At 59.6% G+C, this 56,368-nt stretch carries 57 protein-coding genes (2 of these 57 cut by a window edge); 36 read left to right on the top strand and 21 right to left on the bottom strand.

Features of this window, described 5'->3' with window-relative positions; translation table 11 throughout:
• From arsJ to Q0792_RS05190, 4 genes are all read right to left on the bottom strand, one after another.
• On the bottom strand, window positions 1-433 hold the start of the coding sequence (gene arsJ, locus Q0792_RS05205; protein ID WP_298837130.1) for an organoarsenical effux MFS transporter ArsJ. Its footprint begins 791 nt before the window's first position; 433 of the gene's 1,224 nt are visible here — the first part of the coding sequence; it begins with the start codon at window positions 431-433; the stop codon falls past the left edge of the window.
• 29 nt (window positions 434-462) lie between these two features.
• Window positions 463-1,461, bottom strand: a complete 999-nt coding sequence (locus Q0792_RS05200; RefSeq protein WP_298837125.1) for an ArsJ-associated glyceraldehyde-3-phosphate dehydrogenase — start codon at window positions 1,459-1,461, stop codon at window positions 463-465.
• Window positions 1,462-1,755: 294 nt separating this feature from the next.
• Window positions 1,756-4,368: a TRAP transporter permease gene (locus Q0792_RS05195; protein WP_298837122.1), complete on the bottom strand. Its 2,613-nt coding sequence runs from the start codon at window positions 4,366-4,368 to the stop codon at window positions 1,756-1,758.
• A gap of 119 nt (window positions 4,369-4,487) precedes the next feature.
• The gene (locus Q0792_RS05190) at window positions 4,488-5,456 is read right to left on the bottom strand and encodes a TAXI family TRAP transporter solute-binding subunit (protein ID WP_298837120.1); all 969 of its coding nucleotides are present in this window, start codon (window positions 5,454-5,456) and stop codon (window positions 4,488-4,490) included.
• A gap of 633 nt (window positions 5,457-6,089) precedes the next feature.
• Here Q0792_RS05190 and Q0792_RS05185 point away from each other — a divergent pair.
• Complete coding sequence (locus tag Q0792_RS05185) at window positions 6,090-7,406, top strand: aspartate aminotransferase family protein (protein ID WP_298837118.1); 1,317 nt, start codon at window positions 6,090-6,092, stop codon at window positions 7,404-7,406.
• Between the two features lie 9 nt (window positions 7,407-7,415).
• On the opposite strand, the gene Q0792_RS05180 is transcribed toward Q0792_RS05185, so the two are convergent.
• A complete protein-coding gene (locus Q0792_RS05180; protein WP_298837115.1) occupies window positions 7,416-8,204 on the bottom strand; it encodes a nitroreductase family protein in 789 nt (262 codons plus the stop codon).
• A 122-nt stretch (window positions 8,205-8,326) separates the two neighbouring features.
• On the opposite strand from Q0792_RS05180, the gene Q0792_RS05175 reads away from it, so the two are divergent.
• From Q0792_RS05175 to Q0792_RS05150, 6 genes are read left to right on the top strand one after another with little or no spacing between them, the layout of a single operon-like run.
• Window positions 8,327-9,052, top strand: coding sequence for a 2Fe-2S iron-sulfur cluster-binding protein (locus tag Q0792_RS05175; protein WP_298837114.1), 726 nt, complete (start codon window positions 8,327-8,329; stop codon window positions 9,050-9,052).
• Between the two features lie 4 nt (window positions 9,053-9,056).
• Entirely contained in the window at window positions 9,057-9,398 is a 342-nt protein-coding gene (locus tag Q0792_RS05170) for a succinate dehydrogenase (protein ID WP_298837111.1), read from the top strand.
• On the top strand, window positions 9,395-9,739 hold the full coding sequence (gene sdhC / locus Q0792_RS05165) for a succinate dehydrogenase, cytochrome b556 subunit (RefSeq protein ID WP_298837108.1): 345 nt from the start codon (window positions 9,395-9,397) through the stop codon (window positions 9,737-9,739). The genes Q0792_RS05170 and sdhC overlap by 4 nt, the downstream gene beginning before the upstream one ends.
• The gene (locus tag Q0792_RS05160; protein ID WP_298837106.1) at window positions 9,736-11,493 is read left to right on the top strand and encodes an FAD-binding protein; all 1,758 of its coding nucleotides are present in this window, start codon (window positions 9,736-9,738) and stop codon (window positions 11,491-11,493) included. The genes sdhC and Q0792_RS05160 overlap by 4 nt, the downstream gene beginning before the upstream one ends.
• A gap of 58 nt (window positions 11,494-11,551) precedes the next feature.
• Complete coding sequence (locus Q0792_RS05155; RefSeq protein ID WP_298837104.1) at window positions 11,552-12,508, top strand: fumarate hydratase; 957 nt, start codon at window positions 11,552-11,554, stop codon at window positions 12,506-12,508.
• Entirely contained in the window at window positions 12,505-13,173 is a 669-nt protein-coding gene (locus Q0792_RS05150; protein ID WP_298837101.1) for a fumarate hydratase C-terminal domain-containing protein, read from the top strand. Before Q0792_RS05155 ends, Q0792_RS05150 begins: the two co-directional genes overlap by 4 nt.
• On the opposite strand, the gene Q0792_RS05145 is transcribed toward Q0792_RS05150, so the two are convergent.
• Genes Q0792_RS05145 through Q0792_RS05130 form a run of 4 tightly spaced genes read right to left on the bottom strand, consistent with a single transcriptional unit; the run spans window position 13,170 to window position 16,591 of the window.
• A complete protein-coding gene (locus Q0792_RS05145; RefSeq protein ID WP_298837098.1) occupies window positions 13,170-13,787 on the bottom strand; it encodes a glutathione S-transferase family protein in 618 nt (205 codons plus the stop codon). The two genes, Q0792_RS05150 and Q0792_RS05145, sit on opposite strands and share 4 nt — an antisense overlap.
• A gap of 40 nt (window positions 13,788-13,827) precedes the next feature.
• Window positions 13,828-14,958: a mandelate racemase/muconate lactonizing enzyme family protein gene (locus tag Q0792_RS05140; protein WP_298837096.1), complete on the bottom strand. Its 1,131-nt coding sequence runs from the start codon at window positions 14,956-14,958 to the stop codon at window positions 13,828-13,830.
• Complete coding sequence (locus Q0792_RS05135) at window positions 14,955-15,698, bottom strand: sulfite exporter TauE/SafE family protein (RefSeq protein WP_298837093.1); 744 nt, start codon at window positions 15,696-15,698, stop codon at window positions 14,955-14,957. Before Q0792_RS05135 ends, Q0792_RS05140 begins: the two co-directional genes overlap by 4 nt.
• A complete protein-coding gene (locus Q0792_RS05130) occupies window positions 15,695-16,591 on the bottom strand; it encodes a LysR family transcriptional regulator (RefSeq protein ID WP_298837091.1) in 897 nt (298 codons plus the stop codon). Before Q0792_RS05130 ends, Q0792_RS05135 begins: the two co-directional genes overlap by 4 nt.
• Before the next feature lie 148 nt (window positions 16,592-16,739).
• Here Q0792_RS05130 and Q0792_RS05125 point away from each other — a divergent pair, with 148 nt between their 5' ends.
• From Q0792_RS05125 to Q0792_RS05080, 10 genes are all read left to right on the top strand, one after another.
• The gene (locus tag Q0792_RS05125) at window positions 16,740-17,714 is read left to right on the top strand and encodes a tripartite tricarboxylate transporter substrate binding protein (RefSeq protein WP_298837088.1); all 975 of its coding nucleotides are present in this window, start codon (window positions 16,740-16,742) and stop codon (window positions 17,712-17,714) included.
• A 91-nt stretch (window positions 17,715-17,805) separates the two neighbouring features.
• Window positions 17,806-18,297, top strand: coding sequence for a tripartite tricarboxylate transporter TctB family protein (locus Q0792_RS05120; protein WP_298837085.1), 492 nt, complete (start codon window positions 17,806-17,808; stop codon window positions 18,295-18,297).
• A complete protein-coding gene (locus tag Q0792_RS05115; protein WP_298837083.1) occupies window positions 18,294-19,796 on the top strand; it encodes a tripartite tricarboxylate transporter permease in 1,503 nt (500 codons plus the stop codon). Before Q0792_RS05120 ends, Q0792_RS05115 begins: the two co-directional genes overlap by 4 nt.
• A 150-nt stretch (window positions 19,797-19,946) precedes the next feature.
• Entirely contained in the window at window positions 19,947-20,324 is a 378-nt protein-coding gene (locus Q0792_RS05110; protein WP_298837081.1) for a hypothetical protein, read from the top strand.
• On the top strand, window positions 20,321-21,391 hold the full coding sequence (locus Q0792_RS05105; RefSeq protein WP_298837079.1) for a Rieske 2Fe-2S domain-containing protein: 1,071 nt from the start codon (window positions 20,321-20,323) through the stop codon (window positions 21,389-21,391). Before Q0792_RS05110 ends, Q0792_RS05105 begins: the two co-directional genes overlap by 4 nt.
• Complete coding sequence (locus Q0792_RS05100) at window positions 21,388-22,149, top strand: hypothetical protein (protein WP_298837076.1); 762 nt, start codon at window positions 21,388-21,390, stop codon at window positions 22,147-22,149. Before Q0792_RS05105 ends, Q0792_RS05100 begins: the two co-directional genes overlap by 4 nt.
• On the top strand, window positions 22,146-22,424 hold the full coding sequence (locus Q0792_RS05095; protein ID WP_298837073.1) for a hypothetical protein: 279 nt from the start codon (window positions 22,146-22,148) through the stop codon (window positions 22,422-22,424). Before Q0792_RS05100 ends, Q0792_RS05095 begins: the two co-directional genes overlap by 4 nt.
• A gap of 113 nt (window positions 22,425-22,537) precedes the next feature.
• The gene (locus Q0792_RS05090) at window positions 22,538-23,242 is read left to right on the top strand and encodes an ABC transporter permease (RefSeq protein ID WP_298837069.1); all 705 of its coding nucleotides are present in this window, start codon (window positions 22,538-22,540) and stop codon (window positions 23,240-23,242) included.
• On the top strand, window positions 23,236-23,952 hold the full coding sequence (locus Q0792_RS05085) for an ATP-binding cassette domain-containing protein (RefSeq protein WP_298838624.1): 717 nt from the start codon (window positions 23,236-23,238) through the stop codon (window positions 23,950-23,952). Before Q0792_RS05090 ends, Q0792_RS05085 begins: the two co-directional genes overlap by 7 nt.
• Window positions 23,949-24,755 carry a substrate-binding domain-containing protein gene (locus Q0792_RS05080; RefSeq protein ID WP_298837067.1) on the top strand — a complete coding sequence of 269 codons (807 nt, stop codon included), beginning with the start codon at window positions 23,949-23,951 and terminating at the stop codon, window positions 24,753-24,755. Before Q0792_RS05085 ends, Q0792_RS05080 begins: the two co-directional genes overlap by 4 nt.
• A gap of 3 nt (window positions 24,756-24,758) precedes the next feature.
• Here Q0792_RS05080 and Q0792_RS05075 read toward each other — a convergent pair whose 3' ends face one another.
• Genes Q0792_RS05075 through Q0792_RS05060 form a run of 4 tightly spaced genes read right to left on the bottom strand, consistent with a single transcriptional unit; the run spans window position 24,759 to window position 27,216 of the window.
• Window positions 24,759-25,253: a DUF6505 family protein gene (locus Q0792_RS05075; protein ID WP_298837064.1), complete on the bottom strand. Its 495-nt coding sequence runs from the start codon at window positions 25,251-25,253 to the stop codon at window positions 24,759-24,761.
• The gene (locus tag Q0792_RS05070) at window positions 25,250-25,954 is read right to left on the bottom strand and encodes a biotin/lipoate--protein ligase family protein (RefSeq protein WP_298837062.1); all 705 of its coding nucleotides are present in this window, start codon (window positions 25,952-25,954) and stop codon (window positions 25,250-25,252) included. The genes Q0792_RS05075 and Q0792_RS05070 overlap by 4 nt, the downstream gene beginning before the upstream one ends.
• Window positions 25,951-27,018, bottom strand: coding sequence for an Mrp/NBP35 family ATP-binding protein (locus Q0792_RS05065; protein WP_298837060.1), 1,068 nt, complete (start codon window positions 27,016-27,018; stop codon window positions 25,951-25,953). Before Q0792_RS05065 ends, Q0792_RS05070 begins: the two co-directional genes overlap by 4 nt.
• Window positions 27,019-27,216 (bottom strand): DUF6494 family protein, encoded by a 198-nt coding sequence (locus Q0792_RS05060; protein ID WP_298837058.1) that lies wholly within the window; start codon window positions 27,214-27,216, stop codon window positions 27,019-27,021.
• 94 nt (window positions 27,217-27,310) lie between these two features.
• Between Q0792_RS05060 and Q0792_RS05055 the strand changes: the two genes are divergently transcribed.
• The gene (locus tag Q0792_RS05055; RefSeq protein WP_298837056.1) at window positions 27,311-28,045 is read left to right on the top strand and encodes a hypothetical protein; all 735 of its coding nucleotides are present in this window, start codon (window positions 27,311-27,313) and stop codon (window positions 28,043-28,045) included.
• Here the strand turns inward: Q0792_RS05055 and Q0792_RS05050 are convergent.
• Complete coding sequence (locus tag Q0792_RS05050; protein WP_298837054.1) at window positions 28,039-29,991, bottom strand: 4Fe-4S binding protein; 1,953 nt, start codon at window positions 29,989-29,991, stop codon at window positions 28,039-28,041. The two genes, Q0792_RS05055 and Q0792_RS05050, sit on opposite strands and share 7 nt — an antisense overlap.
• Before the next feature lie 359 nt (window positions 29,992-30,350).
• On the opposite strand from Q0792_RS05050, the gene Q0792_RS05045 reads away from it, so the two are divergent.
• The 8 genes from Q0792_RS05045 to Q0792_RS05010 all read left to right on the top strand — a co-directional run bounded on the left by Q0792_RS05045 (window position 30,351) and on the right by Q0792_RS05010 (window position 37,362).
• A complete protein-coding gene (locus Q0792_RS05045; protein WP_298838621.1) occupies window positions 30,351-30,896 on the top strand; it encodes a DUF3305 domain-containing protein in 546 nt (181 codons plus the stop codon).
• Window positions 30,893-31,519, top strand: coding sequence for a DUF3306 domain-containing protein (locus Q0792_RS05040; RefSeq protein ID WP_298837052.1), 627 nt, complete (start codon window positions 30,893-30,895; stop codon window positions 31,517-31,519). The genes Q0792_RS05045 and Q0792_RS05040 overlap by 4 nt, the downstream gene beginning before the upstream one ends.
• Window positions 31,516-32,124, top strand: coding sequence for a molecular chaperone (locus Q0792_RS05035; protein WP_298837050.1), 609 nt, complete (start codon window positions 31,516-31,518; stop codon window positions 32,122-32,124). Before Q0792_RS05040 ends, Q0792_RS05035 begins: the two co-directional genes overlap by 4 nt.
• 53 nt (window positions 32,125-32,177) lie before the next feature.
• Window positions 32,178-32,369 carry a twin-arginine translocation pathway signal protein gene (locus tag Q0792_RS05030; protein ID WP_298837048.1) on the top strand — a complete coding sequence of 64 codons (192 nt, stop codon included), beginning with the start codon at window positions 32,178-32,180 and terminating at the stop codon, window positions 32,367-32,369.
• A 96-nt stretch (window positions 32,370-32,465) separates the two neighbouring features.
• The gene (locus Q0792_RS05025) at window positions 32,466-35,348 is read left to right on the top strand and encodes a formate dehydrogenase subunit alpha (RefSeq protein ID WP_298837046.1); all 2,883 of its coding nucleotides are present in this window, start codon (window positions 32,466-32,468) and stop codon (window positions 35,346-35,348) included.
• Between the two features lie 15 nt (window positions 35,349-35,363).
• Window positions 35,364-35,960: a formate dehydrogenase FDH3 subunit beta gene (gene fdh3B / locus Q0792_RS05020; RefSeq protein WP_159975708.1), complete on the top strand. Its 597-nt coding sequence runs from the start codon at window positions 35,364-35,366 to the stop codon at window positions 35,958-35,960.
• 89 nt (window positions 35,961-36,049) lie between these two features.
• A complete protein-coding gene (locus Q0792_RS05015) occupies window positions 36,050-37,234 on the top strand; it encodes a formate dehydrogenase subunit gamma (protein WP_298837040.1) in 1,185 nt (394 codons plus the stop codon).
• Window positions 37,231-37,362 carry a hypothetical protein gene (locus tag Q0792_RS05010; protein WP_298837039.1) on the top strand — a complete coding sequence of 44 codons (132 nt, stop codon included), beginning with the start codon at window positions 37,231-37,233 and terminating at the stop codon, window positions 37,360-37,362. Before Q0792_RS05015 ends, Q0792_RS05010 begins: the two co-directional genes overlap by 4 nt.
• 76 nt (window positions 37,363-37,438) lie before the next feature.
• On the opposite strand, the gene Q0792_RS05005 is transcribed toward Q0792_RS05010, so the two are convergent.
• The 7 genes from Q0792_RS05005 to Q0792_RS04975 all read right to left on the bottom strand — a co-directional run bounded on the left by Q0792_RS05005 (window position 37,439) and on the right by Q0792_RS04975 (window position 44,317).
• The gene (locus tag Q0792_RS05005) at window positions 37,439-38,401 is read right to left on the bottom strand and encodes a D-glycerate dehydrogenase (RefSeq protein ID WP_298837036.1); all 963 of its coding nucleotides are present in this window, start codon (window positions 38,399-38,401) and stop codon (window positions 37,439-37,441) included.
• Window positions 38,401-38,601 carry a hypothetical protein gene (locus Q0792_RS05000; protein WP_298837034.1) on the bottom strand — a complete coding sequence of 67 codons (201 nt, stop codon included), beginning with the start codon at window positions 38,599-38,601 and terminating at the stop codon, window positions 38,401-38,403. Before Q0792_RS05000 ends, Q0792_RS05005 begins: the two co-directional genes overlap by 1 nt.
• Before the next feature lie 15 nt (window positions 38,602-38,616).
• On the bottom strand, window positions 38,617-39,960 hold the full coding sequence (locus Q0792_RS04995; protein ID WP_298837032.1) for an amidase: 1,344 nt from the start codon (window positions 39,958-39,960) through the stop codon (window positions 38,617-38,619).
• Window positions 39,957-41,324 carry a TRAP transporter large permease subunit gene (locus Q0792_RS04990; RefSeq protein WP_298837029.1) on the bottom strand — a complete coding sequence of 456 codons (1,368 nt, stop codon included), beginning with the start codon at window positions 41,322-41,324 and terminating at the stop codon, window positions 39,957-39,959. Before Q0792_RS04990 ends, Q0792_RS04995 begins: the two co-directional genes overlap by 4 nt.
• A gap of 30 nt (window positions 41,325-41,354) precedes the next feature.
• Window positions 41,355-41,945 (bottom strand): TRAP transporter small permease subunit, encoded by a 591-nt coding sequence (locus tag Q0792_RS04985; protein WP_298837028.1) that lies wholly within the window; start codon window positions 41,943-41,945, stop codon window positions 41,355-41,357.
• A gap of 111 nt (window positions 41,946-42,056) precedes the next feature.
• Window positions 42,057-43,151, bottom strand: a complete 1,095-nt coding sequence (locus Q0792_RS04980) for a TRAP transporter substrate-binding protein (protein ID WP_298837026.1) — start codon at window positions 43,149-43,151, stop codon at window positions 42,057-42,059.
• A gap of 299 nt (window positions 43,152-43,450) precedes the next feature.
• Entirely contained in the window at window positions 43,451-44,317 is an 867-nt protein-coding gene (locus Q0792_RS04975) for an IclR family transcriptional regulator (protein ID WP_298837024.1), read from the bottom strand.
• A 215-nt stretch (window positions 44,318-44,532) separates the two neighbouring features.
• Here Q0792_RS04975 and bhcA point away from each other — a divergent pair, with 215 nt between their 5' ends.
• The 10 genes from bhcA to Q0792_RS04925 all read left to right on the top strand — a co-directional run.
• Window positions 44,533-45,723, top strand: a complete 1,191-nt coding sequence (gene bhcA / locus Q0792_RS04970; RefSeq protein WP_298837022.1) for an L-aspartate--glyoxylate aminotransferase BhcA — start codon at window positions 44,533-44,535, stop codon at window positions 45,721-45,723.
• Between the two features lie 9 nt (window positions 45,724-45,732).
• Window positions 45,733-46,704 carry a beta-hydroxyaspartate dehydratase BhcB gene (bhcB, locus tag Q0792_RS04965; RefSeq protein ID WP_298837021.1) on the top strand — a complete coding sequence of 324 codons (972 nt, stop codon included), beginning with the start codon at window positions 45,733-45,735 and terminating at the stop codon, window positions 46,702-46,704.
• A 12-nt stretch (window positions 46,705-46,716) separates the two neighbouring features.
• On the top strand, window positions 46,717-47,880 hold the full coding sequence (gene bhcC, locus Q0792_RS04960) for a 3-hydroxy-D-aspartate aldolase BhcC (protein ID WP_298837020.1): 1,164 nt from the start codon (window positions 46,717-46,719) through the stop codon (window positions 47,878-47,880).
• 80 nt (window positions 47,881-47,960) lie between these two features.
• Entirely contained in the window at window positions 47,961-48,938 is a 978-nt protein-coding gene (bhcD, locus tag Q0792_RS04955) for an iminosuccinate reductase BhcD (protein ID WP_298837018.1), read from the top strand.
• A 254-nt stretch (window positions 48,939-49,192) separates the two neighbouring features.
• The gene (locus Q0792_RS04950) at window positions 49,193-50,668 is read left to right on the top strand and encodes a serine/threonine-protein kinase (RefSeq protein ID WP_298837016.1); all 1,476 of its coding nucleotides are present in this window, start codon (window positions 49,193-49,195) and stop codon (window positions 50,666-50,668) included.
• A gap of 92 nt (window positions 50,669-50,760) precedes the next feature.
• Entirely contained in the window at window positions 50,761-51,966 is a 1,206-nt protein-coding gene (locus Q0792_RS04945) for an FHA domain-containing protein (protein WP_298837014.1), read from the top strand.
• Entirely contained in the window at window positions 51,950-52,795 is an 846-nt protein-coding gene (locus Q0792_RS04940; protein WP_298837012.1) for a protein phosphatase 2C domain-containing protein, read from the top strand. The genes Q0792_RS04945 and Q0792_RS04940 overlap by 17 nt, the downstream gene beginning before the upstream one ends.
• Entirely contained in the window at window positions 52,785-53,921 is a 1,137-nt protein-coding gene (locus Q0792_RS04935) for a GTPase domain-containing protein (RefSeq protein ID WP_298837010.1), read from the top strand. Before Q0792_RS04940 ends, Q0792_RS04935 begins: the two co-directional genes overlap by 11 nt.
• Before the next feature lie 162 nt (window positions 53,922-54,083).
• Window positions 54,084-56,156, top strand: a complete 2,073-nt coding sequence (locus tag Q0792_RS04930) for a dynamin family protein (protein ID WP_298837008.1) — start codon at window positions 54,084-54,086, stop codon at window positions 56,154-56,156.
• Window positions 56,153-56,368, top strand: the 5' portion of a protein-coding gene (locus tag Q0792_RS04925) for a dynamin family protein (protein ID WP_298837006.1). 717 nt of this gene lie beyond the right edge of the window; 216 of the gene's 933 nt are visible here — the first part of the coding sequence; it begins with the start codon at window positions 56,153-56,155; its stop codon lies off the right edge, out of view. Before Q0792_RS04930 ends, Q0792_RS04925 begins: the two co-directional genes overlap by 4 nt.

Here is a 56,368-nt window from a genome sequence, read left to right as displayed (position 1 = left end):
TCTTTGATCCGGTCAGCAGCGCCACCCATCGAAAGAGCGTGCCGTCACCTTCGGGCGCCAGCAGTTTCACTGCGGATTTGGCACTCATCTTGGACAGGTCCTTGGCCACACCCGAGGCACCCTGAACGGACATAACAAAGACAACCGACGCCCAGATACTCCAGGACGGATCAAGTAATGTCAGAGCGAGGAGGGCAGCAATCTGGATGCCAAGACCTGCGTACAGGGTGCTGGTCAGGCCGAACCGCGCCGCGATCCAGCCCGCGCTGAGGTTCGTCACCACGCCGGCAATTTCATAGAGCACAAACAGATAGGCCAGCTGCACCGGCGAAAAGCCCAGCGTGTGAAAGTGCAGCAGCACAAGCATGCGCAACGCGCCGTCGGTCAGCATAAACGCCCAGTAGGCTGCCGTAACGGCAAGGTATGCCGCCATGCCACCGTCCTTGTGCACTGCGCCGGGCATCAGAGGCTGTCGCTCACCATCCGGGCCACGTCGACCAGCCTGTGCGCATAACCATATTCATTGTCGTACCAGACATAGACCTTGAGCTGCGTGCCGTTGACCACCATCGTGGACGGCCCGTCTACAATGCCGGAGCGGGTGTCATTGGTGTAGTCCGCACTGACAAGCGGCCGGTCTTCGTACCCCAGTATGCCTTTCAGCGGACCGTCAGCAGCCGCGCGGAAAAGAGCGTTTACCTCCTCCGCGGTTGTTTCCTGTTCCAGCTCGAAAACGCAGTCTGTCAGCGAGGCATTCAGCAGCGGCACCCGCACCGCATGACCGTTCAGACGACCTGTCAGTTCGGGGTAAATCAGCGTGATCGCCGTGGCGCTGCCCGTTGTGGTGGGGATCAGCGAATTCAGCGCCGACCGCGCGCGCCTGAGGTCCCTGGCGGGACGGTCCACGATCGTCTGTGTGTTCGTCACATCGTGGATGGTGGTGATAGAGCCGTGCCGGATACGCAGGTTCTCGTGCACCACCTTCACCACGGGGGCCAGGCAGTTTGTGGTGCAGCTGGCTGCCGTGACAATCCTGTGTGACGTGGCGTCGTACGCTTCGTTGTTGACGCCATACACAATGTTTGCAGTGGGCCCGTCCTTTACCGGAGCCGAGACCACAACCTTTTTCACACCCGCCTCGAAATAGGGAGCCAGCGCAGCTTCTGTTTTGAAAGCACCGGTGCAGTCGATAATGACATCCACGTTGCTCAGCGGCAGATCCTGCAGCCGTCGCGTGGTGTACACGGGAAGGCGGGTATCGTTGATCGTGATGGCATCTGAGCCGGATCCGAAGGTAGCGGGCCAGCGGCCATGAACGGTATCAAATTCAAGCAGGTGCGCATGCATCGCGGCATCGCCGGTGGCATCATTGATCCAGGCAACATCCAGTCCGGCTTCCAGCATCGGGCGCAGCGCGAGCTTACCGATCCGTCCAAGCCCGTTCAGTGCAAAGGTGGTCATAGTCTCAGGTCTTTCCGGTCTTTTCCGGCAGCGACATGCGCCGGAAGTCGTTCAGATGCAAAAAGCTGCCGCTGGCTCCGGTGCTGCTGCGACGGGTATTCCCTGTCACAGCAGGACAGGCAGCGCACCGAAGGGGTGTACTGCCGGTCGGATCCTTTCCCGAGCCACCGGGCCACTGATCGCCCCGGCTGGTTAGCAGGTTTATATGTGGGAAATGTGACAAAACGCCTGCGGAAATGAAGACGCCGCCGGAAATACCGGCGGCGTCGTAGCGTGCAAGGGCCTGTTTGCAGATCAGGCAGCAGCGGGCTCCGGCTCACGTGCCGCACGGCCACGCTGGAGCATAACAACCAGCAGCAGCAGGATAAGACCCGGGATAAAGACCAGCTCCTTGGGCAGCTGATCTGCCGGTGCCTTGACGGCGGTAATGGTCACGAACTGATCACCGTAGAAATCATATCCCTGGAAAGTATCCGCAAAGGGCGTTCCGAACAGGGGTTCTTCGAGTGTAATCGCGTCACCATCCGGTACGGTCAGGAGACCCAGTGCATCCATACGGCTGCCTTCGGCCTCGTCACCCACGGTAACCAGCAGCGTGGTTTCCAGAGGCTCGCCCGTATCAAAGTCCGGGCCGTTGACCACCACGCGGAACTCTTTGCCGGGTGTTGCAGCCTCGACCGTTTCAGCAAAAGCCGCTGGTGCGATGTCCTCAAACGGAGGCTGCAGGCGGTCCATGAAGAAATCCGGACGGAAGAGCATGAAGGAGATCAGAACCAGAGCAACACTCTCGTAGATGCGGCTCTTTGTCAGGAAGTAGCCCATCGTGCCCGCCGTAAAGACGAGGATCGCGATACTGGAGATCACAAAGACCAGTATCCCCTGTGCCCACCCGACATCGATCAGCAGAAGATCTGTGTTGAAGATGAAAACAAAGGGCAGGGCGATGGTACGCAGGCTGTAGAAGAAGGCCGTGAAGCCTGTCCTGATTGCGTCCCCGCCGGATACGGCCGCTGCGGCAAAACTGGCAAGTCCCACCGGTGGTGTGACATCCGCCATAATCCCGAAATAGAACACAAACAGGTGCACCGCGATCAGCGGTACGATCAGGCCGGATTGCGCTCCCAGTTCCACGACCACACCGGCCATGAGTGACGACACCACGATGTAGTTGGCCGTTGTTGGCAAGCCCATGCCGAGGATCAGGCTCAGCAGGCCGACCATGGCAAGCATCAGGATCAGGTTGCCGCCCGACAGAAACTCGACAAGATCCGCCATGACCTGGCCCACACCCGTCAGGGTCACTGTACCCACGATCACACCGGCGGTCGCTGTTGCAAGGCCAATGCCGATCATGTTGCGCGCGCCGTCGATCAGGCCCTGCAGCAGGTCAACGATACCGTCTTTGAAACGCTCAACCAGCGCGCCGCCTTCACCACGGAAGATGGCCTTCAGTGGTTTCTGCGTCAGCAGGATTACGAAAAGCAGCATCGTTGCCCAGAAGGCCGAAAGGCCCGGCGATTTCTGCTCGATCATCAGGAAGTAGACCAGCACGATGATCGGGAGCAGAAAGTAGAGGCCGGATTTGTAGATTTCGCCGACAACCGGCAGTTCGACCTCTTCGGCATTGGGATCATCAGGTTCCAGGTCCGGAACCGATGCGGCCAGCCACAGCATCAGCGCATAGGTCAGAAAAATCAGAACCGACAGGACCAGCCCCGAGTTCGACGTCGCCGCAACAATCCAGCCTACCGGATACTGGACCCCGTAGCAGAGTGCCGCAAAGCCCACAAAGAACGCAGCCATGCCACCGATGGTCTTGCCCATAGACACCACGCGGTTGCCCAGCGTCGGCATGTTGTTTTTCACCGCTTCAAGGTGCACGATATAGACCAGCGCGATGTATGAAATCGTCGCGGGCAGGAAGGCGTGGGTGATCACCTCGACGTAAGAGATGCCCACATATTCCACCATCAGGAAGGCCGCAGCGCCCATGACCGGCGGCATGATCTGGCCGTTCACCGACGAGGCAACCTCGACCGCACCGGCTTTCTCGGAGGTAAAACCGACCCGTTTCATCAGCGGGATGGTAAAGGTACCGGTTGTCACCACGTTGGCGATGGACGAACCCGAGATCAGACCTGTTGCAGCGGAACCGACAACAGCAGCCTTGGCCGGGCCGCCCTTGAGGTGACCCAGTGCACCAAAGGCCATTTTGATGAAGTAGTTGCCCGCTCCCGCCTTATCGAGCAGGGCGCCGAAAAGCACAAAGAGGAAAACGAATTTGGTTGATACACCAAGCGCGATGCCGAACACACCCTCGGAGGTGATCCACATGTGGCTCATCGCTTTTTGCAGCGAGGCGCCTTTCCAGCGGATCACATCGGGCACCCACGTCGAGGACCCGAAGAAAACATAGGCCAGAAAAATCGTGGCGATAATCGCCATGGCGGGCCCCAGCGCGCGGCGTGCACCCTCAAAAAGGATCAGCAGACCGGCCAGCGCGAACCACTTGTCCACGTCATCGGCAAGCCCGCCTGAATTCACGATTTTGTCGTAGAAAATATAGCCGTACATCGCGATGCCGGCACCTGCGATCGCAAAGCCCCAGTCCTGCAGAGGGATGTAGTGGCGCGGGCTCGATTTGAACATCGGATAGGCCATGAAGGCCAGGAATATGGAAAAGGCGAGGTGGATCTGGCGCGAGTTGTTGATGACAGATCCGGGAAGCAGCTGGTTGGCCAGAGGCGATGCCAGGATAACCTGAAACAGCGACCAGATAATGGCTGTGATTGCGAGGAAAGTGCCCACGGCACCCACGGGGTTGCGCCCGCCGGCGTCTGAGGATGCAACAAGATCTGCCAGTTCTTCGTCGGTAAGCGCGCGTCCGCCGCCGGTCTGATCGGCCATGTCTACTGTCTCCCTGAAATGCCGCTGTTTACGGCTTGTGTTTTATTAAATCAGTCCCGCCCTGCGGCGGGAGAACAGGGGGCGGGCGTACCGCCCCCTGCTTTCAGTAAAGAGCCGGATTATTCGATCCAGCCTTTTTCTTTGTAGTACTTCGCAGCACCGGGGTGCAGCGGAGCGGACAGACCGGCTGTCGCCATTTCCTCGGCTTCGAGGTTGGCGAACGCAGGGTGCAGCTTTTTGAAGTCTTCGAAATTGTCGAAAACAGCCGACACAACCGCGTAGACCGCATCTTCGGACACCGCAGAAGAGGTCACAAATGTCGCGCCCACACCAAAGGTAGAGACGTCATTGTCTGTGCCGCGGTACATGCCACCCGGAATCGTTGCCGAGCGGTAGTAGGAATTGTCGTCAATCAGCGAGGAGATTTCCGCGCCGGATACTTCGACCAGAACGGAGTCGCAGGCTGTTGTTGCTTCCTGAATGGAGCCGGACGGGTGGCCGACGGTGTAGATCATCGCGTCGATCTGGTTGTCGCAGAGCGCCGCAGACTGTTCCGCGGCCTTGAGCTCGGACGCCAGTGCGAGATCGCCTGTGGTCCAGCCCATTTTCTCCATCACGACTTCCATCGTGCCACGCTGGCCGGAACCGGGGTTGCCGATGTTGACACGCTTGCCTTTGAGATCGGCAAACGAGCTGATGCCGGCGTCTGCGCGGGCCACAACCGTAAAGGGCTCAGGGTGCACAGAGAACACAGCACGCAGGTCTTCGAATGCGCCCTGTTCCTCGAACCGGGAGGTGCCGTTATAGGCGTGGTACTGCCAGTCAGACTGGGCAACACCGAACTCCAGCTCGCCCGCGCGGATGGTGTTGATGTTGTAGACCGAACCACCTGTGGATTCGACCGAACAACGGATACCGTGCTCTTTGCGGCCCTTGTTGACCAGACGACAGATCGCGCCACCCGTCGGGTAGTACACGCCTGTGACGCCACCGGTACCGATCGTGATGAACTCCTCGGCCATGGCCGCAGGCGCCATCAGCAATGCAAGGCTGGCGCCCGCCGCTGTCAGTTTCAGTTTGTTAAACATTTATTTCTCCCATTTGTTTTTTGGTCGTCTTTTAGCCGTTGCTTACGCTGAACAAACGGCGGTTATTGCTTTCTGTCTCAGCAATCTGTGCCTGGCACGCTGTGCCGCCAATACCGGCAGGCCTGCCAATCTTCGTATCCGAAAAAACTGCTGCGCATAACAAAAGCAATTCGGTGAGTCGTCCTGAATGATGGCCCGCGCCGGTACAGGTTGCAAGGCGGGGCGCGTATTCACGCTTCTGATTGCATCAGGACGACTGCTTTTGTGGCTTACGGCCTCTCGTGACCTGCCGGACACGCGCTGATCAGTGCCGGAACCGCGTTGTAAGCGCACGATTTTTTGAACCCTTCCGGTATCCGGGACCGCGCCTGATACGGAGATCATCCCGCCACCGGAGCGCAGGTGGCGCATCTTTCAGACCCGGCGCGCTGTGCCGGACGTGGCAGGCATGTGTGCCCACGACCCTCATATTCGCGCAGTTTAAAGTTGCGCGCCGTGTCCGTGGCAAAAGCAAGCCTGGCCATGTCCCCCCATCCCTTTGCAGCATCTCCGAAGGTGGTCAGTTGTGTGCAGTGCATTGTCAGCGAAGGCTGCATGTGCTTCACACAATCAGAGCAACAGGGGAGAATTCGAATGTCACATGTGTTTGGCCGGCACTCTATGACCAGTCCTCGACGTGCGTCTATAGGCAAAGGTGCCTACATCTATGATGCTGAAGGTAAACAATATTTTGACGGTTCTGGTGGTGCTGCTGTCTCTTGTCTCGGGCACAGCGATCAGGATGTAATCGCTGCAATCCAGAAACAGGCAGCACAGCTTGCCTATGCACATACCAGCTTTTTTACATCCGACCCGGCAGAAGAACTCGCAGACCGCCTTGTCGCGGTGGCACCGGGTGATCTGGAAAAGGTCTATTTTGTATCAGGTGGATCCGAGGCGGTCGAAGCCGCACTGAAGCTGGCCCGGCAGTACTTCGTCGAGATCGGCCAGCCGGAACGGCACAGGTTCATTGCCCGGCGGCAGAGTTATCACGGCAACACGCTTGGTGCGCTGGCCACAGGTGGGAATGAATGGCGCAAACAGGCCTTTGCCCCGATCATGGTGGATACGTCCCTGATCTCGCCGTGCTATGCGTATCGCGGTCAGCAGGAGGGGGAGACGCTGTTCGACTATGGTCAGCGCGTCGCCAATGAGCTTGAGACTGAACTGCAGCGACTGGGGCCGGAGACGGTAATCGCCTTTGTGGCCGAACCGGTCGTCGGTGCAACGCTGGGTGCCGTTGCACCTGTCGAAGGCTATTTCAGACGTATCCGGGAAATCTGTGATCAGTACGGTATCCTTCTGATCCTTGATGAGGTGATGTGCGGTATGGGCCGGACCGGCAGCCTTTTTGCGCATGAACAGGAAGGCATCACAGCGGATATCGTCACGATCGCCAAGGGGCTTGGCGCCGGGTACCAGCCGATCGGCGCAATGATGTGCACCTCTGCTATCCATGACGCCATCGCAAACGGCACAGGCTTCTTCCAGCACGGTCACACCTATATCGGGCATCCGACGGCCTGTGCGGCGGGCAACGCGGTCGTGTCGAAGCTCACAGGTGGGCTCGTTGCGCAGTGTGCCGCGATGGGAGAGAAACTGCAGAACGCGCTGCACACTGCCTTTGGCCAGCACCCGCATATCGGTGACATAAGGGGACGCGGCCTGTTCATCGGCCTCGAAGTGGTAGAGGACCGGGCAGATAAAAGACCGTTTGATCCGTCAGCGGCGACGCACAAAAAACTGAAACAGCATGCTTTCGACAACGGCTTGCTGTGCTACCCGATGGGCGGCACAATTGATGGCCGCACTGGTGACCACATCCTGCTGGCACCTCCCTTTATTATCGAGGATGCACAGATTGACGAGATCGTCACGAAGCTGGAAAAAACTTTTTCTGCAGTGCTTTAGATTGCGTTCCTAATCTGTCCGGAAGCCGATTCTGCGAATGAAGGCCCCAAAGTCGCTGCGCTGCGCACGGGCGTACATTCTGGCTTTGGCAAGCGACCAGAGTGGCGCGTCTGTGCCAGCTTTGCGCCGTTCGTCATATTCGTTAATGTCGGCGCGGGTTGTTGCGCGGAACCGGTCGGTATGCACGGTCGCATCCAGAGACAGACGCGCGCTGACCGCAGGCTCCGTTGCGGGGTATCCAACGGCCAGGGCCGCCACCGCAAACACCTGATCCGGCAGATCAAAAAGATCCCGTACATCGTTCATATGATTGCGGATTGTGCTGATCGGACAGCATCCCAGACCGGCAGCATTCGCCGCGGTTATGAAGGCATGCAGGGCGATCCCGGCATCCAGAGAGGCGTTGAAGAATGCGTCCAGATGGTCATTCGGAAAGGGTTCGCTATGCCAGTCCTGAATCTGGCGTTGCCGCCGGTTATCGGCCAGAAAAACCACGAAGGCGGGTGCTGCGGCAATCCATTCCTGTGCGGCAAGCAGGGTGCGCATCTTTTCGGTTTTTCCGGGGTCTTTGACAATCAGAATGTTGCGCTGTTGCAGATCGCTCTTTGATGGCGCGGCCAGAGCCACAGCGGCGATGGTGTGCAGGAGGTGGTCTGCGGGCGGCTCTGCCCCGAACGACCGGCAGGATCCGCGGGCGGCAAACGCTGTGAGAAAGGCGTTGTCCTGCAGTTCTGCGGGAACATCGGGTGACTGACCAAACCGCTGGATCAGCAGGTCCTGAAGGCGTATGTCGCTCATCGGCTCAGTCGTCCAGTTGTGTAAGTGCAGCTTACGAAAACCATTAGAACATATTCCTTCTCGTTAGCTTTACTCGAAGTTATATCTTGCGAAATCTGTTTTCCACAAGCCGGGAGTCCCGTGTGCCGGAAGAGGCCGAAAAACTCGAGGTGTCTGTCTGGCGCGGCGGTGCTGATGGCGCATACGAGACATTTCAGGTGCCGGCTTACGAAAACCAGACCATTCTGGACGTGGTGTCCTGGATTCAGCAATACGCAGACCCGACACTGACATACCGGTTTGCCTGCCGCGTTGGCATGTGTGGTTCCTGCGCAATGATGGTAAACGGCCGGCCACGCTGGACATGCAGAACGCACATCCGAACTGTGGTACAGGACGGCGCCGTACAGGTGGGGCCGTTGCGTAATCTGCCTGTGATCAAAGACCTCGCGGCGGATATGGACCCGTTTTTCGACAAGTGGGTCGCGGCTGGCGGCGTGCATAGCCCCAGTGCCACGCGACATGACCCGATGGAGGCGATTGACCCGCAGGAAACCGACAGGGCAGAGGCGAGCGCGGGTATCGAGTGCATTAACTGTTCGGTATGTTATGCGGCCTGCGATACGGTGGCGGGCAACCCTGACTACCTGGGCCCGGCGGCACTGCAGCGCGCGTGGACGCTTTATAACGACGCCAAACACGATGATCGTGTGAATATTCTGGATGCGGTGTCGGGAAACGGCGGCTGCCACAACTGTCATTCGATGGGCAGTTGCACCGTCTACTGCCCCAACGAACTTGACCCGATGTCGGCTATTGCCGGGCTGAAACGGGAAACCACCAGGAACTTTTTCAGGAAACGGCGCTGATCTCATGATGAACCTGCATCTCTATATGGCGCAACGCATCTCCGCTCTGGTCATGGCGCCTCTGACACTGGGCCATATCGCTGTCATGATCTACGCGGTGCAGGGCGGGCTCTCTGCCGAAGAAATCCTCGGACGAACCCAGGGGTCTGTCTTCTGGTTTCTGTTTTACGGCAGCTTTGTTGTCGCGGTGTCGGTTCATGCGGCAATCGGGCTGCGCGTCATCGTGCATGAACACACAGGTCTCCGCGGCGCCGGGCTGGCGGCCTTTACATGGGGCACCGGTGGCCTGCTGCTCCTGATGGGTGCCCGGGCGGTTCATGCGGTCACAGCAGGGGGTGCGTCATGAGGTATGCACGCACACATCCGTTGTGGCTGGCCTATGTGCTGCACCGGGTTTCCGGTGTGGCGCTGGCCCTTTTTCTGCCGGTGCATTTCTGGGTTTTGTCCTATGCCCTGACGCAGCCGGAAAAGCTGAACCAGTTTCTGAGCTTTGCTGACCAGCCTGTTGTTAAGGTTGCCGAATTCGGGCTCGTATTTCTGCTTGCGGTACACATGGCCGGTGGTCTGCGCCTGATGGCCATGGAATGGCTGCCCTGGTCTGCACCGCAAAAGACGCTGGCCGCCGGTGCTGTGGGTTTTGCGTTTCTGCTGTCCGGCTCGTTTTTTCTGCAGGTGATCTCCATATGAAACCCGTTATTGAAAGACACGACACGGATGTCCTGATCCTCGGAACCGGCGGCGCGGGCCTCTTTGCGGCTTTACACGCCCAGCAGTCAGCGCCTGCCGGGACAAAGATCACAATTGCGGTCAAAGGGCTGATCGGCAAATGCGGGTGCACCCGTATGGTGCAGGGCGGCTACAACGTCGCACTGGGTGGCGGCGATACTGTCGAGCGTCATTTCATGGATACCATTCAGGGCGGCAAATGGCTGCCGGACCAGGACATGGCCTGGCGTCTGTGTGAACAGGCCGTTGTGCGCATCACCGAGCTTGAAAACGAGATCGGGTGTTTCTTTGACCGGAATGCTGACGGAACGCTGCATCAGAAAGCGTTTGCCGGTCAGACGGCGGACCGCACGGTGCACAAGGGCGATCTGACCGGCATCGAGATCATCAACCGCCTGATGGAGCAGGTGCTGGCGCGCCCGGTTGAGAAGCTGCAGGAGCACCGGGCCATCGGGTTGATCCCGACGCGTGACGGCACGGCATTGGCCGGTGTGCTGATGATTGACATGCGCACGGGTGGTTTCAGGTTTGTCCGTGCAAAGACAGTGCTGATGGCGACCGGCGGCGGGCCGACGATGTATCGCTATCACACCCCCAGCGGCGACAAGACCATGGACGGTCTGGCTATGGCGCTGCGTGCGGGCCTGCCCCTGCGAGACATGGAGATGGTGCAGTTTCATCCCACAGGGCTGCTGGCCGGCAGCCACAGCCGCATGACCGGTACTGTTCTGGAGGAGGGTCTGCGCGGTGCCGGCGGGCAGCTGCTGAATGCGGCGGGCCACCGGTTCATGTATGACTATGACAGGCTGGGCGAGCGGGCGACACGCGATGTCGTCAGCCGCGGAATCTACGCCGAAATGCGCAAAAACAACGACCCTGAACAGGAGGGCATGTTTATCTCGATGGCGCATCTGGGCCCGGAAAACGTGCGCCGAAAATTCAAGGGCATGGTGAAACGGTGCGCTGACAGCGGCTTTGACCTGGCGGGCGGACTCGTCGAGGTCGTGCCAACAGCGCATTACTTTATGGGCGGCGTGGTCGTTGACGTGGACACGCGGACGGCGCTGGAAGGTCTCTATGTCGCGGGTGAAGACGCGGGCGGCGCCCACGGCTCCAACCGCCTTGGGGGAAATGGTGTTGCCAATTCCACTGTATACGGCGGTATCGCAGGCGATGTTATGGGGCAGGATCTGCGTCGCATGCCGACGTTGCGTGACCCTGACGAGAACGTACTGCAGGCAGAAGTCGCGCGGGCGGTGCGGCCGCTGCAGCTGAAACCAGCCCTGGTGCAACCGCTGCGCAATCAGCTGCAGGAGGCGATGTGGGACGACGTGGGCGTGATGCGCACCGCCGATGGTCTGACGCGGGGGCTGGGCAGGATCCGTGAGGTCAGCGCAGAGCTGCTGGAGACCGGGGTGTCGGCGGAGAACCTCGCCTTTAACCTCACCTGGCACGACTGGCTGAACCTCGCCAGCCTGTGTGAGATTTCAGAAGTGATTACAAAGGCAGCTCTGGCGCGCGAGAATTCCCGCGGGGCGCATTACCGTGAAGACTTCCCGGAGGAAGGCGCCATGGTCGACAGCTATTTTACCGTCGCGCGCAGAGAGGGCGAACAGGTCAGCGTCACGCGTGAGGACGTTCAGTTCACGGTTGTGCGGCCCGGCGAGACCATCCTGCCGGACGGAGAACCGGAAACGCTCGTGGCCGCGCAATGAACTGCGGGGCGACACCGAGCACAGCAGGGCCGGCGACGACCGGCAGGGAGGATTTGGTATGATCCCGGTCAGTCTGATCGAAAGCACAGCAGAGACGCTGATGGACAAGGCCGCCATCGAGATCCCACAGGACTATCTCGATGGTCTGAAGGCAGCATCAAAAACCGAGGATGGCGATCTTTCCTCGTTTGTTCTCAAGGCAATGCTGGATAACTACGCGGCTGCGAAAGAGGATCGCCGCGCAATGTGCGGTGATACCGGCGTGCCGCGCTGGTTTGTCAAAATGGGCAATGAGGCCCGTATTGAAGGGGGGCCGGTTGCACTTGAGGCAGCACTCCGTCGCGCCACTGCCAATGCCACCACGGGCATTCCCCTGCGCCCCAACCGCGTGCATCCTCTGTGGCGGACCGATCATAACAACAATGTTGGCATCGGTGCGCCCGAGATCGAATATGGCTTTGAACCCGAAGGCGACTGGATTGACCTGATCACTGTGCACAAAGGCGGACTTTTCGGAACAGATTACCGGATGCTCTTTCCGTCGGACGGCATTCAGGGGATCAGACGTTTTTACCTCGACAGCCTCATGGCTTTTGGCAAGAGGGGGCTGGCCTGCCAGCCTGCCATCATCGGGATCGGTCTTGGCGGATCAAAAGACACCTGCATGGTTCTGGGCAAACGTGCCGCGACGCTGCGCACTGTGGGCAGCCGCAACTCTGATCCGCGCATTGCCGAGATGGAGGACGAATTCCGTGAGCTGGGGAACTCCATCGGTATGGGAGCGATGGGATTTGTTGGCAAAAACATGGTGATAGACTGCAATATTGAAGTGGGTTACTGCCATACCGGGGGTATGCAGATGTCGGTACATGCCTTTTGCCTTTCATCCCGCCGGGCCGTGGCCCGCATCTGGCCGGACGGACGCGTCGAGCACCGTACCGACCCGGACTGGTTCACGGATTATCAGCGGCGCGAAGGTGTCGAATGGGAACCCGCACTGGAGGCCGCGGAATGAGCCTGCGCGAAGTTGTCCTGAGCACCACACCCACTGCCGAAGCCATCGCCGATCTGCGGCTGGGCGATATCGTCTATCTGGACGGTCTGATCTACACCGCGCGCGAGGGCGTTTATATGCGCGCGCTGGAGGAAAACGCCAACATCCCGATGGAACTGCCAGCCGAAAGTTCAGCTAATTTTCACTGCTCCCCGGCGGCTGTGATCCGCGAGGACGGATCCTTTGATCTGGGCGCTGTCACGGCGACGGCCAGTTTCCGGTTCGCCAAGTGGCTGCCCGAGTGGATGGCCCGCACGGGTGCCCGGCTGATCATCGGAAAAGGTGGCATGTCTTCAAAGGATTACAGGGAATACTTCGTCCCGAACGGCGCGGTCTATCTGTCCACGGTAGGTTATGGCACCGGCGCGCTGCTGGGGCGCGGCGTCGAAACAGTCGAAGCGGTACACTGGCACGAAGAGCTTGGGATTGCCCAGGCGATGTGGGTGATCCGGGCGCGTCGTATGGGCCCGTTCATTGTCGCATCTGACCTCACCGGTGCCTGCCTGTTCGAGCGTGAGAACGCGCTGATCGAGCAGAATATCGAACGCGTCTACGAAGGGACACGTCCGGCTGTCATGCGCCGGTACGGCGAAACCGACGACCGTTCCGATGAAATTATCGGCTAGAGCCCGTGTTGCGCCAGCGCTGCCTGTGTCGCGGGGCGCGCGCGCATGGCATCGACATGGGCTGCTATCCGGGGGAAGGCATCCGTGCTGATGTCGTTTGCCGCCATCCAACGGTGTACCAGAAAGAAATATGGGTCACACATGGAGTAGGTCGCGCCCAGTACCCATGGCCCCTGCAGCAGGTGATCCTCGATCAGCCGGGCGCATTCGAGGATGTTTGCGGGCACTTTTTCTTTCATCGAAGCGATTGCGGCAGGATCGTCTGCAAAACGGGCACCTCGCAGTTTGTGCGCGAAGGCCGGGTGCATCGTTGACGCCAGATAGAGGTTCGCCGATTGCGCAGTGGCAAAGGCGAAAGGGTCCCGTGGTGCGAGATTCTGCTCCGGATGAGCCTGCGCAAGATAGGCGAGGATGGCGGGGTTTTCCGTAATGACGCCCTGAGGTGTGTCCAGGGCGGGCACCCGGCCGCGGGGATTAACGGCGAGATAATCCGGGGCCTGATGGTCACCGCCCGGGACGGACAATATCCGTGTCTGATATTCCGCGCCGATTTCCTCCAGCAGGATGTGCGCCGCCAGGGCTGATGTGCCCTTTGCCATATAGAGTGTGTACATGTGATCCTCCGCCCCTGTTCTGCGCAAGGGTGATGCCGTTTCAGGAAAGTTCAAGCGCAAGCGTCTCAAACGGCAGAAGTGCCTGTGGCAGATCGGATATGCCGAGGCCCGGTTCTGTATTCAGTTGCCAGCGCCCGTTCTGCACCGGGTCGTGATCGAAAAATGCATCCCGCAGCGGGTTTGGATTGGCATCGAGTTCCAGCACACCGGGGCCGCCCGCCGCGGCCAGAAGATGCGCGGACGCAATCAGCCCGATACCGCCACCAAGATAATGCGGACAGTAAGTGACGCTGGCCCTGAGCGCCTCCTGAGCGACCTGCCAGCAGCCCGACACACCACCCCATTTAGCCACATCCGGTTGCAGAAAGGACAGATGCCCGGCCGCCAGTGCCGCGCTGAAATCTGCGCTGCCGGCAATGTTTTCGCCAGCGGCCAGCGGGATGGCCCCGACATTGGCAAGGGCTGCCCATTCCGTTGCGGGCCTGTCAGCCGGCAGAGGCTCCTCCAGCCATGTCAGGCCAAGTCCCGCGCCGGCAGACAGAAATGTCAGCGCCTGCATGATGCTCCAGGCCTGGTTTGCATCCGCACACAGACTTTCATGCGGCTCAAAATCTGCGACCAGCGCAGCAAGCCGCGCCAGATCCTGCTCCATGTCAAAACCGACTTTGACTTTGAAGCGGCTGATGCCGCGACGGCGCGCAGCGGAGATCAGCGGATCTGCGCGGTCTATGGCAATGCCGCTGGCGTAAACCGGGACCTCTGCAAGAGCCTCAGGGTTGAGGGCGCGCGCCAGTGGCATATCCAGATGCCTCGCGCAGATATCATGCGCGGCGGTATCAAGTCCCGCCAGAACCTGCGCAAACGGGCCGGGCTCGCCACACTGCAGCGCCCGGATATGCGTTGCATCCGAAAGCCACGTCCAGAGATCCCATGGGCTGTCAAAGGCGCGCCCGAGAAACATCGGCCCGATATCGCGGATCAGGAGATGCGCCCGGTGTTCGGCCCCCGCAGCAGGCCAGTTGGCAAAAATCTCGCCCCAGCCCTGTACGCCCTGATCATCGGTCAGGCGGACAAAAACAGCCGGTCTGTCCCGCATGACCCCGAACGACGTTGCCACAGGTGCAGGCGTCGGAGCGCGAAACACAAAAACTTCGATACGCTCAATTCTCACAGCGCCTCCCGGATCAGCATGCCCGTTCCCGAAACAAGGCAGAGCCCGATCAGCAGCCTTGTGAAAACCACGTCCGGCAGGCGCCGGAACACCATCAGCCCAAGCCTGGCAAACACCAGTGCCACGGGCAATGCCAGCGCCAGGAAAACAAGTGTCTGCCGTGTGAAGGCACCACTGGCAACCAGCAGGGCCATGGTTGCAGACAGGATAATGACATTGAAGGGCTGCAGCACTGCGCGCAGCTCGTTCTTGGGCCAGCCGCGCAAAGAACACCACATTGTGGGCAGAGCGCCGGACAGGGCCGCAGCCCCGCCCATCACGCCGCCCGCACACCCGACAAGGGCATCCGGTACGCCGGAGCGGGGGGCCAGGGCCGGCAGCTGACGGCGCAGCGTAAAATACCCGCCATACAGGATCAGAAACACAGCAATCGTCAGCTTCAGGACGCCTGCATCCAGTATCTGCAACAACGAGACACCCAGCGGAACACCCAGAAGGCCCGGAACTACGAAACGGGCAAGGCGGGCGGGCGCGTCCATGATTTCGCGCCGCACTTCCCACGCCCCCTGCAGTCCGTTGACGGCTGCCAGAACGACGCTCATTGCAACCGCCTGCACAGGTGGCATGACCGTGAGAAAAAAGCCCATCGCAAACAGCGCGGTCCCAAAGGCCGCAAGACCGTTGACGAAACCCGCAGCGGCAGCGCCAAGGAGGATAAACAGAGCCTCAGTGCCGGTCATGTATCACCGGGCGCGCCTGCGTTTTCCCGGATGGCCCTCAGGCACAGATCATGCAGTTCCGCCACAATGCGAGTACGCGGATTATCCCGCCGGTGGGCAAGCCCCAGAAGGCGAACCGGTGCATCCGGACCAAGTGACAGCCGTTTCAGAGGCAGCGGCTCGCGCATCTGAACGCAGCGCCGGGGCACAATGGCGACGCCCAGATTCGCGTGGACCATGCTGGAAATTGCCTCAAGATCCTCAAGCTCCATGGTCTCATTGACCCGCAGGCCTTTTTTCTGAAGCCATGCTTCGATCATGTGGCCCACGACAGCGTCGCGGTTGAACCGGATAAAGGGCATTTCAGCCAGCAGCTCAAACGGATCATCACTGGCCGTATCCAGCGAAGCCAGAAGCTGCACCGGCTCTTCGGCGATGTCGTGAAAGGCAAGGCCGGGCGGCAGAGTGCCGGGCCGTGTGATCAGCGCCGCATCCAGTGCACCGCGTTCAAGCTGCGAGACCATGGAGGTCGTCAGCCCGGGAAAGAGGCGTACGTGCACATCGGGGTGACGGCCCACCAGCATTGAGATGACCGACGGGACCAGCGTTGTCAGGGTGGTCGGCAGAGCCCCCAGTGCAATTTCACCGCTGACACCTGTTTCACCCAGCACAGACGGCAGGATCTGGTCATAGGCCCGTACCACCTCGCGCGCACGGGCAACCAGCGCGCGTCCAAGTGGTGTCAGCTCGGGTGTCCGGCGGCTGCGGTCAAAGAGCTGCACTCCCCAGTTTTCTTCCAGTGCACGCATCTGCTGACTGACCGCAGCGTGGGTCACAAAGACAGCATCAGCCGCGGCGCTGAAGGTCTTGTTGTCATCTATGGCGATCAGCGTCCGCAGGGTTCGGATGGACATGAGTGACAGCCTTTTGTGTTAGCGTGGCTAACGATCTGTGTAATTTTATATTGCTTCTTCAAAGCATGTCTTAACGATACCAATTGTCAAGGGCGCTGAGGACGCTTGATCCATCAGGTCTGAACAGGGATTCAACTGGGAGGAAACTATGAAATTCAGGACACTTGGCGCCATCTGCGCCCTCGGTCTCGGTCTTGCCACAACAGCGGCGGCAGAGTACCCCGAGCGGCCCATCAATATGGTCATCCCATATGGCGCGGGCGGGGCAACTGATATCTCGGCACGTACGATTGCGGAACCGCTGGGGAATGCCGTTGGCAGCCCGCTGGTTATGGCAAACGTAACGGGTGCCGGCGGCGCGACCGGATCCGTGGCGGTGCAGAACGCCAAAGCGGACGGCTACACCATGCTTTTCGCCCGGGTCGGATCGCATTCGGTGAACCCGGCGATGAAGGCTACGCTGCCGTATACGCTGGATGATTTCCGGTTTGTCACAGTCTACGAGATCAACCCGGTGGCCTGTGCCGTCAGCCCGTCCTCGGGCATCACCTCGATGGATGATCTGATTGCGAAAGTGGCCGAAGGCGGCGTGACCTATTCCTCTTCCGGTGTCGGATCGCTGCTGCATATTGCTGCGGTGATGGTGCTGTCGGAATTCGGTGTTGAAGAGCCGCTGACGCAGACCACGCACATTCCTCAGAAAGGCGGCGGCGCGGCGGCAACGGCCGTGCTGAACGGGACAGCGACATTCCTGTGCACCAACTCCTCTGCGCTGGCGAGCTTTGTCGCCAACAAACAGCTGGTGCCGCTGATGGTCACCACGCCAGACCCGGTGCCAGGCTTTGATGCGCCGACTGCGGCGGATCTCGGCAAACCTGCGCTGCACCAGCTGGTGGGCTGGACCGGTATCGCCGGGCCGGATGATCTGCCCGATGATGTTGCGGAAAAGTGGGGCGCGTGGATGGCAACGGCGACAGCGGACCCTGAGTTTCTGGAGAAGATGACAGCCCGTGGGTCGGTCATCGAACTGATGGACCCGGTGAAAGCCAACGAGTTTATCGAAGGTCAGTATAACACCTTCCGCAAACTTGTTGATGATCTGGGTATGCGCATCGAGGGCTGAGCCTTTCAGCACTGTGCCAGTGCAACAGACGCCGGGCTTCTTGTGGCCCGGCGTTTTCAACACTAACGTCCCTGGCAGGGGGGATCGGTTGATGACAGAGCGACAGGTTCAGATATCGCTGGGGGCCGGGGCCATTCTTGCCTCTCTTTTTCTGTTGCTGTGGGCCATTCCGCAATGGGTGTCTTCGCCCAGCAATGTGCAGAAGCTGATCCTGTCACCGCTCTTCTGGCCCTATGCACTTGCGGGATTTACCGGCCTTACCGGTCTGGGGCTGCTCTTTGGCGGGCTGGGGTCGGATGACGACGGCGAGCCTGTGAATGAGCCGTCAGACAATCCTGCGGCTGCATGGATGAGACTGGCGGGCATGGCCGCCATCATGGCGCTGACGATGTTTCTGATGCCCCGCCTCGGAATGGTGCTGACCTCAATGCTTGTTTTCGTCGCATCTGCCTTTCTGGTGCGCACACGCCATCCGGTCACAGCAGTTGTCTGTGCTGTGCTTATCCCTCTGATACTTTACGCATTCTTTGCACATGTCGCCGGTGTGGCGATCCCGCAGGGCAATGTCCTGAGGCTGCCATGAGTTTTGTTGACAGCATCGCCGCGGGCCTGAGCGTCGTTGGCAATATCGAAGCCTTTCTGGCGCTGTTTGTCGGGGTTGCCATCGGCGTCGTCGGCGGGGCAATCCCGGGGATGTCGGCCACCATGGCTGTGGCGCTGACGCTGCCGTTTACCTTTGCGATGCAGCCGATCACAGGTATTCTGCTGCTTCTTGGTGTTTACAAGGGCGGGATTTTCGGAGGGTCGATACCAGCGATCCTGATCAAGACACCCGGAACGCCCGCCTCATCAGCCACCATTCTCGACGGTTACCCGATGGCGGAAAAGGGTGAGGCCGGGCGCGCGCTGGGCATGGCGCTCTGGGCGTCGTGTACGGCCGATGTGATATCGAACCTGGCTCTCATCCTGTTTGCAGGCTGGCTCGCATCCTTCGCCCTCAGTTTCGGGCCACCTGAATTTTTCACCCTGATCCTCTTTTCGCTGACCATTATCGCCGGTGTGTCGGGCAAGAGCCTTCTGCGCGGTGCGCTGTCGGCGCTTCTGGGCCTGCTCCTGGCGACAATCGGGCTGGATCTGGTCTACGGCACCAACCGTTTTACGTTTGGTGATCCCAACATGATGGGCGGGCTGAACTTTATCGCTGTCCTCATCGGGCTTTTCGCCATTCCGGAAATTCTGGCAATGGTCTGGAACCCCACAGCGCATGTGGGCACGGCGCGTAGCCTGGGCAAAAACTGGGTCACTTTTGCCGACTACCGGCGGAGTTTCAAATCTATCGTGCGTGGCAGTCTAATTGGCGTTTTCCTGGGGTCTATTCCCGGGATCGGTGCGGCGCCTTCGGCGTTCCTGAGCTATTCGGAAGCGCGCCGCACCTCCAGAAACAAGGAGAACTTCGGCAAGGGTGAAGTGGAGGGCGTGGCGGCCTCCGAGGCCGGTAACAACGGCGTCGCCGGCGCCACACTTATCCCGTTGCTCGCACTTGGTGTGCCCGGGGATGTCATCACGGCGATCATCATCGGCGCCTTTATGATCCATGGCCTGCAACCCGGACCGATGATGTTCATCCTGAACGTCGATATCATCTATGGCCTCTTCATTGGTCTGATCGTCAGTTCTGTTTTCCTGTTCTTTATCGGGTCTGTGGCCATCCGCGGTTTCAAATATGTGGCGGATGTGCCGAAACGTATTCTGATCCCCGGTGTTCTGGTGCTTTGCGTCTATGGCGTGTTTGCGGTCAACAACAACATCTTTGATGTCGGCGTGATGTTCGTGATGGGCTGGGTCGGCTTTATGATGGTGCGTTTCCAGGTGCCCGCCGCGCCGTTCCTGATTGCCTTTATTCTCGGGCCGCTGCTCGAGGACAACTTCCGGCAGTCCATGCTGATGTCCGGCAGTGACCCCATGATCCTGTTCCGCGGGCCGATCACCTGGTTCTTCTGGGGGCTGACGGTGCTGACGGTTGTTGCGATTGTCCGCGCGGGCGTGCGGGCTGTGCGCACCAGTGCGCTGGCCGGGAAATAGCGGCGGCAATCCGCGCAGACTGCAGCAGGAAAACCACATGGCAGGTAAATCCCGGGAAACAGGGGAAATTGCGGAAATTGTGATTTTGATTTCCCGCCAAACTGGCGCACCCTGCGACGCAGAATATGATGCGAGACAACGGGAAGATCGATGAACGAAGCCGAAGCGATTTTGATGGGTCTGCGGATCTGGGCCATGATCGGGGCGGCCGTGGCTGCTGTGTTTCTGACGATCGGCATGGACCGGATTGATGAGGACGCACAGGGCGCGTATGTTTTCCGGCCTTTGCTGATCCCCGGGGTGATGGTGATCTGGCCGCTGGTGCTGTGGCGCTGGTATGTCTGGGAAACCGGGCGCGAAGCGTGGGGCAGGCGGTATGATCCGCCGCGCAAAGCACATTTTGCGGTTGGAATGATCCTGCCTGCAGGCATCGCACTGATCATCCTGACCGGCCTCGCACTGCGCCAGACCTGGCCTGCGGATGTGGCACCCGTCCAGCTTTTGCCTGCCCAGGAGGTGAGCCAGTGAGCGTCAAATACACGCCCGTTCAGTGGAACACCAATAAGTACATCTACGACGCTGTCATGCTCGTCGGGGTCGCGCTGTTTCTGTATGTGTTCCTCTATGCCGCGCCGGGCATTCTGAGCCACGAACGCCCCATTGATCCGCAGGTGCACAATGCACGCGCGTTCGGGGCCTGCGCCTTTGTCATGCTGACCGTTATCCTGTGCATCGGACCGCTGGCACGGCTCGACAAACGGTTTCTGCCGCTGCTGTACAACCGGCGCCATTTTGGCGTGATGACCGTCTTTGTTGCCCTGACGCACGCCTCTTACATTCTGAACTGGTATTTCGCCTTCTCCAGTTCCGATAAATTTGAGGCGCTGCTTTTCGCCAATACATCTTACAGCCAGCTTGCCGGTTTTCCGTTTGAGGTTTTCGGCATTTTCGCGCTGCTCGTCCTGGTGATCCTGTCAGCGACCAGCCATGATTTCTGGATGAAATTTCTGACACCACCTGTGTGGAAGCGCATCCACTATCTCATCTACCCGGCGTATCTGTCGGTTGTCGCGCATGTGTCGCTGGGCATTCTGCAGGACCAGCAGAACCATGCCTTTACGGTGATTTTTATCGGTGGTGCAGTTGCGGTTGGTGTGCTGCACCTGATGGCTGCTCTGCATGAGCGCCGTGCCGATGCCGCGATATCGGCTGAAACCGCCGAATGGATTGACATCTGCGATGTTTCCGAGATGTCAGACGGGTTTGCCAAGATACGCCTGCTGCCTGCGGGTGACCGGGTGGCGGTATATCTCAACAACGGCACCCTGAGCGCTATTTCGAATGCCTGCGCGCATCAGAACGGGCCGCTGGGCGAGGGACGGATCATTGACTGTCTCGTGACCTGTCCCTGGCACGGGTTCCAGTACGACGTGACCTCCGGGCAGTCGCCGGCACCCTTTACCGAAAAAGTGCCGACCTATAACCTCAGACTTGAGGGAACCCGCGTTCAGGTCGATCCGGCCGCCAACCCGCCGGGGACATATGTGGAGCCGGTGCCTGTGCCGGATCATGCAGCTCAGGAGGCGCCGGCATGAGTGACAAAAACAGCCCCTTCTTTGTCGGGTATCTTTCCGCTCCGCGTGGACTGAGAACCTTCCTGCTTGTTGCCTGCGTTATCTTTGTCTCGGGGCTGGGTGGCCTGGGTCTGGCACTCGGTGTGGCACAGGATGATCCCGGCAACGGTGCGTTCCGGTTTGATTACGGTCGTCAGACAGTCACCGGGGTTGTCGAAATGACGCCCTATCCCCTGGTACGTGTCACCGAAGGCAGTGAACGCATCGCCGTCGGCCAGACGCTCATGCTGTCCGGTCAGGGCAAGAACAGCGTCATCTCGCGCACCGCGCCGCTCGAAGGCCAGCTGGCAAAGGTATCGGGAGTGATCCTGGACCGGGGTGACCTGGAAATGATGCAGCTGCGCGGGGGGCGCAACGGCATTTCCGGTGTCGAGGGCGAAGCACCGGCGATGCAGACAGAACAGCTGGGGCGGTGGCGCCTGGCAGGCGAAATCTGTGACGGCAAGTGTCTTGCCGGAGCGATGCGCCCCGGGCGTGGCATCGCACATAAAGCCTGCGCCAATCTGTGCCTGCTCGGCGATATCCCACCGGTGTTCGTCACAACGCAGCCGGTCGAAGGGCACGAATTTCTGCTGATCACCGGTCCTGACGGGACGGCCCTGCCGGAAAGCGCCTATCATCACGTGGCTCAGTTTATCTCGCTTGAGGGCGAGGTAGAGCGGCGCGGTGACCTGCTGGTTCTGCGTATGGATCCTGACACGGTGGAACTGATCCGATGATACGCCGTGTTCTGATCCTGGTCTTCATGTTCTTTGTCACGGCCGTTGTGGTTTATCTGTCCCGTTTCTGGACGTGGTCATTCTGGCCGCGCTCCGGCCTTTTCGGGATCGAGGAACTGCGTCCGCAGGGGGGCCTTCTGGGCCGCTGGCTGCGCGGTACCGATGCGGCCCCCTACGAACTGCTGATCTGGGCGGTGGGGGTATTCGTTCTGCTGAGCCTGCTTCAGAAAATCTGGGACAAACTGCCATCCGGCAAGGACCAGAACGACGGCTGACCCCTTGCACGGGGTCGCAGTCTGCACGTGGTCGCGCATTGCGAAGCCCTGTCGTATGGCCTACTCATCTGGTACATTTTTCTCAATTCCGGGCGCCAGGGCTGACCTGACATATGAATGATATCTACGAAGGTCTGGCAGCAGCATTCTGGCTGGTGGTGACCCTGGATGCGGACCTGATCGAGATCAGCCTGCGCTCTCTCCAGGTCAGTCTGACGGCGCTGGTGATTGCATCGGCCATTGCATTGCCGCTCGGCACGCTTCTGGCGATCCGGCGGTTCCGTTACCGCAGGCTTACCATTTCGCTGCTCAATGCGCTGATGGGGCTGCCGCCAGTGGTTGTCGGGCTGATTGTCTATATTCTGCTGTCCCGCTCCGGCCCCTTTGGCGTTCTGGGCCTGCTGTTCACGCCAACGGCGATGATCATTGCCCAGGTGATCATTATCACGCCGCTCATCGCTTCGATCACACATCAGGCCATGCGGGAACTCTGGGCCGAATACCACGATCTGCTGATCTCTCTGAACACCAGCGGCCGCCAGCGGATCATGACCCTCATTCTCGACGGGCGGCGCAATCTGCTGACAGCATCGCTGGCCGGTTTCGGGCGCGCAATCGGCGAGGTCGGCGCGATCATGATCGTCGGCGGCAATATCGACAACGCGACACGGGTGCTGACCACGGCAATCGCCCTTGAGACAGGCAAGGGAGATTTTGCGCTGGCTCTGGCGCTGGGCTTTGTTCTCATTGCGCTGGCCATTGGCGTGAACATCGCCATTCACTGGCTGTCCCGGACCGAAAGGGAGGGCCGCTGGTGAGCCGCATTCTTCCGCTTACACTTGAAAATGTCACAGTCCGCCGCCGCGGCAAGCGGCTGATCGGCCCTGTGGATCACACGCTGGGCGCCGATGGGCTGACCATCATCATCGGGCCGAACGGCAGCGGCAAGACGACCCTTCTGCGCGTGATGCACGGGGTGGAGAGACTGAGCGAAGGGGCCGTGCGGTGGGCCGTGCCGGATCAGGAGGCACAGCACCATCAGGCTTACGTGTTCCAGACGCCGATCATGCTGCGCCGGTCTGTGGCCGACAATCTGCGCTATCCGCTGCAGCTGCTGCGCAGGCCGCGCAGGGAGACTGAAGCCGCAGTGGCTCTCTGGGCAGAGCGTACCGGCCTTGAGGACCGGCTGAAACTGCAGGCGACCCGGCTTTCCGGTGGCGAAAAACAGCGCCTTGCGCTGGCGCGGGCGCTGATCCGCGATCCGCAGGTGCTGTTTCTGGATGAACCCTGCGCCAATCTTGACGGGGCTTCTACCCGGGCTATCGAAATACTGCTTGGCGCGGCGCTCGCGGCCGGCACCCGGATTGTCATGACAACACATGATCTCGGGCAGGCCAGGCGGCTTGCAAAGGATGCGGTCTTTATGCTGCATGGGCGTATCCATGAAACAGGTGAGGCGCCCGGCTTTTTCGACGCGCCGCAATCCGATGCGCTACGCGCTTTTCTCAGGGGGGATATCGTCACATGATCGGACGACTGCTGGCAGGACTGGCTGTTTCACTGTTTACTTCTGTGGCTTCTGCCGAAGAGATGAAACTGGCTGTGACCACCTCCTTTGAAAACTCCGGGCTGTCCGGCGTTCTGCTGCCGGCAATCCGCGAGGATACCGGTATCGATGTGCGGTTGCTGGTTGTCGGCACAGGTCAGGCGCTGCGACTTGGACAGGCAGGGGATGTGGATGCCATTCTGGTGCACTCGCGCAGCGCCGAAGAGGCATTTGTGGCGGAGGGGTACGGCACGCACCGGCGGGAAATCATGTACAACGACTTTGTCTTTATCGGCCCGGTGGATGATCCGGCGGCAGTTGGCATTGCCAGCTCGGCGATCGATGCGCTGCAGAAAATCGGAGACGCGAGGCCCGCTTTTGTCAGCCGCGGCGATGACAGTGGCACGCACAAAAAGGAGCTCTCCCTCTGGCGGCAGGCTGGTTTTAAGGCCGACACCTTTGGCGGCTGGTACCGGCAGGTCGGCGCAGGCATGGGTGCCAGCCTGAACACCGCCTCGGGTCTGAACGCCTACATCCTGGCGGACCGGGCAAGCTGGCTGAACTTTGGCAACAAGGGAGATCTGGCACTGCTCTACGCCGGCGATCCGGTGCTGTTCAACCAATATGCCTTTCTGCCGGTAAACCCGGAGCGACATGCCCACGTGCGCAATGATCTTGCAGAGAAACTGGAAGCCTGGCTGACCGGTCCGCGTGCACAGGAACTGATCGACAGTTACAGCATAAACGGCGAGACGCTCTTTACGTTCAATGCCACGGCGCAATAGCCCTCAATGCTGGTGCGGTTCGTCGTCGAGCGATCCATGCACGGCAAACTGCTCAATACCGGCGTCCTGAGGCTCAATCATGCCGTAGGATTCGCGCACGCCGGCGTCCGTCAGTTCGCGCGTGACGGTCAACAGGGTGTTTGGCGCAAAATCCTCGCACAGCTCGATCATCTGCTGCAGCTCTTCTGTTGCGACCGGCAGGGCTGCCGCGGCCGAGGGCGCGCCATAGATATCGACAAAGTGCTGCGCCAGCGCCTGTGCAAGGGCATCAATCTCGTTTTGCTCAACCTGCGTCACGGCGACAAAGCTGGTGCGCCCAAAAGTTTCCACGCCCATCCAGCCATTGGTAAAGGCCTGCTTTGCCTTGCCCACCAGGTCGCCTTCTGACCAGTTTGAAAACTCAAAACCACCCGAGATACACCACTCTCCCGTGCGCGCCGGGCTGTGGAACACACGGGTGTCGCTGTCGTCGAAATGGATGGCGCGGGCGAGTTTCATGGCGTGTCCTGCAACAGATCGGTCAAGGGTATGATGCGCGTCTCACCGTCGTGCTGCAACAGCATTCCAAAGGTTTCATCAACGCCGATAAAGGTCCCGGTGTGCCCGGCGAGTGTTGCCTGTTCTTTCAGGCCGTGTGCCAGGCCTTCCCATTCGCGGTGCAGCGGGCGCAGTCCCTCATCTGTCCATCGGTTCAGCCAGACCAGCGAATGACGCACCCAGGCCTCCAGCAGGTCGCCCGGGTCAACCTCTGCGCACCCTTCAGCATACAATGTGGTGACATCCGGGGTCATACCCGTTTCTTCGGCGCCGTCCGCGAGCGCCAGATCAAGGCCGATGACCAGCCAGTCAGGCTCTGCCCCGGGCTCCCTGTGGCTGGCAAAGCACGAGATGGCCCCGGCCGACGCGCCGTTTACGCGGATGCGGCCCGACCACTCCAGATGCACACTCACTTCCGGTGGGGCGATGGCACCCAGAGCGTTCTGAAATCCTATGCCGCAGACAGGCAGCATAATCAGAGCCTCGGACAGCGGGACCTCCGGTGCAAAAACAATCGCTGCGCGCAGGCGTTCGGCCGTGACGTCATAGGTGACCAGGCCGGCATCGCACCCGCGCCGGGCTTCGGCACATGCGGCAGCCACCGGGTCGGCACCTGCGGTTGCCATGCCGGAAAACAGCGGTGGAAACTGCAGACCGCTCATGCCTTGCCGTCAGCGATCAGCCGTTTTGCCACATCGCGGAAGGCCGTGGCCTGAGGGCTGTCGGGCTTGGACACGACGATCGGAGCGCCGCCGTCCGAGGCCATACGGATGTCGAGATGCAGCGGAATTTCCGCCAGCAGCGGCACACCGATTTTCTCCGCTTCGGCCGCGACCCCACCATGGCCGAAGACGTGTTCCTCGTGGCCACAGTTCGAACAGATATGCGTGGACATGTTCTCAATCATACCCAGGATCGGCGTGCCCAGCTGGTTGAACATGTCGATCCCTTTGCGTGCGTCAAGCAGCGCGACATCCTGAGGTGTCGACACAACGACGGCTCCGTCGACGTGAAACTTCTGAGTGAGCGTCATCTGCACATCGCCCGTTCCCGGCGGCAGGTCCACGATCAGCACGTCAAGCGCGCCCCATTGCACCTGGTTCATCATCTGCTGCAGCGCGCCCATCAGCATAGGCCCCCGCCAGACGGTTGCCTGGTCGTCGTTGGTCATCAGGCCAATGGACATCATGGTCACGCCGAAATTGCGCATGGGCAGAATGGTTTTGCCGTCCGGCGACGCGGGCCGGCCGGATACCCCCAGCATCCGGGGCTGTGACGGCCCGTAGACGTCTGCATCAAGCAGTCCGACCCGTCGTCCTTCGGCTGCGAGAGCACAGGCAATGTTTGACGAAACGGTTGACTTGCCAACGCCTCCCTTGCCCGAGGCGATGGCAATGATCCTGTCCACGCCCGGAACTTTCTGTGGTCCGGACGGTTCTGACTGGCGCTGTGGTTTCAGGTCAGGCGGGGCGGCCGGCGCAGTATGGGCAGTCATCACCACGGACACGTTGTCGGATCCCAGCGTCTTGACAGCGGCTTCTGCGGCATCGCGCACAACGGCGTAGGTGTCGGCCTGGGACGGGGGCACTTCCATAACAAAGCGCACGGCGCCGTCGTCACCGACAGTCAGTGCCTTGACCAGACCCGCAGACACCAGATCGGACCCGCTCACCGGATCGCTGATCTCTTTCAGTGCGGCCAGAACCGCGTCTCGTGTGACAGTCATTCAGCTCTGCCCACCCGTGATCCGGCCCTTGACAACGTGTTCCATATCCAGCCCGTCGATGGTCAGTACAACGCGGGCCTCATATGTTTTTCCGGCGGTATCACCGGCGTTGCGCATCGCCTCCTCAATTGCCTGCTGCGAGGTCACGCCGACCTGTTTGAGAAATTTACGCATCGACATGTTGAAGTCTTCTGACATGGTATGGTCCTTCTTGAGATCAGGATGAAAACTTGACGGTGGACAAAACGCCCGCCTAGGCTGTGTGGCATACCAACGGCGGAGGAGACGCGGTATGCGGAGGTTTATCGGAGCAGTTGTCTGCGCTGTGGGTCTGCTGCCCGGGGTGTCCGGGGCCGAAGAACTGCGCCTGGCGGTTCCGGAAGCGCTCAAAGCGTCGGGACTTGCGCAGTTTATTGTCCCGCGTTTCTCGCTCAAAACTTCGGTGCGTATCACGCGTGTGGACGAGGGGGCTGCCGCGGAAATGCAGTTTACCGATGGTGGCACGGCAGTCTTTCAGGGCGCCGGTCAGCGGTGGGGCCTCGAACACAACGGCGACCCGCGCGCGGTGCGGTTTCTGGACTGGCTGCGCTCGGACGTGGGCAAACGCACGATCGAGAGCTTTACGGCTGAGGATGGTACGACCTACTCGGCCGAGCTGACCGTAGTGAAAGCTGAGCTTGATGTTTCGTTTGACGGCGACAGCAACAAAGGCGAAGCGCTGTCGCTGACGCTGTGCGGCCGCTGTCATGTCATCAACGAATCCAACAGAATGAACGGGATGGGGTCCACCCCGTCTTTCCGGGTGTTGCGCAGCTTCAGCGACTGGGACCGGCGTTTTGCCAACTTTCATCTGCTGAACCCGCATCCCAGTTTCACACAGATTGATGGCGTGACCGATCCCTTTGATCCCAGCCTGCCATCGCCGATTGTGCCTGTCGAACTGACGGTCGACGACCTGGAGGCGATCCTCGCTTATGTCTCCGGGGTGACCCCGGCCGATCTGGGTGCGCCGCTGCAACTTCAGTGATCCCTGCGTTTGCTCAGGTAGTCATCGGTTGTACGCACTCTGGGCTTTTCGCCGCCTGAAAACGGGTTGTTCTCGGAATGGTACTGGGCCTGAATCCGGCAGTTGTCGCACATCTGGATCATGCGCGCTGCGTCTGAAGTCGCAAACATATGATGGTTCCCGGCGAGCTTTTCCATAATCCGCTCGACCGTTGATTTCGTCCCAAAAAGAGTGCCGCATTCCACGCAGGCAAAGGGGTCCTCCTCGTGCAGAACCTTCTGGGTAAAGGCTGCGTCTGTCAGATCCAGGCGAGGTTCCAGGGTAATTGCTTTCTCGGGACATACATTGCTGCAGAGCCCGCACTGCAGGCAGGCGTCTTCCTGAAAGCGCAGCTGTGGCAGGTCGGCGTTATCTCCAAGCGCGCCTGACGGACACAGCGATACACAGGCAAGACAAAGGGTGCATGCATCGGTGTCCACCAATACGGCCCCGTAGGGCGCTGCTTCGGGCAGAGCAAGCGCTTCCGTATCAGGCCGGAGCGCACGCGCTGCGAGCCGTGTGACCTGACGGCGGGTGCCGATGGGCAGTACTGGGTCTGACAGTGCAGTCGTCGCTGCGGCATCGAAGAGCGTGTCAGACAGTGCATCAGGATCGTTCACATCCAGCAGTGCGACGGTCGGTTCGCCGGTTACGGCATTGGCGAGCGCGGTTTCCGACGTGAGGACCTCGCGATCTGATTTCGGTGCCAGCAGAATGCTGACGGTCGCAAAACCGCAGGCCAGTGCTGCAAGCATCTCCGCATGGCCAAACCCTGCGAGCGCATCGGTTTCCATCGGGATGACATCGGCGGGCAGGCCGCGACCATGGCGTGCGGCCAGAGAGATCATTTCGCGGCCATAACCGTCGTGCACCAGCAGGCGCGGGTCTGTGCCGCCTGCTTTGCGGTAGGTCGAGGCCAGTGTATTCAGACGTGAGAAAACGGTAGATACCGGCGGTGCGTCATAGCTGATCGCGCCGGAGGGGCAGAGCGCCGAACACGCGCCGCAGCCCGCACAGATCATCGGATCAATGGCGACATGCTCGCCGGCAGACGTGATCGCGCCGGTCGGGCAGGCATTGAGACACTTGGAACAGGCGGGTTTTTCAGCCCGCGAATGCGCGCAGAGCGACTCTTCGAGGCGCACATAAAGCGGTTTTTCAAAAGTGCCGGTCAGTTGTACTGCCTCAAGCAGGACGCGCGACACCTCGCCGGGGTTGCGCGGATCCGCACGCAGATAACCGTCGCGTTTCTCGTGGGCGCTGAAACGGGCAGGGGCACCGCTCAGGTCCAGCAGGATATCGCATTCCGTCATGGCCCCGTCTCGCGGATCGCTCCAGCCGGTATCTCCCCGGCCGCCCTGAATGACCTGACAGAAGCCGTCGATGCGCAGGCTGAACTGACCCAGCGTCCCGGAAGCCCGGGCGATCCTGCCGGCGACCACGTCAAAACTCTGGCCGTGATCAACGGGTGCGGGTGCGTCCAGAAGCACAGTCACCGACAGGCTTTCACAGAGTTCCTGTGCTGCCGCGAGCGCTGCGTCTGCCGGGCCAGTGATCAGGCAGACGCCCTCCGAGACGATATCCACGCTCTTTCCGGCGGTGGCAGGCAGAAGCGCTTCGGCCACAAGTGCTGCGGTTTTCGGGTGTGCGGCCTCCGCGCCATCACTCCAGCCGGAGCGGTCGCGGATATCGACAAAAGCCGGGGTGTCAACGCCGATCTCTGCCGCAAGATCGGTGAAAAGTCCTGCCATCTGCTGGCAGGCGATCATCACATCGCCATCCTGCATCAGGCGGGCGGTGTGGTCGATCTGTCCACCGCAGGCGTCGGTGAGCATGCCCGCACAGTCGAGCCCGGTCACGCGGGTAATTGTGCCGGCGTCCGGCGACTGGCTGCCAAGGCAGTCACACAGGATCAGTTTGCGCGTCATATCCTCTCCCTGTCTTGCTGCTCCGCCGGGGCGGCCGGTCCGCACAGGACAGCAGCGTTCACAGCTATTCAGGTCTGGCCGCAGAGGTAAACAGGATTCGGCGATCAAAAAGGGCAAAATACGCAGCACCCTGTGAGAAGTGCAGAATAATTCCCTTTCTGTTTTGCTCTGCGAAACGCTGCAATTTGCCTTTGAAACATGGCTGTATCCGGGCTCCGGTGCGCTGGCGCAAAAGGCTGTGAGTGATTGTGCGCGGTTGTATGCAGTTTTTTCTGGGATAATGCGTCTGATTTGCTAGGCTGGACCAAACAAGAAAACAGGGAACTGATTTGGGTGTAGCCTATCCAAATGCGCAATCGCTGCCTGTCGGGGTGGTGATGAGACGGTCGCCGGGTATCACGCGCTGGGCCAGATGGGTCTGGAAGGCGGGTGGTCTGCTTCCTGGTGCGCCGCAGGCTGACTGGAAACTGCTCCGCGAGGATGGCGATGTTTCCGACTTTCATGCCGCAACGCGCGATGTCTGGCTTTATGTTTCGGACACCGAGGCCTATGCGCACGAGCTCGGAACACATGATCCTTCGCTTTACGTTATTCTCCGCGCCTCCGAGGATAGTCAGTCTTCCGCGCCACTTGACGTGATACAGGTCACCGCCTCGCCTTACGAAGCGCAGGATTATGCAGATTCCGGTGAGGAAATCGTCGAAAAGGTTCCGATGCCGGCGATCATCCTGAAGTGGGTGGCCGATTTCGTTAAGGCGCATCACAGCGAAGAGCCATTTGTGAAACGGCGCCGCGATAAATCACGCACCGATCGGGTGCAGGACGGTATCGGGGATCCGCGTATCGCCCAGCCCAGCGATGTCTATCGCGCACCGTCGCGTGTGCCATCTGAGGTGCCGGAATGAGTGCAGCAGGATCGTTCTGGGCACGGCGACGCGCCGGTGTCGAAGCCGAGGCAGAGGCTGAACGCCTGGCGGCAGAGGCCGATGTGGCCAGAGTGCGCGAGGAAAGCTATGCGGAGAAGGATGACGCAACGCTGCTGGCTGAGCTGAACCTGCCCGATCCGTCAACCATGCAGGACGGCGACGACTTCTCTGTGTTCATGGCACGGGAGGTGCCTGAGCGCTTCCGCAGAATTGCTCTGCGAAAACTGTGGCGCAGCAACCCGGTTCTGGCCTGTGTAGACGGCCTGAACGAATATGATGACGACTATACAATCGGGATGACCGGTCAGGTCGTGAAAACGGCCTATCAGGTCGGCAGGGGCATGATGGCGCATGTCGAAGAGATGGAGCGCCAGAAAGAAGCCGCGCTCGCCGAAGCCGAAGGGCCCGGTTCTGATGAGTTGGCTGAAGAAGAAAAGGCAGAGGCCGTTTTCGCGGACGAACCCGAAGCTGAAACAGCTGCTGAAGACCAGGGTGTCGCAGCGGCGGCTGAGGCTGGTGCGGACCCCGAGGAGGGCGCTTTCGCTCAGGCGGCTGCGCCCCGCCGGCGCATGGCCTTCAGATTTGAGGAGGCCGGCGCATGAGTGCTCAGGCGCAGACAGCCGACGTCGCACCCGAAGACCGCCTTCGTGCGGATCTCTATAATTTTCTGGGGCTTCTGCTCGCGCGGCCTGCCGATCAGGGCACACTGGATCAGACGGCGGGTCTGAGCGGTGACGAAAGTGGTCTGGGCGAGGCGGTCAGTGGCCTTGCGCGTGTCGCAAAAGCCAGCAAACCAAAAGGCGTAGAGCGCGAATTCAATGCGCTATTCATCGGCCTTGGCCGGGGCGAACTGCTGCCATACGCCAGCTATTACCTCACCGGATTTCTGAATGAAAAACCGCTGGCGCGGCTGCGCCAGGACATGGCGGCACATCAGATGACGCGCGCTGACAACGTGTTTGAACCGGAAGACAGCATGGCGTCGCTGATGGAGATGATGGCCGGCATGATAGTGGGACGCTTTGGCCTGCCCGCCACGCTGGAGCAGCAGCGCACGTTTTTCAACAACCATATCGCGCCCTGGGCGACCCATTTCTACACCGATCTTGAAGGTGCCAGAACTTCTGTTTTCTACGCGTCCGTCGGCGCGGTGGGCCGGGAATTTATGGCTATCGAACGAGAAGCATTCCGAATGACAGCAGGCTGATCTGCGCAGACCGGGCGGGACGCCGCCCACCACAGACTATGAGGAGGAAAGACATGACGAAGAAAACAGAGGGCGAGGCAAGTCGCCGGGATTTTCTGAAACTTGCGGGTACGGCTGCGCCGGTCGCGGTAGCCGCGGTTGCGGCAGGGGGCTCTGCCGCCGAGGCTGCACCGGTCGACCTGTCCTCGGACAAGATGCAGGATACCGCGCACACCCGCGCGTATCTTGAAAGCACACGCTTCTGAAAAGGTGGCGGCCGGGCAGCGTCTGATACCGACACTGCCTGACGTCTGAAAATTCAACAACCCAGCCACCTCAACGGGGCAGCAAGGGAGGAAAACATGCTAAGGAAAAAGACCAACTCGGTCAGTCAGCGCGCGGGACGGACGAATATCCTCGCGCAGGCAGCATCCACATCCGTAGACCGTCGTGCATTTCTGCGCGGATCGGGTCTCGCAATCGGCGGTCTGGCCGCTGTCGCCGCAACCGGCGGCACAGTGACCCAGGCCTCTGCTGCCAGTGCCGTCAGCGGCGCTGTGGAAACCATTAAATCTGTGTGCACACACTGTTCGGTCGGATGTACGGTCGTCGCAGAAGTCGCAAACGGCGTCTGGACAGGGCAGGAGCCCGGATGGGACAGCCCGTTCAACCTTGGTGCGCACTGCGCCAAAGGTGCAGCGGTACGTGAGCACGCCCACGGCGAACGCCGCCTGAAGTACCCGATGAAAAAAGAGAACGGCGAATGGGTCCGTATCTCGTGGGAGCAGGCGATTGACGAGATCGGCGATGGCATGATGAAAATCCGCGAAGAAAGCGGACCGGATTCTGTCTACTGGCTGGGCTCGGCCAAGTCGAACAACGAACAGGCCTATCTGTTCCGCAAGTTCGCCGCCTACTGGGGCACGAACAACGTGGATCACCAGGCGCGGATCTGCCACTCGACAACTGTGGCCGGTGTGGCAAACACATGGGGCTACGGCGCCATGACCAACAGCTACAACGACATCCATAACTCCAAGGCGATCTTCCTGATTGGTGGCAACCCGGCCGAGGCGCACCCCGTCTCGCTGCTGCACATGCTGAAAGCCAAAGAGCAGAACAACGCGCCGTTCATCGTCTGCGACCCGCGCTTTACCCGCACGGCGGCACATGCTGATGAATATGTGCGCTTCCGTCCCGGTTCGGACGTGGCCCTGATCTGGGGCATTCTCTACCATATCTTTGAGAACGGCTGGGAAGATCAGGAGTTCATCCGGACACGCGTCTGGGGCATGGACCAGATCAAGGAAGAAGTCGCAAAATGGAACCCGGAAGAAGTTGAGCGGGTCACCGGCACACCGGGCAGCCAGCTCAAGCGGGTTGCGCGGACTCTGGCCAATAACCGCCCCGGCACGGTGATCTGGTGTATGGGTGGCACCCAGCACACCAACGGTAACAACAACACCCGTGCGTACTGCATCCTGCAGCTGGCGCTTGGCAACATGGGCACCGCCGGTGGCGGCACCAACATCTTCCGTGGCCATGACAACGTTCAGGGTGCTACCGACCTGGGCGTTCTGGCGAACACGCTGCCGGGCTACTATGGTCTGTCCGACGGATCCTGGGCGCATTGGGCACGGGTCTGGGAAGAAGATCTGGACTGGCTCAAAGGCCGCTTCTCGGATGCCGAGTTTGGCGACAAGAAGATGATGAACCAGACCGGTATCCCGGTATCGCGCTGGATCGACGGTGTTCTCGAAGATGCCGAGAACATGGACCAGCCCGACAATACACGGGCCATGGTTTTCTGGGGTCACGCGCCCAACTCGCAGACCCGGATGAAAGAGATGAAGACGGCGATGGAGAAACTCGACATGCTTGTCGTGGTTGATCCATATCCGACGGTCACAGCGGTCATGCAGGATCGTTCGGACGGCGTTTACCTGCTGCCGGCCTGTACACAGTTTGAGACACGCGGATCCGTTACAGCATCCAACCGGTCTCTGCAGTGGCGGGACAAGGTTGTGGACCCGCTCTTTGAATCTCTGCCGGATCACACGATCCTGTCGATGTTCTCCAAAAAGTTTGGGTTCCACGACAAAATCTTCCGCAATATTGCCATGGATGGTGATGAGCCAAACGTCGAGGACATCACCCGCGAGTTCAACCGCGGCATGTGGACCATCGGGTACACCGGGCAGTCGCCCGAGCGCCTGAAGATGCACATGGCGAACCAGCACACCTTTGACCGCACGTCGCTGCGGGCCATCGGTGGGCCGGCAGACGGCGACTATTACGGTCTGCCATGGCCGAGCTGGGGCACTGCGGAGATGAACCACCCCGGAACGCCCAATCTCTATGACATGTCTCTGCCGGTGGCAGAGGGTGGTCTGGCGTTCCGCGCGCGCTTCGGCGTCGAGCGGGATGGTGACAATCTGCTGGCCGAGGGGGTCTCTAACCCCGGCGCGGAAATTCAGGACGGTTACCCTGAGTTCACGATGCAGATGCTCATGGACCTGGGCTGGGACGGCGATCTGACCGCGGACGAACGTGCGGCGATTGACGCGGTGGCCGGACCCAAAACCAACTGGAAAACCGACCTGTCGGGCGGCATCCAGCGGGTCGCGATCAAGCATGGCTGTGCGCCCTTCGGGAACGCCAAGGCCCGTGCGGTTGTCTGGACCTTCCCGGATCCGGTGCCGAAACACCGCGAGCCGCTCTACACCAACCGCCGCGACCTCGTGGCAGATTATCCGACCTATGAGGACAAGAAGTTCTGGCGCCTGCCGACAATGTACAAGTCGATCCAGGACAATGACTTCTCGTCTGACTATCCGATGATCCTGACATCCGGTCGTCTGGTCGAGTACGAAGGTGGCGGGGATGAGACGCGCTCCAACCCGTGGCTGGCTGAACTGCAGCAGGACATGTTTGTCGAGGTAAACCCACGTGATGCCAATAACCTGGGTATTCGTGACGGCGAACAGGTCTGGGTCGAGGGCCCCGAGGGCGGCAAGGTCAAGGTTATGGCCATGGTCACCGAACGGGTCGCATCGGGCGTTGCCTTTATGCCGTTCCACTTTGGCGGACACTGGGAAGGTGAGGACCTGAGGGGGAAATACCCGGACGGAGCCGATCCGTACGTGCTTGGTGAATCAACCAACCTGGCGCAGACCTATGGCTATGACAGCGTAACCCAGATGCAGGAGACCAAAGCCACTCTCTGCAAAATCTGGGCAGCATAAGGGAGGACATGAAAAATGGCCGCAAGAGCAAAATTTCTCGTCGACGCTGAACGCTGCATCGAATGCAACGCCTGTGTCACAGCCTGTAAGAACGAGCATGAGGTACCATGGGGCATCAACCGCCGGAAGGTCGTCACCATCAATGACGGCAAGCCGGGTGAACGGTCGATCTCTGTGGCATGCATGCACTGCTCGGACGCACCCTGTATGGCGGTGTGCCCGGTAGACTGCTTCTACCAGAACGAAGAGGGGGTGGTTCTGCACTCCAAGGACCTCTGCATCGGCTGCGGATACTGCTTTTACGCATGTCCCTTCGGTGCACCGCAGTTCCCGCAGGCGGGTAACTTCGGCAGCCGGGGCAAGATGGACAAATGTACCTTCTGTGCCGGTGGTCCCGAGGAGAACAACTCCACAGCTGAATTCGCCAAATATGGCCGCAACCGGATTGCAGAGGGCAAACTGCCGATCTGTGCGGAAATGTGTGCGACCAAAGCCCTGCTCGCAGGGGACGGCGATGTGGTCTCAAGCATCTACCGTGAGCGCGTCGTTGCACGCGGTTTCGGATCCGGTGCATGGGGCTGGGGCACAGCCTACGACCAGAAAGGCGGCTGACTTTTCCAGCCACTGTACTACGTCAGTCAGTACCTGATCAGGGGCAGCGCCAGCGCGCTGCCCCGTTATTGCATAAACGGGATATACGCATGCTTCGTATCTTCGTCGCTCTCTTCTTCTCTTTTATTGTCAGCTTCAGCGCCCTCGCTCAGGAGGCAGCCCCCGAACCGGATCGCTCTGCGACAGGTGGTGCACAGACGCTGGAAGACATTATGGCCCGACAGCAGGGCCTCAAGGTCGACAACAGTTTCCGCAGTGACAATACAGGCGGGGTCCCGGGCGCGGACCCTTCGGCGCTGCTGGGAACCCGCGGCGGGGCATCAGACCCTGACCTCTGGCGTGCACTGCGTTTTGATTCCGCCGACGTGACTACCCAGGTACGCGGTCCTGCTGCCGGGGTGCTCATTCAGGACGGTGGCATGCGCTGGCTGCAGTTCAGGCAAGGACCGCTGCTGACCTGGGGCACAGGATTTCTCGGCGTGACCCTTGTCTTGCTGGCACTGTTCTTTCTGCTCCGCGGTCGTATCCGCATCGACGGCGAAAAGACGGGCCGTACGATCACCCGTTTCAAGGCATTTGAAAGGTTCTCGCACTGGCTGCTGGCCAGCTCTTTCATCTTACTCGGGATCACAGGGCTGGTCTCGCTGGCCGGACGGAAAGTCCTGATACCAGCCTTTGGTCATGAGGCTTTCTCGACCATCGCTATCGCCAGTAAATGGGTCCACAACAATGTTTCATGGGCGTTTATGCTGGCGCTGATTTTCGTCTTTGTGCTGTGGGTCGTTCACAATCTGCCCGACCGCACGGATATCAACTGGCTGATGAAAGGTGGCGGCATTCTGGGCGGTGGTCACCCGCCTGCAAAGAAATTCAATGCGGGTCAGAAGATCATCTTCTGGTCGGTTATCCTGCTGGGCGGGTCCATATCCGCCTCTGGTCTTTCGCTGCTCTTCCCTTTCGAACTGCCGATGTTTGCCGCGACTTTTGAGAAGGTCAACGCACTGGGTCTACCCCAGATGCTGGGCTATGCCGAACTGAGGACAGATCTCGCCCCACATGAAGAGATGCAGTTTGCACAGCTCTGGCACGCAATTGTCAGCTTTGTCCTGATGGGTATCATCCTGGCGCATATCTATATCGGGTCTGTGGGCATGGAGGGTGCCTACGATGCCATGGGCTCGGGCGAGGTGGAGCTGCAATGGGCACGCGAACACCACAGTCTGTGGGTGGATGAGGTTGAGGCCCGCCAGACCGGTTCAGGAGGGTCATCATGAAAGCTATGTTTCTCGCCTTCGCCGCAATGGCTGTGATCGCAGTAGGTGCGGATTTTGCGCTGGATGAGATGGGCTTTTCCGCGCAGGAGCGTGGGACTGGTGGTGCCGTTCGACTGGACGATTCCTGAGACCGCAAAAAGCGCATTTGTTAAACCGGAAAACGGTGCCCTGATCAGGCGCCGTTTTTTCATTCTGCGTGTGTGTTCAGAGCAGATCGCCCGGTCGGTTTCCGGCGAAAAATGCATCCAGGTTGTCCAGCGCCCGAAAGCCCATTGCATCGCGCGTGGCTGTCGTCGCACTGCCGATGTGGGGTAACATAAAAATGTTGTCATAAGCGGCGAAACCAGGATTGCCGCCGGGTTCCGTCTGAAAACAATCCAGACCTGCTGCAGCGACCTGACCGCTGTCCAGGGCCGCCATCAACGCGCTTTCATCAACCAGCGCGCCACGGGCGGAGTTCACCACAACGGCCCCCTGCGGCAGCAGAGCAAACCGTCCGGAGTTCATCAGGTTTGTGGTCTCCGGCGTGGCCGGGCAGTGCAGCGACAGAAAGTCAGCAACGCCCAGCAGACTTTCTACTGAAGAATGCCAGGTCGCGCCCTGAGCATCCTCAGGCGACAGCTCTGAGCGGTTAAAGTAATGGATATCCATCCCAAACCCACGCGCTTTGGCGGCGAAGGCGCGCCCGACACGGCCCATCCCGACAATGCCCAGCCGTGCGCCGGTGACCTGCTTGCCAACCATGAACGCGGGCGACCAGAAGTCCCATGCGCCGGTCCGTACGATCCTGTCGCCGGCAACGGCATGACGCGCCGCACCCAGCATCAGCAACATCGCCAGTTCGGCCGTCGCGTCCGACAGCACATCAGGCGTGTTCGTCACTGCAATACCGCGCGCTCTGAGCGCGGGTAAGTCACAGTGATCCACACCAACAGAATGGTTTGCGATGATTTTCAGTCGTGGCTCCAGCTGTCGGGCGACGTCGGCACTGAAGTGCTCGGAATGACAGGGGATGATCGCGTCAAATTCTGCGCTGGCGCGGATCAGATCGTCGGCACTTCCCGGTGTGTCTGCGTGATTGACGACGGTGTCATAGTCGCGTTCGGCACGCGCAATTGTTGCGTCCGACAGTTTTCGCGTGATCCAGAGGCGTGGTTTGTCGCTCATCAGTCTTTTCTTTTGCGGATGCATTCGTCCCAGTAATCATAGATCGCCATGCCGCAGACGATGATGGCGATGACCATGAAAGGAAAACCGCCCCAGAAGCCGGCGAAGCCGGTTGAGATACTGTGCGACAACCCGCCCACAAAGATGCACAGAAGGGCTGTTCCGATCAGGCCCATCAGCAGTTTGATACCATAAGACATAAGGTGTCCTTTCGATCAGGCGGCCTCGGCCGCGATATGTTTCTGCAGCCAGTGCGCGGTGCGCAGCAGCCTGTCGTCTTTTTCCACGGCGCCGATCAGCTGCACACCAATGGGCAGCCCGGTCTCACCCACCAGCAGGGGCAGGGTGACCGAAGGCAGGCCGGCAAGCGTCCACAGCGTACAGAAAATGGGATCGCCGGTGCCGTTTCCGAACAGAGGGGCCTCTCCGGCTGCCGATGGTGCGATAATCGCGTCAAAATCGATGAAAAATTCTTCAAAGAAACGGCTGGCGGAGGATTTGACCTCCAGCGCATCTTCGTATTCCGCGCGGCCGATCTGTCTGCCCCGTTCAAGCACAGGCTTCAGCGTATCGCTGAGCGCGTCCCAGTGAGCATCAAAGGTTTCCTTCAGGTGCTGACAGATCTCGTATTCGTGGATACGCGCCTGCACGGCGACAAGCTCGCCCAGCTGGTCCGCGGCATCCATCTTTTCAACCCGGCCGTCTCCGAGCACTTCCATTACGCTGTCCAGCCCTTCGGCGGCCGCTTCGGTCAGCCGGTCGTTGAAGGGAAGATTGAGCCAGGCAAAGTTCGGTTCAACCGGCGCCTCAGTCGCGGCGCCCGCAGCCATGTCCGGGCGTGCGCGGGCAAAGCTCTCCGGATCGCGCTGGTCATAGCCGCTGATGACATCTGCCAGAAGCGCTGTGTCTCCGAGCGTCCGCCCGAAAGTGCCAAGCTGGTCCAGCGAGACAGATGTCTGAAGCACGCCTGTACGCGGTATCATTCCGCGCGTGGGTTTGAACCCGAAGGTGCCACAGAACGACGCTGGCCGTATGACCGAACCATTCGTCTGCGTCCCGACCGCAAGCGGGACATGTCCCGCAGCAACAGCCGCAGCAGAACCGCTCGACGATCCACCCGGCGAATAATCCGGGTTGTGCGGATTCCGTGTCTCGTTTGCATGAACAAAGGCCAGCTCGGTGGTTACGGTCTTGCCCATGATCACCGCACCGGCCTCGCGCAGCATTTCGACGACACGCGCATCTGCATCCGGCTGGCGCCCTGCGAAAACGGATGTTCCCCGTTCTGTCGGCATATCTGCGGTGTCGATGATGTCCTTGAGCCCGACGGGCACCCCGTGCAGCGGACCGGTGGCCATACCGCGCTCCCGGATCTGATCACATGCGGCGGCCTGTGCCAGAGCCGCATCCGCGTCCAGATGCGCCCATGCCTTTATCTGGCCGTCGGTCTCCTCGATACGGTCAAGGCATGACCGTACCAGCTGAACAGACTTCAGCTGCCCGGAGGCGATAAAAGCGGCCGCCTCCTGAGCACTCAGCGTATGAGGTTTGATCTTCACGGGATATATTCACCAAAGAGATAGTCAGGGAACCACAGGGCAATGCCCGGGAACTGGTACATCAGCACCATGGTGAAGATAACGATGCCAAGATAGGGCATGATCCCCCTGAAGATTTCCATCAGCTCAATCTGCTTTTTCAGCACGCCTTTGAGATAATAGGCCGACATCGCCATAGGTGGCGTCAGAAAGGACGTCTGCAGGTTCAGCGCTACAAGCATCGCAAAGAAGTAGGGGTTTACGCCAAAAACCTCGAGCAGCGGCAGGAAGATCGGTACAAAGATGATCAGGATTTCCGACCATTCCAGTGGCCAGCCCAGCAGGAAGATGATGACCTGCGCCAGCACCAGAAACTGCCAGGGCTCCAGATCCATACCACCGACCCAGTCTGCGATGATATCGTGTCCACCGAGATATGAAAACACAGAGGCAAAGGTCCAGGACCCGACGAAGAGCCAGCAGACCATGGCTGTTGCTTTGGCTGTCAGAAAGACGCTTTCCTTGAGTTTGGTCCAGGTCATAGAGCGGTAGAGCACGGCAAGGATCATGCCGCCCAGAGCGCCCATTGCAGCAGCCTCTGCAGGCGTGGCCAGTCCGCCCAGGATCGATCCCAGTACCAGCGCGATCAGCACAGTCAGCGGCACAAAGCTGATCAGCAGGTTCATGTATATCTCGCGCGGGGGCGGCACGTCGTCATCAGTGGGTTTGGGGGCGAGGGCCGGATTAAACCAGACACGCACGATAACATAGACAATGTAGAGGCCGGCCAGCAGCAGCCCCGGGAACACCGCCGCCGCGTAAAGCCGGAGGGGTGAGAGGTCAGCGATGGCGGAGTAGACGATCAGCATGATCGAGGGTGGGATCAGAATGCCCAGCGTACCACCGGCACAGATCACGCCTGATGCAAAGCTTTTGTTGTAGTTGGCGTTGGCCATTGCCGGAAAGGCCAGGAGACCCATCAGCGTCACAACCGCGCCAACGATACCGGACGCGGTTGAAAAAACCGCGCAGGTCAGCAGGGCCGCGATGGCCAGGCTGCCGGGCAGATTACGTGCGGCCTGGTAGAGCGAGAAGAACAGCTTGTCCACGATGTTCGCGCGTTCGACCACATAGCCCATGAAGAGAAAGAGCGGGATCGCAACAAGCGTGGGGTTTTCCATCACGGAATAGGTGTTCTGGTTCAGCAGATAGAAAATGTTGTTGTTGAAGATATCGCTGAAACTCTCGATCGAGCCACCCTGGTGGTAGGCGTAGTAGCCAAAGGCCACGCCCATCGCGAGAAGTGTGAAAGCGATCGGAAAACCCAGCAGGACCAGCACGATAAACAGGCCCAGCATGAGGAGGGCAACTTCGGGATTTGTCATCTTGATGTCTTTCTGTACGCGTCTGCGTGGTTATTTCCTGGCCGGGTTGATGGCCGCGATTTCGTTCAGATCTGCCTCCGAGAGCAGATCTTCGGTCTCTTTGACGTCGGCAAGCCGTTCGGGCCATTCACCGTCGCGCATTGCAAGGATGCAGCGCACCAGTTCGGCCACGCCCTGGATCATCAGCAGACCACCGGCGACCGGGATGAGAGACTTGAAGAAATAGATCTGAATGCTTGCCGGGCTGTTGAAGCTGACTTCCTTGTACCGCCAGCTGTCAGAGGCGATCTCATAACCGAACCAGACCAGCGCGGTAATGCCGGGAAAGAAGAAGATGAAATAGAGCAGGAAATCCAGGCTGGCCTGAACACGTACCGGAAAGAGACGGTACACAACATCCGCACGGACATGCGTGTCCTGAGCCAGCGCATAGGCGCCGCACATCAGGAACAGGGCGCCATACATCTGGATCATCATATCGAAGGCCCAGACCGTGGGTGCGTTCAACACGTAACGGACAAAAACCTCGTAGGACACAGACAGTGTCAGGATCAGGATGCACCAGCCAAAGGCGCGTCCCACCCAAAGGCTGAGCCCTTCAATGGCGTGAACAAATTTCATCAGGTCGGCTCCCCCTGCGACATGTGTTAGGCTGCCTGACCGGGCACCCCGTATTCCAGGCCGGGCGCCTGAAGGTCAGGCGCCCGGAAATATTCAAGGAAACTGAACGGCTTAACCGAAGTAGTGGTTGTAAGCCAGCTTGTAGTCGGGCTGGTTCAGGTTCAGGTAGTTCATCACATCCTTGGCATAAGCCTTCTGTGATTCCATGACCTTGGCAAAGAACGGATCGTCTTCTGCGATACGTGCTGTGACCTTGTCCCATGCTTTAAGCTGAGCTGCCATCACGCTGTCCGGTGTCCGGTACACGTTCACACCATCCGCTTCCTGCAGCTTGAGCAGGTCGTCGGAATAGCGCTTGGTGTTACCCCAGTAGAAACCGGAGTTCTCGGCCATGGATGCGTTTTTGATGATTGCCTGGTGCTCAGGCGACAGCGCGTTGAACTTGTCCTTGTTGATCGTGACCTCAAAGAACTCCTGGCTCTGGTGATAGGACGCCAGGTGGTAATGCTTGGACACGTCCTGCATACCAAAGTCGCGGTCAGATGTGGGGTTGTTGAATTCCGCCGCATCAATCAGGCCGGACTTCATCGCAGGCTGGATTTCTCCGCCCGGCAGCTGAACAACGGACATACCCATTTCGAGCAGAACGTCGGCCGCGAGACCAACTGTACGGTACTTGAGTCCGTCCATCTGGGATGCGTCAGTGATCTGCTCCTGGAACCAGCCCAGAGGCTGAGCGGGCATCGGCGAGTTGAAGAAGGATACAACGTTCAGACGCAGTGTTTCCATCAGCTCGTCAAACAGTTCCTGTCCGCCACCTGCGTGGACCCATCCCAGAACTTCCTGGCTCGACCAGCCAAAGCAGGGGCCCGTGCCAAAGAGCGACGCCGCCTTGGATTTGCCGTACCAGTAGGCAGGTACGTAATGCGCCGCATCAAGAACGCCGCGGTGGACCGCATCCTGCATCTGGCTGGTTTTCACAACCGCGTCCACCGAAAGGACTTCGATTGTCAGCGAACCGCCGGACATTTCGTTGACGCGGTTTGCAAAAGACTTGGCATTCTCCAGAAAGATGCCGCCGCCCCAGGCAGCCTGCATCTTGAGTGTCGTGCCGTGCCCATCCGCGATGGCCGGGGTTGCAAGCGCTGCTGCGCCCGCAACGGCGGAGCCGCGCAGGAACTTTCTGCGGTTAAGTTTGTCTGTCATATTTCCTCCCAAGAAAGGGGCGGGATGCCCCATACAGTCTGTGGCCCTGTGGGCCGTTCGCAGGGTGAAAGGCGGAATAAACCGGATGCACGACAAATGCCGGGCCCGCGCTTCCTCCCGAAGCTGACCGGCTGTTCTCCTCCATCTTTCATCCCTTCAGTTAGCAGTAACCGGACCTGCGACAAGCCGTCACGCTTATAATTTCCGGCGTGGCTGCAACCCCTGATAGCAGGGCTCGATATTTTCGTGAAAAATCCGCAGGATATCCGGGAATTTTTTCCTCCTGGTTGCTAAGTAATTTAAATGGCCTGCTTTTCCTGTGCCGTCCCGTCGGCGGCAGAGGTGTCGGTTTCCGGCTTTCGGCCACCGATCAGGTCTGTGATTTCAGACGCTGCATCAGCGACAATGCTGCCCAGTTCGGGAACGCGCAGGGCGCCGAACCGGGTGCTTGGTCCGGATATGGAAACGCCTGCGCAGGGTTCGCGGTGTTCGTCGTAGATAACTGCGCCGATGCAGGACATTCCCTCATATCGTTCTTCCTTGTCAAACGACCAGCCACGCTGGCGGGTTCGCGCCAGATCATCAAAAAGGCTGGCAGGTGTTGTCAGCGTATTGCCGGTGAACTGCGTGAGGCCCGATGCCATCAGCAAAGTGCGTGCGCGTTCTTCGGGCAGGGCTGACAGAATCGCCTTACCGGTGCCTGACGCGTGCATGGCCGTCCGGGTGCCGCGCGAGAAAAAGGCACGGATCGGATTCGGCGTTTCAACCTGGCCTACGAAAACGACTTCGCCGCCGTCGGGTATTGCGAGATTCGATGTCTCGCCAGTGCGTTCCATGAGTGTTCGCATGACGGGTCGGCTGACTTCTGTCAGGTTAGTCCGGTTCATAAATCCTGCGCCGACGCGGTAGGCTTCGATCCCGATGGCCCAGTCCTGATGCTCTTCGTCGAAGGCCACGAAACCGTGTTTCTGCAGCGTTGTCAGGATGCGGTGCGTCGTCGCCGTGGGCACGCCAAGTGAAAGCGACAGATCCGTCAGCGTTGCGCGCCCGGATCTGGAAACCGCCACAAGAATACCAAGCGCCCGGTCAAGAGACTGAAGCGTGCCGGCAGAGCTGTCACGGAACTGAGACTTTGGTCTCCCGCGCTGGCGTTTCTGGACATTCATAAAGGTCTGATCCTCCCCGGATCATTTGCAGACCTATGGAAGCAGGAATGAAAAATAATTTCAATAAGTTTTTGAAAATATTTTTTGAAAAAATAAAAATCCTTTAAAAGCAGTGGGAAAGACAATTAATGATCTTTTTGAAAAACATTTTCGAGAAAATTGCAAATGCGGAGCTACTCTCTATTGTCATCGATGTCACTGAGGAGGACACCGCGATGTCAGATCAAAACCCCGTCTTTATTCCCGGGCCCACGAACATCCCCGACCGACTGCGCCTGGCGATGCAGGTGCAGACGCGTGATCACCGCGCGCCGGATTTTGTCGAAACATTCGCGCCTGTCCTTGAGGACACGAAAAAGGTATTCGGGACAACCACCGGCAAGGTGATCACTTTCCCTGCCAGCGGTACCGGTGGCTGGGAAGCGGCGATCACCAACACGCTGAGCGCAGGCGACAGGGTGCTTGTCGCCCGGTACGGAATGTTCAGTCACCGCTGGATCGACCTGTGCGAGCGCCACGGGCTGGATGTTCAGATCATCGAATGCCCGTGGGGGACAGGTGCGCCGGCAGACAGGTTCGAGGCCGCACTGACCGCGGATACTGCAGGAGAGATCAAAGCCGTGCTCGTGACACACAATGAAACGGCGACCGGTGTGAAATCCGATGTTGCGGCGGTACGCGCGGCGATGGACGCGGCCAGCCACGATGCACTGCTTTTTGTGGACTGTGTCAGTTCACTTGCATCCATGCCGTTCGAGATGGATGCCTGGGGTGTCGATATTGCGGTTTCCGGGTCGCAGAAGGGCTTTATGCTGGCGACCGGGATGGCCATTCTGGGTGTCAGCCAGAAGGCGCTGGATCATATGGAAACCGCGCATCTGCCGCGTACCTTCTTTGATTTCCGTGACATGATGAATGCAAACGCCTCAGGTGGCTTTCCCTACACGCCGCCGTTGCAGCTGATCTACGGCATGCGTGAAAGCCTCAGAATGTTGTTCGAGGAAGGTCTCGACAACGTCTATGCCCGTCACACCCGTCTTGCCGAAGGCGTGAGGCGCGCAGTGGACGCCTGGGATCTGCGTCTCGTCGCAGAAAGCCCTGAGCTTTATTCTGACACTGTCAGCGCGATCTATGTGCCCAAAGGTTTCGACAGTAACGCGCTGACGGATCAGGCGTTCAGCCAGTACGGTGTCTCGTTCGGTATTGGTCTGGGCGAAATGAACGGCAAAGCGTTCCGCATCGGCCATCTGGGCAGTCTTACCGACGTGATGGTTCTGTCCGGGCTGGCGACGATCGAAATGGCAATGGCCGATCTGGATTACCCGATTGAGCTGGGCAGCGGTGTTGCTGCAGCCCAGGAGTTTTTCCGCGCCAACAGCAGCGCATCCATTAAATCCGCAGCCTGAGGGGGTAACATGCTGGATTCAAGAACAGCCCCGGACCTGACGATTGACGACGTGCGCGAGGCGCATGCGCGCATCCGGCCCTATATCCATGAAACCCCGGTGCTGACATCGCAGTACTTTAACGACCTCACCGGTGCCGAACTCTTCTTCAAGTGTGAAAACTTTCAGAAGGCAGGTGCATTCAAGGTGCGTGGGGCGTCAAATGCCGTTTTCGGTCTCAGCGATGAGATGGCGGCCAAAGGTGTAGCAACGCATTCATCGGGCAACCATGCACTGTCGCTGAGCTATGCCGCGGGCCGCCGCGGAATTCCTTGCCACGTCGTTATGCCGCGCACAGCACCGGAGGCCAAGAAGGCCGCGGTCCGCGGCTATGGCGGCATCATCACAGAGTGCGAGCCATCCACCACCAGCCGGGAGGCGGTGTTCGCTGAGGTACAGGAAAAGACCGGCGCTGAATTCGTGCATCCCTACAATGATCCGCGCGTGATATGTGGTCAGGCAACCTGTTCGCTGGAATTGCTCAGCCAGGTCGAAAACATGGACGCGGTGATTGCTCCCATCGGTGGCGGTGGCATGATTTCCGGGACCTGCCTGACGCTGTCCAATCTTGCGCCGCAGATGGAGATTTACGCCGCCGAACCGGATCAGGCCGATGACGCGGCCCGCTCGTTCCGTGCGGGTCATATCATTGCGGATGACGCGCCCGTCACCATTGCAGACGGGCTGAAAGTGCCGCTCAAAGAGAACACCTGGCACTTTGTGTCGAGTTTTGTCACGGACGTTCTAACCGCCTCCGAACAGGAGATCATCGATGCGATGAAACTGACGTGGGAGCGGATGAAAATCGTTATGGAACCAAGCTGTGCGGTGCCAATGGCCACCATTCTGCGCAATCCCGATGTGTTCCGGGGCAAACGTGTGGGTGTGGTGATCACAGGTGGAAATGTGGATCTGAACAAACTGCCCTGGATGCAGGGCTGAGGAGAAAGTAAAATGAACAAGCAGGTAAACTTCGACGACTATGAAGTCGGCTATGACATTCCCGCATCAATCGGGATGGATGAAAGCGAAATCCAGACGCCCTGCCTCGTGCTGGATCTGGACGCGCTGGAGCGCAACATCAAAAAGATGGGTGACTATGCAAAGGCGCATGGCATGCGCCACCGGGTGCACGGAAAAATGCACAAGTCAGTCGATGTGGCACTGCTGCAGGAAAAACTGGGCGGCTCGGTCGGTGTGTGCTGCCAGAAAGTATCGGAGGCCGAGGTTTTCGCCCGCGGTGGCATCAAGGATGTACTGGTTTCCAACCAGGTGACGCAACCGGCCAAGATCGATCGCCTGGCGCGGATGCCGAAACTGGGCGCGCGCACGATCTGCTGTGTGGACATGCCGGGCAATGTCGCGGACCTCTCAGAGGCAGCCACGCGCCACGGCACGGAGATCGAATGCCTGGTCGAGATCGACTGTGGCGCGGGACGCTGCGGCGTGACGACGACCCCACAGGTTGTTGAACTGGCCAAAGCTATTTATGCCGCCCCGGGGCTGAAATTCGCCGGCATCCAGGCGTACCAGGGCGCGATGCAGCACCTCGATTCGTACGACGAGCGCAAAGCCAAGACGCAGATCGCCATCGACATGGTGCAGGATGCCGTCGATACGCTGAAAGCAGAAGGTCTGGAGTGCGACATCGTTGGCGGTGGCGGTACCGGCAGCTATTACTTTGAGTCCAACTCGAACGTGTACAACGAGCTGCAGTGTGGCTCTTATGCCTTCATGGACGCGGATTACGGTCGTATCCTCGACAAAGACGGCAACCGTATCGACGAAGGGGAGTGGGAGAACGCGCTGTTTATCCTGACCTCTGTCATGAGCCATGCAAAGGCCGATAAGGCGATCGTTGATGCAGGCCTCAAGGCGCAGTCGGTGGACAGCGGCCTGCCTACGATCTTTGGGCGCGATGACGTTGAATATGTCAAATGTTCGGACGAGCATGGTGTCGTTGCAGATCCGGATGGCGTTCTGAAGGTCAATGACAAACTCAAACTTGTGCCGGGTCACTGTGATCCGACCTGCAACGTGCACGACTGGTACGTCGGCGTGCGGGGCGGCAAGGTCGAGACGCTCTGGCCTGTATCCGCCCGCGGCAAGGCCTACTGACCGGCAACAGACCGGAACAACCGCAGCGCCCGGGTTCTGCCCGGGCGCAGTCCATATCAAGACACAGACAGGAAGACCCGATGTCCGAAGGATTACTGATCGTAGGCGAAGATATTTGCGCGCAGGTGGTGAGCAGCGCAGACGCATTCACCGCTGTGGAAGCGGTGTTTGGCGCGATGGCAAAGGGTGACGCGTATAATTTCCCCGTGATCCGCGAGGCAATCGGCTATGCCGACGCGCTCTATGGTTTCAAATCGGGCTTTGACCGTGCCGGCAAAACCCTCGGCGTGAAATCAGGCGGTTACTGGCCGGGCAACATGGAAAAAGGTCTGACAAACCACCAGTCCACAATTTTTCTTTTCGACCCAGATACCGGCATGCTGCAGGCGCTGGTCGGCGGCAACTATCTGACGGCTGTGCGCACGGCGGCGTCGTCATCCGTGTCCATCTCGCATCTCGCGCGCAGCGACGCGAAAGTCCTCGGCATGGTCGGGGCAGGGCACCAGTCCACGTTCCAGCTGCGCGCAGCGGCAGAGCAGCGCGACTTTGAGAAGGTTGTGGCCTGGAACCCGCATCCTGACATGCTGCCCCGCCTCGGAGCTGTCGCAGAAGAGATCGGGCTGGAGTTCGAGGCTGTGACCCAGGAAGAGCTCGGAGCGCAGGCTGATGTAATCATCACCATCACTTCGGCATTTGAGCCGCTGATGATGAAGGACTGGATCAAGCCGGGCACGCATATCGCCTGCATGGGCACAGACACGAAAGGCAAACAGGAGGTCGATCCTCAGCTTCTGGCTGCGGCCACCGTTTTTGCCGACGAGATTGCCCAGTCGGTCACCATCGGTGAAGCACAGCATGCGGTGAGCGCCGGGCTGATTTCCGACGGCGATATCACGCCGGTCGGCGCGGTGATCAACGGGGACCACCCCGGTCGAACAAGTGCTGACGAGATTACGCTTTTTGATGGTACCGGGGTCGGCTTGCAGGATCTCGCCGTGGCATCTGTGGCAGCCCGCGTGGCCGAGGAAACGGGCAAGGCAACCCGCGTTTCGCTCTGATAAATCACGGAATTTCCGGACACCACACACAGCGACGGCCGGCGGGACAATCCCGCCGGCCGTTGCCGTCTGGCAGCAGGAAAATTCACTAACTATCTTAAAATTATACATAAATCTGTTGTTCTGGGCACGTGCGTTTCACGGCTCAGCCATGATTTGGCCACAGCATTTCTGCTATTTCTGACACCGCAACGTTGCCGGACCGACCCTGGTCCAAGCCGGCAGCATACAGGTAACAGATCGAAAACGGTGCGATGAACACTCAGAATGCAGACCTGCCCGAAGAGGTATACAGCGAAGCCCTGCCACCTGGCAGCCGGCTGCTGAGCGGTCAGTATGAGATCATCCGCTACCTGTCGAGTGGTGGTTTCGGCATCACCTATCTGGCGCGTGACAGTCTGAACCGCACCGTCGTGATCAAAGAGTGTTTCCCCGAGGCATTCTGTGCCCGTGTCAATAAAACCGTTCGCGCCCGCACCCGAAATTACACCGACGATTTCAAATCTATCGTTCGTCTCTTTATCCGCGAGGCACATGCGCTGTCCCGGCTGGACCACTCCAGCGTGGTAGGCGTGCATCAGGTTTTTGAGGATAACGAGACCGCCTACATGGCGCTTGATCTTGTGGATGGCAAAGATCTGCTGGAAATAATCGAGACCGAAGGCCCGGCCTCGTCGCCTGCCGACGTTCACGAGATGACACTGGCGCTGCTCGATGCAATCGGGCACGTGCATGCACAGGACCTGCTCCATCGCGATATTTCGCCGGACAATATCCTTGTCGATGCCAAAGGCCGTCCGGTTCTGATTGATTTCGGGGCAGCCCGCGAGGAAGCGAGCCGCAAGAGCCGCGTGATGTCGCAGGTGCTTGTGGTAAAGGACGGCTATTCACCTCAGGAATTTTATGTCGCTGGCAGCCAGCAGACGCCCAGCAGCGATCTCTATGCGCTCGCAGCAACGCTGTCTCATCTGATTTCGGGGAAGGCACCGCCAAACAGTCAGGCGCGCCTCGCGGCGCTCGCATCCAGTCAGCCGGATCTGTACGAGCCCCTTGCGGGCCGTTTCCCCGGTTATGACGACACCTTCCTCAGGGCCATCGACAAAGCGATGAACATCGTTCCCGCAGATCGTGTGCAGACAGCCGAGGAATGGGCTCTGATGATCGATCATACTCGCCGCGCCGAGATGGCCCGCGCGCAGGCACTGAGTGATGAGACCATTGATGAGACGGTCATGAATCTGGTGCGTACGGTCAATGAGGGGCTGCAAGACAGTGCCCCGGACACGGCAACCGATCAGGCGGACGAGGCCGAAGTTGCAAAGCCAGTTGTTGTCCGGCGCCGCGAAGTTGTGTCTGAAGACATCGGCCCGGGCGGTACGGAACCCCGGGTAAGGGAACCTGCCGCAATGCCGGTTCCTGCTGAAACTCCGGTCCGCGAAACGCCCTATGCCCGCATTGTTGCGGCAGCCCAGCGTATGCGCGCCGAGCAGGCGGCGGCAGCAGCAGAACCGAAACCGCCCATCACGCTGCCTCGCATCAACAGACGCCGGCTGGCTACTGTGCCGGTCGTTTTCTGCTCATTCTTTCTCTACACCCACGTCGCACTGAAGTTTGAACCGGTGCAGACAGCGGCGCAGGCCCCGATCAGGATGCTTGAGCAGGGCATTGCAGACTGGAACCAGCCTGACAGCTCGTCCGTGCGTGTTCACCGCGGCGGTCTGGGGGGCTGAGCCATGATTTTCAAAAAACACCCGATCATTCACCGGAAGGGCATCTGTCCGATGACCCTTTCTGCTTCAGTAAAAAACGGAAAGGCGGACAGATGACACTCTTCAGAAAAGTATTCCAGAACCAGTCACGTGAAGCGACTGAATTCGATGCACCGGACGAGGAAGCCCTGCGCGAAGCAATGCAGGAGGCCGCCGCTGATTCAAGCCCACTGGGGCTGGACCCGTTTGCGGTGGAGACAGCCGAAGTGCAGCAGGCCGAAGAAGCTGAAGCTTATGATGATCTGATTGGCGAGCCTGCCGAAGCGGCGGTGCCGGAAGAAGCCTCCGGGCGTCCCATCGATGTTCCGGATATGCCTGACGAAGCCGGCCCCGAAGGCACGGACGACACAGAAACTCATGAAGCCGGCAGTCCGGTTGCAGAAGATGCACCCGTCTCTGACGATGTATCCGCAGCGGAAGCTGAAGTGGAAGAAGTGGAGGAAGAGGAGGGCGAAACCGACATCAGCGCGCTCCTTGCTCTGGCGCGCGAGGCGACCCCGGCAGAAGCTGAACAGGTCGAGGAAAATGCATCTGTAACAGACAGTGATGATGGTTCAACCCCCGCGAACGATACCTCTGGCGAGGAGTCCACTTTTGCCGGGTCTGCAGGGGGCGGCGAAATAGACCTGAGTGCATTTGCGCGCGACCAGCTTTCGGCTCAGTCTGCAACCGTTGCTGCCGCGTCCGCGCCGTCCGAGGAGGTCGAACCGTTACAGTCTCCGGCTTCTGCCGGGACTGATCTCTCCGGGTTGCCAGCCCCTGCAGCCGGTCGCGCAGGCCGCAGGGCAGGGCGCGTCAAAACCCGGCTGCTCGGGTTTAACCGAGGCGAACCAGATCCGGCTGATCCTTTCGGTGCTGTGAACGAAGCAACGGCGGCACCACAACACGAAAAGTTTCCTGTCGGCTGGCTGGTTGTCGTTGAAGGCCCCGGCGTTGGCCATTCGTTCAGTATCTTTTCAGGAGCCTCGATGATTGGTCGGGGTGAGGACCAGATGATACGTCTCGATTTCGGGGATAACTCGATATCGCGCCAGAACCACGCCGCAATCGCTTATGATGAGGAACAGAACAAATTCTATCTCGGGCACGGCGGCAAGTCGAATATCATACGCCGCAACGCACGCCCGGTTCTGGCAACCGAAGAGCTGAACCACGCTGATCTGATCCGGATCGGCGAGACGACGCTGCGGTTTGTCGCGCTTTGCGGTTCTGACTTCAAATGGGAGATGACGGAAGATGGCCATGCCGCGTCGTTTTAATTTTGACGCGGCATCCGCGCTCAGCAAGGGCTGCCGCAGCTACCAGGAAGATTCTGTAATCGCAGACTATTCCCGCGGATCGGATGTTGGCCTCGCAGTGCTTGCCGATGGCATGGGCGGGCACGCTGCCGGTGATGTGGCCAGTAAGATTGTAGTTACCGAGGTTTTCAGTGAGCTGATGTTTCAGCGCTGTGATCCCGAGCTGTTTGAGCGTGAAATCACCAGCCGGCTGACAGAGGCCGCAATGGCAGCCAATGCCTGCCTGCGCGACCATGTCCGGGCGCATCCCGAAACCCACGGCATGGGAGCGACACTGGTTGCTACCGTTATCATGAACCGCCGGCTCTACTGGATCTCCATCGGGGACTCGCCTCTTTTCCTGTTCCGCAACGGCGTGTTGCGCCAGCTGAACGAGGATCACTCCATGGCACCACAGATTGATTTCATGGTGCGCAACGGCCTGATGGAGGCCGAAGAAGCACGAAATCATCCGGACAGGAACATTCTGACGTCTGTGCTTTTTGGAGAAAGTGTGCCTCAGGTAGACTGCCCCGACGAACCTGTTCCGCTCGAGGCCGGTGATATTCTGATTGTGGCCAGTGACGGCCTTCAGTTTCTCACCGATGAAGAGATAGCCGGTGTGCTGAACGATCACGCCCATGCATCCAGTGCGGATATCGCGGACCGGTTGATGGAACGTGTGAGCGGCCTTGATGACCCTGAACTGGACAATGTGTCTTTTTCGCTGGTCAAGCTGGACGATGCAGTTGAACTCAAGCTGCCGGGCGACAGCGAAATCCGGAAGGACGATCTGCGCCGTGTCGGATAAAGAGGAATATGAAAGTACGCTTGCCAGGCTGACGGCCGCAACCAGGTCTGCGGACCTGAGTGACGCGCTGCGCGCCCATGCGGCTGGCATGCGCACGCGCCTCAGCACCGGTGTGCGTGTTGTCGTGCTTGGCCCCCCGGGCAGTGGCAAATCCGCGCTGTGCGACGCGCTGCTTTGCGTACCCGGCGAAGTTGCCGGTCATGGTGGCGTGGCACGTGTAATTGTGCGTGCAGGGGCGGAAACACCCGCTGAGGTGTTTCCGGGCAGTGGCGCGCCGACAGAACTGGACGCCGGCTTTCTGACGGACACCTGCCTTGTGGACGTCCATCTGCCGCGGGACGAGAAAGCACGCAAGGCGCGGGCTCTTGAGGCGCTGGAGCATGCCGATATTGTCATCTGGTGTACCAGCCGCTTTGGTCCCGACGAGGCCGACATATGGAGCCATGCGCCCGACCACCTGAAGGATCACAGTTTTCTTGTGCTGGGCAAAGCTGATCAGCTTGTGGAAACCGGTCAGCTCAACGATCGCATCTCAGACCTGCAGGATGTGGCCGCCGAAGAGTTTCACAGTCTGCACCCGACATCTGCCCTGACGATTGCCGGAGGGCTGAGCGTCGGGCAGATACCGGATGAAAAACAGCGCGCGGCCAGCGGAATCAAGGCTTTGTCCGACACCGTTCTGCACATTGCAGCCTCTGGCCGGCGGGCCGATATGGACAGTGCCCTGCTGTTTCTGGAGCGCCACAGCATCGGTGATGGCGCTGGCGCGGGAGATGTATCCGCAGATGTGGCAGCTGACAAAGCGCCCGGTCTGCGGCGGGTGCGTGATCTGATCTCGGAACACGCGGATCAGCTCTGTGCGGCGGGTCCGGTAACCGACGGCAAACACGACCGGATATTCGACATCTGTAACGGATTGTCAGAAGCACTCACAGACGTCATTTCTGACGATGAGAGTGGGTGCCAGGCGCTGAGCGCATGGGAACACGAACTCTTTGCCGCCAGCGACAAGCTGGTGCTTATGGGGCTGGAAAACGACAGCCGGTCTGCCGCCGATGCTGTGGCGATCGTCATGCAGTTATCGCGTGATCTCCATCACAGCGGTTTTGAGTCAAATCCTAGGTAAACTCATCAACTAAGCCGGTCGAAAGTCACAAAGTATGCACATTTTGCCACCATTTTGGGCGTGAGCAATAATCACACCGGGGGCAGGCATGCGTATCACATGGAGGCATATCGCGTTCAGACCGCATTGGTCTGACCGGTCCCGCTGGCCAGGAGGGCTGGCATGAATGTTATGAACATCTCTGATCGGGTGGGCTTTACCGAAGCCCGGCTGCTGGCAGCAGGTTTTTCAGAGTTGCATCTTCTCGCCGAGGACGCAGACCGTCTGCTGTCTGCCCTCGATGCAATCGAGGCCGCAGGCGATGACAATGCCTCGCGGCGTGCTGCGCGTGTGCGCCGTCAGATTGAGAATTTTGAACCCAGTGTCACGATGATCGGGCAGATCAAGTCGGGTAAGACAACGCTGGTCAATGCGCTGATTGGCCAGACCGAGCTGTTGCCGGCGGATGTGAACCCGTGGACCTCTGTGGTCACCTCTCTGCATCTGCATCCCGAACGGGAAGGCTTCGAAAACACGGCCTCGTTCCGGTTCTTTGACGAGGGCGAATGGGACAGGCTTGTCTCCGGAGGCGGTCGGATCGGGGAGCTGGCGAGCCGTGCCGGTGCCGATGAAGAGCTGGAAAAAATCAAGGAGCAGGTCGCGCAGATGCGCGAAAAATCAATGGCGCGTCTTGGACGCAAGTTTGAGATGCTCCTCGGCCAGCAGCATGATTACGGCTACTTCGACCAGGAACTTGTGGAACGATATGTGTGCCTCGGCGACGATCTCGACGAGCCCGAAGCACCGGGCGGTCATGAACAGGGGCGTTTTGCCGATATCACCAAGTCTGCAGATCTCCAGATGCAGCGAGCAGCCCTGCCGGTGCGTCTGTGCGTGCGTGATACGCCGGGCGTAAACGATACCTTTCTGATGCGCGAGCAGATCACGATCCGGGCGATCCGTGACAGCAGGTTGTGCGTTGTCGTGCTCTCGGCTCATCAGGCTCTGTCCTCGACCGACCTTGCTCTTATCCGACTGATTGCGCACGTCAAATCGCGGGATGTCCTGATCTTTGTGAACCGGATCGACGAGCTTTCTGATCCGTCGACGCAGATACCGCAGATTGCCGAAAGCATTGCCGAGACGCTGGAGAAGCACAAAGGTCCTCAGGATGCACAGGTTATCTTTGGCAGTGCTCTGTGGGCCTGTGCCGCACTTGAAGGCGATCCCGGGAACCTGCCGCCATCCAGTCGTGCCGCGCTTGAAACCTATGCTGCCGGTGCGCCTGTCCCGCAGGGCGCCGGGAACCTGGATGTGGAGACACCTGTTGAAATGGCATGGGCATTTTCCGGGCTGCCAGAACTGCAGAGCGCCATCGCGGAGCGTGTCACAAATGGCGTCGGAGCTTCAATGCTGCATCGCGCTGCAGCAAGTGGTCTGAACCTTGCAAATGGCGTTGCAGCCACAAATCTGATTGGCTCTGCTGATCCCTCTGGCCGGGACGGCGGCGACCTTACGGCCCGGGAGGCGCGCGCGCGCATGGATGGTATCGTAGCCGATGCCGGCGCGGCGCTGAAAAAGGACTTTGACGCGATACTCGACAGTTTTTCGGAACGGATGAACCGGGTTCAGGACAGCTTTCTGGAAAGGGCAACGTCCTCTCTCATTGTTCACCTCGAAAAATTCGGGGAGCAGAGCCCCTGGACATATGATCCGGCCGGTCTGCGTGTATTGCTGAGCTCATCGCACAAGGTTCTGGCGCGTAAATGCACTGCGGCTTTTGACAAAGCTGTCAGAGAGGCGGCGGAACAGATTTCCGAACTCTACGCACGGGCTTTCGGCCTCGGGCCGGATGACATTCCGATCACGTTGCCCCGCGCGCCTCAGGTGCCGCCGCCGGTTTCGCTTGGTCGCACCATAGCACTTGATCTGCAGGGTAGCTGGTGGAAGCGCTGGTGGCTGCAGCGAAAAGGCTATCATGCCTATGCCGAAGGGTTTGTGGAACTTATCCGCGCCGAGACAGATCCGTTTGTTCAGGAACTGCGCGATGATCTGGCGGAAGGTGTGCGAACGGAAGCCTGCGAAGAGTTCGACTCTTTCCTGAATGAGCAGCTGTCTGTTTTTGCCTCAATGGCCCAGATGCAGGACGCAGGCGCAGATGAGCTTGCCGCCTTTGTTTCCGAAAACGCGCCGCGGGAGCGAAACGAGCAGCTCAAAACGGCACTCGAGATATTGAACGGGCTGGCTGCGCGATGACCGGTCTGGAACATAAATCCGCACCGGATGCGCCCGGACACCGGTTACCCCGTATCGCATTGATGGGGGAATTCAGCGCCGGCAAAAGCACGCTGGCCAACCTTATGATCGGGGCGGAATATCTGCCCGTTCAGGTCGTCGCGACCCAGCTTCCGCCTGTGTGGATCACGCGCGGCGATGCGGCCCCTGTTCTGGTTGGTCTGGATGGCTCA

Origin of the sequence: uncultured Roseobacter sp., from assembly GCF_947495025.1 — a bacterium.
Taxonomy (GTDB): Bacteria; Pseudomonadota; Alphaproteobacteria; order Rhodobacterales; family Rhodobacteraceae; genus Roseobacter.
Note: the sequence above shows the minus strand (reverse complement) of the source record. Positions and strands in the feature narration are given on the sequence as shown.

Bases quoted from the DNA above. Each gene is read 5' to 3' on its own strand.
- Q0792_RS04950 (WP_298837016.1), top strand. From the start codon at position 49,193: ATGAACACTCAGAATGCAGACCTGCCCGAAGAGGTATACAGCGAAGCC.
- Q0792_RS05080 (WP_298837067.1), top strand. From the start codon at position 23,949: ATGATCGGACGACTGCTGGCAGGACTGGCTGTTTCACTGTTTACTTCT.
- Q0792_RS05055 (WP_298837056.1), top strand. From the start codon at position 27,311: ATGCGGAGGTTTATCGGAGCAGTTGTCTGCGCTGTGGGTCTGCTGCCC.
- Q0792_RS05000 (WP_298837034.1), bottom strand. From the start codon at position 38,601: ATGTCTTATGGTATCAAACTGCTGATGGGCCTGATCGGAACAGCCCTT.
- Q0792_RS05170 (WP_298837111.1), top strand. From the start codon at position 9,057: ATGATGAACCTGCATCTCTATATGGCGCAACGCATCTCCGCTCTGGTC.
- Q0792_RS05160 (WP_298837106.1), top strand. From the start codon at position 9,736: ATGAAACCCGTTATTGAAAGACACGACACGGATGTCCTGATCCTCGGA.
- Q0792_RS05065 (WP_298837060.1), bottom strand. From the start codon at position 27,018: ATGACTGTCACACGAGACGCGGTTCTGGCCGCACTGAAAGAGATCAGC.
- Q0792_RS05180 (WP_298837115.1), bottom strand. From the start codon at position 8,204: ATGAGCGACATACGCCTTCAGGACCTGCTGATCCAGCGGTTTGGTCAG.
- Q0792_RS05010 (WP_298837039.1), top strand. From the start codon at position 37,231: ATGAAAGCTATGTTTCTCGCCTTCGCCGCAATGGCTGTGATCGCAGTA.
- Q0792_RS05060 (WP_298837058.1), bottom strand. From the start codon at position 27,216: ATGTCAGAAGACTTCAACATGTCGATGCGTAAATTTCTCAAACAGGTC.
- Q0792_RS05120 (WP_298837085.1), top strand. From the start codon at position 17,806: ATGACAGAGCGACAGGTTCAGATATCGCTGGGGGCCGGGGCCATTCTT.
- Q0792_RS05035 (WP_298837050.1), top strand. From the start codon at position 31,516: ATGAGTGCTCAGGCGCAGACAGCCGACGTCGCACCCGAAGACCGCCTT.
- Q0792_RS05040 (WP_298837052.1), top strand. From the start codon at position 30,893: ATGAGTGCAGCAGGATCGTTCTGGGCACGGCGACGCGCCGGTGTCGAA.
- Q0792_RS05030 (WP_298837048.1), top strand. From the start codon at position 32,178: ATGACGAAGAAAACAGAGGGCGAGGCAAGTCGCCGGGATTTTCTGAAA.
- Q0792_RS05150 (WP_298837101.1), top strand. From the start codon at position 12,505: ATGAGCCTGCGCGAAGTTGTCCTGAGCACCACACCCACTGCCGAAGCC.
- Q0792_RS05130 (WP_298837091.1), bottom strand. From the start codon at position 16,591: ATGTCCATCCGAACCCTGCGGACGCTGATCGCCATAGATGACAACAAG.
- Q0792_RS05110 (WP_298837081.1), top strand. From the start codon at position 19,947: ATGAACGAAGCCGAAGCGATTTTGATGGGTCTGCGGATCTGGGCCATG.
- Q0792_RS05050 (WP_298837054.1), bottom strand. From the start codon at position 29,991: ATGACGCGCAAACTGATCCTGTGTGACTGCCTTGGCAGCCAGTCGCCG.
- bhcB (WP_298837021.1), top strand. From the start codon at position 45,733: ATGCTGGATTCAAGAACAGCCCCGGACCTGACGATTGACGACGTGCGC.
- Q0792_RS05135 (WP_298837093.1), bottom strand. From the start codon at position 15,698: ATGACCGGCACTGAGGCTCTGTTTATCCTCCTTGGCGCTGCCGCTGCG.
- Q0792_RS04985 (WP_298837028.1), bottom strand. From the start codon at position 41,945: ATGAAATTTGTTCACGCCATTGAAGGGCTCAGCCTTTGGGTGGGACGC.
- bhcD (WP_298837018.1), top strand. From the start codon at position 47,961: ATGTCCGAAGGATTACTGATCGTAGGCGAAGATATTTGCGCGCAGGTG.
- fdh3B (WP_159975708.1), top strand. From the start codon at position 35,364: ATGGCCGCAAGAGCAAAATTTCTCGTCGACGCTGAACGCTGCATCGAA.
- Q0792_RS04980 (WP_298837026.1), bottom strand. From the start codon at position 43,151: ATGACAGACAAACTTAACCGCAGAAAGTTCCTGCGCGGCTCCGCCGTT.
- Q0792_RS04945 (WP_298837014.1), top strand. From the start codon at position 50,761: ATGACACTCTTCAGAAAAGTATTCCAGAACCAGTCACGTGAAGCGACT.
- Q0792_RS05115 (WP_298837083.1), top strand. From the start codon at position 18,294: ATGAGTTTTGTTGACAGCATCGCCGCGGGCCTGAGCGTCGTTGGCAAT.
- Q0792_RS05100 (WP_298837076.1), top strand. From the start codon at position 21,388: ATGAGTGACAAAAACAGCCCCTTCTTTGTCGGGTATCTTTCCGCTCCG.
- Q0792_RS05185 (WP_298837118.1), top strand. From the start codon at position 6,090: ATGTCACATGTGTTTGGCCGGCACTCTATGACCAGTCCTCGACGTGCG.
- Q0792_RS05090 (WP_298837069.1), top strand. From the start codon at position 22,538: ATGAATGATATCTACGAAGGTCTGGCAGCAGCATTCTGGCTGGTGGTG.
- Q0792_RS04940 (WP_298837012.1), top strand. From the start codon at position 51,950: ATGCCGCGTCGTTTTAATTTTGACGCGGCATCCGCGCTCAGCAAGGGC.
- bhcA (WP_298837022.1), top strand. From the start codon at position 44,533: ATGTCAGATCAAAACCCCGTCTTTATTCCCGGGCCCACGAACATCCCC.
- sdhC (WP_298837108.1), top strand. From the start codon at position 9,395: ATGAGGTATGCACGCACACATCCGTTGTGGCTGGCCTATGTGCTGCAC.
- Q0792_RS05195 (WP_298837122.1), bottom strand. From the start codon at position 4,368: ATGGCCGATCAGACCGGCGGCGGACGCGCGCTTACCGACGAAGAACTG.
- Q0792_RS05005 (WP_298837036.1), bottom strand. From the start codon at position 38,401: ATGAGCGACAAACCACGCCTCTGGATCACGCGAAAACTGTCGGACGCA.
- Q0792_RS05200 (WP_298837125.1), bottom strand. From the start codon at position 1,461: ATGACCACCTTTGCACTGAACGGGCTTGGACGGATCGGTAAGCTCGCG.
- Q0792_RS05070 (WP_298837062.1), bottom strand. From the start codon at position 25,954: ATGAGCGGTCTGCAGTTTCCACCGCTGTTTTCCGGCATGGCAACCGCA.
- Q0792_RS04990 (WP_298837029.1), bottom strand. From the start codon at position 41,324: ATGACAAATCCCGAAGTTGCCCTCCTCATGCTGGGCCTGTTTATCGTG.
- Q0792_RS05025 (WP_298837046.1), top strand. From the start codon at position 32,466: ATGCTAAGGAAAAAGACCAACTCGGTCAGTCAGCGCGCGGGACGGACG.
- Q0792_RS05190 (WP_298837120.1), bottom strand. From the start codon at position 5,456: ATGTTTAACAAACTGAAACTGACAGCGGCGGGCGCCAGCCTTGCATTG.
- bhcC (WP_298837020.1), top strand. From the start codon at position 46,717: ATGAACAAGCAGGTAAACTTCGACGACTATGAAGTCGGCTATGACATT.
- Q0792_RS05095 (WP_298837073.1), top strand. From the start codon at position 22,146: ATGATACGCCGTGTTCTGATCCTGGTCTTCATGTTCTTTGTCACGGCC.
- Q0792_RS05015 (WP_298837040.1), top strand. From the start codon at position 36,050: ATGCTTCGTATCTTCGTCGCTCTCTTCTTCTCTTTTATTGTCAGCTTC.
- Q0792_RS05155 (WP_298837104.1), top strand. From the start codon at position 11,552: ATGATCCCGGTCAGTCTGATCGAAAGCACAGCAGAGACGCTGATGGAC.
- Q0792_RS05145 (WP_298837098.1), bottom strand. From the start codon at position 13,787: ATGTACACACTCTATATGGCAAAGGGCACATCAGCCCTGGCGGCGCAC.
- Q0792_RS05075 (WP_298837064.1), bottom strand. From the start codon at position 25,253: ATGAAACTCGCCCGCGCCATCCATTTCGACGACAGCGACACCCGTGTG.
- Q0792_RS04975 (WP_298837024.1), bottom strand. From the start codon at position 44,317: ATGAATGTCCAGAAACGCCAGCGCGGGAGACCAAAGTCTCAGTTCCGT.
- Q0792_RS05125 (WP_298837088.1), top strand. From the start codon at position 16,740: ATGAAATTCAGGACACTTGGCGCCATCTGCGCCCTCGGTCTCGGTCTT.
- Q0792_RS04930 (WP_298837008.1), top strand. From the start codon at position 54,084: ATGAATGTTATGAACATCTCTGATCGGGTGGGCTTTACCGAAGCCCGG.